The sequence below is a fragment of the Halovenus halobia genome, from assembly GCF_051414135.1.
GTDB classification, from domain to species: domain Archaea; phylum Halobacteriota; class Halobacteria; order Halobacteriales; family Haloarculaceae; genus Halovenus; species Halovenus halobia.
The window spans coordinates 55,433-112,126 of record NZ_JBLKOA010000002.1 but is presented as its reverse complement, the minus strand read 5'-3'; the positions used below and the strand labels follow the sequence as shown (position 1 = coordinate 112,126).

Below are 56,694 nucleotides of genomic sequence, written 5' to 3'. Positions count from 1 at the left end.
GCCGTGGTGGCCGACAGTTCCGGGAACCCGGCCGTCGCGGTAATCGAGCATCTCTCGGAGTTCCTGCACTGTCCGGTCCGAGCCGTCCAGGTCAGCCTTGTTGACGACGAAGATATCTCCGATTTCGAGGATGCCGGCCTTGAGCATCTGGACGTCGTCGCCGCTGCCCGGCGGAACGAGCACTAGCACCGTCTCGGCAGTTTTGACGATATCAATCTCGTTCTGGCCAGCACCGACCGTCTCGATAATGATCTTGTCCTTCCCGAAGGCGTCCAACGCTTTGACCGCGTCAGTCGTCGCTGTCGAGAGGCCGCCGAGCGTCCCGCGGGCGGACATCGACCGGAAAAACACGTCCATATCCCCGATGTTCGAGGCCATTCGGATGCGGTCGCCCAGCACCGCGCCGCCGGTAAACGGCGAGGAAGGATCGATTGCGATGACGCCAACAGTCAACCCTTGGTCGCGGTACGTGGCAGCGAGTTTGTCGACCAGTGTCGACTTGCCCGAGCCCGGTGAGCCGGTGATTCCGATAACGTCGGCGTTGCCGGTGTGTTCGTGCAGCTGTTTAACGAGCTCTCGGTAGCCCGGCTGTCTGTTCTCGATTTTCGTGATGACGCGGGCCAGTGCGCGGTGCTGGCCGTCCAGAAGCTCTTGTATCAACTCACTCATTGCGGCTACTCGCGCTCGGGTGCGTTCTCACGAACGTATTCGATCATTTCGTCCATCGACGCACCAGGCCCGAACACGCGGGACACACCCAGTTCGAGCAGTTCTGTCTTATCGTCGTCTGGAATAATCCCCCCGACGAGGATGAGTGTGTCCTCGAAGGCACCGTATTCTTCGAGTCCGTCGATAATCTCCGGGACGAGCGTGTCGTGAGCTCCCGAGAGAATCGAGATACCGAGGACGTCAACGTCCTCCTGAACTGTTGCTTGGACGATCTCTTCTGGTGCGCGATGAAGCCCCGAGTAGATGACCTCGAATCCAGCGTCCCGAAACGCCCGTGAAATGACGTGTGCGCCACGGTCGTGCCCATCCAACCCGACCTTGGCGACAAGACACCGAATCTGGCGCTGTTCCTGGTCAATTCCCATACCAAACTATTCCCGCGGTTTCTGTTTCACTGTTTCGGTCGCTACGGTCAGGACTGTTCGAGTGCCCGCTGGCCGGCCGCGTAGCCGGTGACCAGTGCGAATCCACCGACCGACCCCTCGGCGACGACGTTCGGACTCGCCAGAACTCGTCCCGCACCATAGAGGTTCTCGGCCACCGCTGACCCGCCCTCCAGCGGTCGCCGTCGGTCGTCGACTTCGACGCCAGCACGCACCGCTGGGTGGTCGCTGAGGAACTCCCGGCCGACCAGTCGGTCGCCCGGCAGCGAGGCTGGACAGCCGAACACCGGTTCGCCAACTCCCGCGCTGTCCGTGACAACGCCGCCAGCCTCGACGCCGCCGGTTGCGAGCACGTAACTATCGGCGTCGTACTGCTGGCCGTCGGCGGTCACGCTGGTTATTCGGCTGTCATCCTCCTCGACATCCGACACGACGCTCTCCTCGATTGTTCCGCCACGGGACCGTACCGCTGCCGAAAGCAGCGACTCCAGACGCTGGCCCGGCAAGCTGGGCGGCCCCAGTGGCACCTCGAACACGGAGACGTGCAGCGCCTCCTCCAGCGCTGTCCTGATTGCTGGTGCCTCTGTCTGCCCGAGCACCGCTGGCAGGCCAACTCGTGGCTCGACATCGAGCGTTGGCTGGAGTTTCTCTGCGAGGGCCGCTCGGATCGGCTGGCCGTCGACCGACCTGTTCTGGTCCAGTATCTCGGGAATCTCCGTCCGGTCGAGGTCAGCAGGCAACGGCGCACGGACCGTCCGGCCAGTGACCGACAGCGGCGTCTCGTTGTTGAGGCGGTTGGCCGCAAGTTCGGCGTCGAAGTCAGGAATCGACTCGAAGCCGACCAGTCGCATCGAATCTGCACCGCTGGCGACACCGGCAGCCGCACTCTCCGGATACCGAACTGCTGGCGTCAGTCGACCCACTGCTGTCGGAAGTAGTGCATTCGTCTCCGTCTCTGCACCGCTATACTGGTCGCCGGTCGCGGTGTCGAACAGTTCCAACGCGGCCGACACGGTATCGAGACCGAGACGACTGTACGGGTGGTCCTCTTGGAGTCGCTCGATGGCCGCCAGCGGTCGGTCGACCGGTCCATCCTCGTCGGGTTCGTACCCCAGCAAGTCGACCAGTCCCGTCTCGGTCTGGAACCGGTCACTACGCTGGCGAAGGAGCCGGACCGACGCTGCGGAGTCTGTTTCCAGCGCGCTCAGTGCGGCCGCGTACCCCTCGATTCCACCGCCGACCACGAGCACATCGTCACTCATCGGCCGACCGCCTCCGAGTGCTGGACGCGTCCGTCTGCTGTTGTTGGTATCTCGGGAACCGGCAGTATCGAATCGTCCTCACGCTCGTCGTCTCTCTCGTGGAACGTCCGCGTACTGAATCCGCTGCCGTCGAAGGAATCGAGGTCGACCGTCTCCGGCTGGCTGCCGTCTCGCCCGAGCACGCGGGCGTGAAGTTCGTAATCATCCATTGCGGCGGCAAGTTGCTCGCTGTCGAGGCTCTCTCGGCGGCCGTGCCAGCGCCGGGCTAACAGCGTTTCCAGCGCCTCTTCGACCGTCTCGAGGTCACTTTCAGGGTAAAGTTCCGCCGCGATGCGGTGTCCACAGCGACCGCCCTGGCACTCACCCATCGTCGCCCCCGTTCGCATCCGGACGGTATCCAGTTCGGTTCGCAGTTCGCTCTCGTCGAGTGCCTGCTGGACAGTGGACTGCCTGACCGAGCGCGTCTCACAGAGCACTGGGTCGGGTTTGCTCGACTGCTCGCGCCCAGTCAGCGGTTCCGGCAGCGACAGCTCTTCCGTTAGACAGGACCGTCCGATGCCGAACTCTCCACAGACCCGATTGACCGCCTGCTCGGCGACGAAGCGGTGTGTCGTGACGCTACCGCCAAGCACGCTCAACATACCCCAGCGGTCGTCGTATTTGTCGTGGTCCACCAGCGTCGCCCCGTGACCGTAGGGCGACCCGCTCGAACCCCCGTGTTGTGTCCAGACACCCGAGTACGTCCGGAGAACTTCGGCCTCCGAAACGCCCGGCACGAACTCGGCGGCCGACGCCAACGCGTCCTCGATGTCCGTCGACTCTGCAATTGGCCCGACAATCGTGTTCCCCTGATACGGTGCAACGGTGAGCGGCAACCCAGTCTGTCGTCGTGTGACTGGCTGGTCGACGAGTTCGCTGCTCAGGACGACCATCCGGCCGCGTTCACGAGACAATGGCAGCTTAATGCCTGCGAGGGCAGCAATCTGGTCGGCCCACGCTCCCGCGGCGTTGATAACGTAATCCGCCTCGATTTCCTCCCGCTCGCCGGTTTCGGGCGTGTCGTCTCCCGTCGCTCCGGGGAAGGTTCGCTGCACTGTTCCGGGCATATCCGGTGTGTTCTCTTCGTCTTCGTCTTCGTCTTCGTCTTCTTCGTCTGCTTCATCCTCGTCTGTGCCTTCGTCGGCAGATTCGTCCTCGCCGTCGACGGGTTCGGTTTCGTCTGGAACCCCCTTCGATGGCCTGGTTGGCGCGCTCACGCCGCCAGGGGCCGAATCGTACTCGACTTCCACGCCGACGATGTCGCTTCCGTCAGTTAGAAGATCAACGACGCGTGCTCCTGTTTCGAATTCTGCGCCGTAGGCGTCCGCGCTCGCTGCGTTCGACAGCGTCAGTGCAAACGGGTCGACAACAGCGTCTGGAACGCGAGCCGCACGATTGGCAGACACGCCGTCGATTTCTCCCGAGAGCTTCGAGGCGGGAATCGACCGTTTCTCGCAGGCCGCGACAAAGTCGTCGAACTCCTCGCCGTCGACGATAATTCCGTCTGTCTCCTCGATACAGTGTGCAGCAGTCTCTCGGAGCGTGTTGCTCTCCTTGAAACAGCGCATTGCGCCCGCCGGGTCCTCCTCGACGAAGCGGGCACCGCTGTACAGCGGTCCGTGAATTGACCCGGTCGTTCCGGCCGTAAGCGTCCCCTGTTCGACCAGCGTTACCTCCAGTCCGCGAAGCGCACAGTCACGGGCGATGGCCGTGCCGAGCACGCCGCCGCCAATGACTATGACCTGTGGCGTATACCCCATTCGATTGCCATCACCTGTGGGGGCCGCGCACTTATACTACCTGACTCTGCCCGGCCTCAGTTGGCGACGGGGTCCGAGTAGACGACGCCACGCTCGCCGTCAAGACTCACTTTCTGCCCGTCTTCGGTCTCTTCGGGCACTCGTGCGTGACTGATCATTGGAATACCGAGTTCGCGCGCTATGACTGCCGCGTAGCCCGTCATTCCGTCGTGGGCGTCGATGATACCCGCGATTTTCGAGAGGTCGCCGCTGAACTCGGCGTCGAGTGACTCGGGGACGGCGATAATCGCGCCGTCGGGCACGTCCGTCAGGTCACCGTCGGGAACGTGGGACAGCGGACCGGTCACGAACCCGTCGACGACGGGCCGCCCGGACAGCAGTCGTTCTGAGGCGACGTGGACTTTCAACATATCAGCAGTGTCGTAGCCGCCGTGGTCAGTCATCATCCCCGAGAGCACAACCACGGTATCGCCGCTTTCTGCCTCACCCGCGTCCCGTGCCGATTGGACGGCGTTGCGAATCACCGCGTCGGTGCTGTCCTCATCGTAAGTTGCGTGCCGCGGGATGATTCCCCACGTGAGCGTGAGTTGTCGGCGCACGCGGTCGTCCGGTGTCGAGGCAACGATCGGGATATTCGGGCGATATTTCGCGGCTTTGCGGGCTGTATATCCAGATTCGCTGGCCGCGACGACTGCACTTGCACCCACATCGCGGGCGAGAAATCGTGCGGAGCGGGCCAGCGCGTCTGTCCGGGTGTCCCCAGCCGGCGGGACGCGCTGTTCGAGGATTTCGTCGTACTCCTCACTGTCCTCCACGTCGTGGATGATGCGAGCCATCGTCTCGACTACTTCGACAGGGTGGTCGCCGATTGCAGTCTCACCCGAGAGCATCACCGCGTCAGTCCCGTCGAGGACGGCGTTCGCAACGTCCGACGCCTCGGCACGGGTCGGACGGTGTTCACTGATCATCGAGTCGAGCATCTCTGTGGCAGTGATGACCGGCACGCCGGCCCGACAGCACTTCCTGATAATCCGCTTCTGGATGATCGGGACGTCTTCGAGGGGGCACTCCACGCCGAGGTCACCGCGGGCGATCATGATCCCGTCCGCGGCGTCGATGATTTCGTCGATGTTCTCGACAGCGTCGGCTCGCTCGATTTTCGCGATAATCGGAATCTCGACGCCGCGGTCGTCCAGTTCCGACCCAATCTCGTAGACATCCGCGGCCGAGCGGACGAAACTTCCTGCCACGAAGTCGACACCTGCCTCCGCTGCGACGTCGAGTTCGGTCCGGTCCTGGTCGGTCACTGCCGGCAGGCCAAGGTCAACACCCGGGACGTTGACGCCAGTCCGTGAGTCGAGTTCACCGCCGGATTCGAGTCGTGCCTGCACGTGCGACCCGGCGTCGGTAACTATCGCTTCGATTCGTCCGTCGTCGAGGAGAATCCGGTCCCCCTCTGTGAGACCGTCGAGACTCGCCGACAGTCCGACCCGTTCGGTCGTGGTCGCCCCCCCTTCGACGAAGGTGACTGTCTCGCCGGCGGTCAAGGTCACTGGTTCGGCCATCTCTACTGTCCGAATCTCCGGCCCGGGCAGATCGAGCAGCGTCCCGATTGGTGTCGAGGTCTGTGCGTCGACAGACCGCACCAGTTCGATCATGTCGTGTCTGTCCGCCGGTGAGCCATGGCTTGCGTTGAACCGCGCCACCGACATCCCGGCCTCGGTGAGGGCGGCAACTGTTTCGCGGTCCGCCGACGCAGGCCCGAGCGTACAGACAATCTTTGCTCGGCGACTCATCTGGTCCCCCCCGTCTGTGCAGTCTCGTTCATACCGAAACAGTCGACAGTCGAGGTAATGAAAGTTGTCTGATTATGAACCAAAACGTGATTCTGAGCCATCAGTTTCGCTAGCGGAGACCGGGTTAGTCCAGTCGAAAACTCCCAACGTTTATGTGAACGGTCAGGCGATTAGGAGTCATGGGGATCAGGCTCGCTACCGCGGGGACTGACGCGCCTGAGTTCTCTTTTCGCTCGCACTGGGGTTGTGATAGCGATCAGAACAAGAATGCGTCGGTCTCCAATCAAGAGGTGAATATGAATGAGTGACAGTACAGACAGTGGGGAGACGGAACAGGGTGCAGACACCAGCGTGCTGCAGTCAGTAACACCCGAATTCATCCGGAGAAGCTTCGCAATCAAATTCGGGCTCGTGTTGCTGATTATGGCGCTGTCCATCGGCGCGATTGGTGTCGCCGCGACGCAGGTGATTACCGACCAGACTGAATCGAACGTCGAGTCGGAGTTCCTCGGCGACGCCCAGCAACAGGCTGACATCATCGAGCAGTGGATCGAGACGAACAGGCTGCAGACACAACTGCTCTCGGAAGACGATGTCTGGGCACAGAACCAGATTGAGACTGAACCGGCTCGCCAGCGCGACGAGCTATCGGCCGATGTCGTCCACGTCCACGTGATCGAGGATGGCAATCAAGGGCCGCAGGTGATCGGGGGGACAGACCTGCAGGACGGCAACGACCTGCAGGACACGGACCGGAGCTGGTTCATCGAGCCACAGGTGTTCAACAACCAGATTCTCAACCTCGAAGCCACCGAGGTCTACGTCTCGGACACGTACACTGTCGGCGGGGAAACGGTCGTTGGCTTCGTCAGCCCTGTCTCGACGGTGGAAGACCGATATCTGTTCATCGAGGTGTCGGTGTCTGAGGTCCAGCAGTCACTCCGTGGGGCAAATCCCGAGGAAGACGTTGGCTTCACGCAGGCCGTTAACACCGGCCCGTACCAGACTGAAGACGGCGAGGAGAACTTGGTGATGATCGACGCCCGTGGCAGTAACGGCAAACTACTCCAACCGTACGCCGGTGACGGCTCCGAGGCTGCGAGCGTGCTCGCCGACGCGAACGAACTCCGCAGCAGCGAGGACACCGCGGGTGTCGAACGACAGATGCCAGCTAACGACGCGGTTATCGACGAAGTGTACACTGTCGGCTATTCACCGGTCGAAAACAGTGACTGGGTCGTCGTCACTCACGGACCGCGCTCGGCAGTGTTCGGGTTCGTCGACACGCTCTCGACGTGGGGACTGATTGTCACGCTGTTCTCGGTGCTGCTGATTGGTGTGACCGGGTCGGCACTCGGTTACAGCACTGCGACCTCGATCGACCAGCTCACCAGCAAGACCGACGAGATTCGTGAAGGGAATCTCGATGTTGAGCTGTCGAGCACCCGAATCGACAACATCGGACGCCTCTACGACGGCTTCGACGACATGCGTGACGCGCTGAAAGGCCAGATTCAGGAAGCCGAGCAGGCCCGCAAAGAGGCCGAAGTCGCTCGGGCCGAAGCCGAGGAACTAGCAAAATATCTGCAGGATAAAGCCGAGGAGTACTCCGACGTAATGCAGCAGGTCAGTGCTGGCGACCTCACCCAGCGCATGGAGCAGGACGGTGAGGAAGATTCGATGGACCAGATTGCCGAGGAGTTCAACGATATGATCGAAGAACTGGAGAAGACTACCGGCCAGCTCAAAAGCTACGTCGACCAGGTTGAGGAGGCCGGTGCCGAGGTCGAAAGCTCCGCGGCGACGGTCCGACAGGCCAGCGAGCAGGTCGCAGACTCGATCCAGAAAATCTCCGACGACGCCTACGACCAGAAGGACCGACTGGCCGAGTTGAACACTGCGATGGACGGCCTTGCTGACGACATCGAAGCTATCGCCGACCAGCACGAGGGCGTTGATATGTCCGACTCACTCGCAGAGATTCGCGAGGTGGCCGACGAACTCGACGCGTTGACCGACCTGAGCCAGGAGACGATGGCTGAGGCGGAGGAAGTTGCCGGGGCGGCCGAGGAACAGGCCGCAGAACTGAACGCTGTCTCAGAGCGAGCGAACGACCTGCAGCGGTACGCACAGCCATTGCGGGACATCCTCGAACGCTTCGAGACCGAGGCCGAACACGAGTTCGTCTTCTCGGTTGGGCCGACTGGCGGTGCCGCCAGCCCGTCCAGTCAGGACGACGAGGAGTAAGCGCCCGCTCGGCCGACGTTATTTTTCACTGAATTGTTTGGCGTAGATTTATTATGCGGCCTGAAATATGAGGGTGTAATGTCGGATAATCAAGAGGGGGAAGACAGAGGTGTCGGGTATCGATTGCGGAGCAGGTATATGTTCAAAATCGTGGCGGCGGTGGTCGTCATCGCGCTCATTCTCGGAGGGCTCGGCTGGTGGACATTTACCGGGGTCCAGGCGAGTGTCTCTGAGGACGCCGAAAACACACTCATCAGTGCCTCCGAGCGTGAGGCCGAAGGTATCACACAGTTTGTTTCAGAACGAAACAACGACACACTCCGAATCTCGAACGACGAAGGAATTGCGGAGATGTCTGACGAAGAGGTTCGCCAAACACTCAACGACGAACTCCGGCGGTTGCCGTCTGATGTTGCTGCAATTCATTACTACAATATCGAGGAGCAGCGCGTCGAGGTCAGCACCGACGCGTTCGCGGAGGGCCAGTCAGTCGACGGAGAGCAGTATCCATGGGTGGCCGCGCTGGGTGAGGTGGCCGACCCGACTGAGGTTCGCTCCGCCGAGCCCTACGAAGGGCTCGTCGGCTCCTCTGGCAGCGAAGCCAAGTATCTCGGGTTCGGCAGCGAAATCGATAACGAGCAGACTCACGCCATCATCGTTGTTGTTGACCTGGATACACGGAGTTCCTTGCTCGAACCTCCAGTGGAGAACAGCGTTATCAACGTCGTCTCACACGAAGCTGACGGGCAGGTAGTGCTCGCCCAGGACCTCACCCAGATTCTCGAACCGCACCCGCTGCTGGACTCGCTGCCGTTTCTCGCACAGAGCAACCTCGAAACCCGGACCGACGAGGTCACCGCACAGACGGACCTGTTCGAGGATGACGAGCTCATTGTCGCGTCCGCACCGGTCGAGAACAAACGCTGGTCTGTGACGACGATGGCTGAGCAGTCGACAGTCTTCGCGACGGCCAGCGAAGTCTCACGAAGTCTGCTCATTTTGATTGCTGTTTCACTGCTGGGTCTGGTCGTTCTCGGGGCTGCAATCACCCGTGACATCAATCGTTCGCTGAACGAACTCACCGGCTACGCCGAAGAGATCGAGGACGGCAATCTCGGCGTCGACATCAACCAGTCACGCGCTGACGAGTTCGGGCAACTCTCGGTGCTGTTCTCACGGATTCGAGACAGCCTCGAAGGCCAGATCAAAGAGGCCGAAAGCGCTCGCAAGGAAGCGGAAGTTGCTCGGGCCGAAGCCGAAGAACTGGCGCGGTATCTGCAGGACAAAGCCGAGGAGTACTCCGACGTGATGCAACAGGTCGGCGAGGGTGATATGACTCGCCGGATGGAACAGGACGGCGAAGAAGACTCGATGGACCAGATTGCCGAGGAGTTCAACGATATGATCGGCGAACTCGAAAAGACCACAGGCCAACTCAAAAGCTACATCGACGAGGTTGACCAGGCCGGGGCTGAAGTCGAGCAAAGCTCTCGGACGGTTCGGGAAGCCAGCGAGCAGGTGGCCGAATCCATCCAGAAAATCTCCGACGACGCCTACAACCAGAAAGACCGCCTCGACGAACTCCGCCGGTCGATGGAAGAGACCGTCGAACGGATTGAAGCGATTGCCACGGAGTACGACAACGTCTCTGTCGACGAGGCGCTCGCACAGATTCGCGATGTGGCTGACGAACTCGACCATATCGCCGAACTGAGCCAGGAGACAATGGCTGAATCACAGGAAGTCGCAGGCGCGGCCGAGGAACAGGCTGCCGAACTGAACACCGTCTCAGACCGGGCCAACGAACTCCAGCGCTACGCCGAACCACTCCGTGACATCCTCGACCGCTTCGAGACAGAGAAGGAACACGAGTTCGTCTTCTCAGTCGGCCCGACCGGAACCACTGCCAGTCCGGACACAGAGCAAAGCGACGACGCCTGACTCTGCGCCGCTGACCTGTTGTACTTAAACCTCCCTCGATATGGGTGGTGAGAACTGGTTTAGGTCTGTCCAAAAGGAATTGGTATGAACCACCCTTCGATGACTGGGGCTCGAACCGGCCCGAGCGGCGAACAGACGACGTTGACTGAGGAAGCTGATGTTGAATCACTTCTCAGCACGCTCGAAGACCCGGACTGCCGGTCGATTATCGAGGCGACGACCGGCGAGGCACTGTCGGCGAGTGAACTCTCTGAGCGCTGTGACCTCCCGCTTTCGACGACCTACCGCAAGGTCGACCAACTCACCGATGTCGGTGTGCTCGACGAGCGAGTCCGACTCTCCCGCTCCGGCCAGCACACCAGCGAATACGTGCTCCAGGTCAATTCTATCGAACTCTCAGTTGACTCCGAAGCGGGCGTCGTTCTCGAAATCACAGAGGAAGGGCCGCTCCAGTCCGACAGCAGTCTCGTTGCCGGCGCGGACTGAGAACTCACCCTGTTCGCATTGCCCTGATTTTGATGTTCGGTCGCTTTTGAATACCCACGATACTGTGGCCGCTGGCTTAGGATTGTTCCACCCATACCAACTGTCATGGGCACGACGACCTCTCTCCCCGGCAAGCGGGTGCACTGGCAGATTGAACAGCTCCCCATCACGGCGTCACGGCTGTTACTGCTCGCTCTCACGGTCGGATTCGCTGCGGCCACGGCCGTCGGCGTCGAGATGCCGGTCAGGACACAGCTGCTCGTCTACCTCGCAGGGATGGTCGGGCTAAACCTCCCACACGGTGGCTACGAGCACTTCACGAATCTCCGCCACCGCGGCCTCCCCTTTGGCGCACGGTACGTTGCTATCTACATATTTGCCGTCGCTGGCTTCATTGGGCTGTTTCTCGTCCGGCCAGCCATCGCGCTTGCAATCGCGTTTGCAACGGCAGTCGCGAAGGGTGGCCACGGTGACCTCCACGTGATGGACGCCGTCGTCGGCAGCGACCACCTCCAGTACCGGGGCCAGCGTGCGCTGGCAGCGCTGGTTCGCGGCGGTGCGGTGATGATTGTCCCGCTACTGTTCTGGCGACCTATCTACATCGGCTACTCGCAGTTGATGGTTAGTCTGTTCGACCCTGCTGCAATGGGGACTGTCGCGACCCGTATCGAGGCTGGCGCGCCTATCCTGCTTACGGGCTACGCCATCGCACTCGGAGCCCACATCGTCGGTGGGTATTTGACTGGTGGCCTGTCGGCCGACTGGCTACGCGACGTTGGCGAGACACTACTGTTGGTGGCGTACTTCGCCGTCGTTCCCGTCATCATCTCGATTGGGCTGTACTTCCCGCTGTGGTACTCGCTACGACAGTCCGGGCGGTCGGCCGTTGCTCACCGTGCTGAGCCGAACTCTGGGCTGTCGATTGGGGCCATCTGGGGCGTCTTCATGGCTGGGGCGTTCACGACTGGACTCGTCGCCGCTGGACTCTGGCTCGTCGCACCGAACCCACTCGGCGTCGGAACCCTCCTCGGTGGGCTGGTCGGCTTCTACACCATCTTCATCTGTGTGGTGGCGATGCCACACGTCGTCGTCGGCCAGTGGCTCGACAGCGACCGGGGAATCTGGTACGTCCCCTAAGTACCCGCAGTATCTGGGTCCGTAGCTCTCTGCTTTGTAGTCCAATATGAATACATGAGTGACCCAGCACTCGCGGACGAATCGGTTGGCATCGTCGGCGCGGGCATCGGCGGTCTCGCAGCAGCCGCCTACCTCGCGGACGCGGGCGCAGACGTCCACATATACGAGCGGCAGCCTCAGGTTGGCGGCGTCGCGGGCCTCATCGAGGAAGATGGCTTCCGGTTCGATACCGGCCCGTCGTGGTATCTGATGCCCGAACTGTTCGAGCGGTTCTTCGAGGACTTCGGCCACCAGCCCGAGGACTTCTACGACCTCGTTCGACTCGACCCACACTACCGCGTCTTCTGGACCGACGGCGACAGCGTCGATATTCCAGCGGACACCGACCGCGCGGCAGCAGTGTTCGACTCCTACGAAGACGGCGGTGCCGAGACGTTTCGGTCCTATCTCGAGCAGTCCGCCGAAACATACGACATCGGGATGAACCGCTTCGTCGTGCCGAACCGCAGTCGGTTCCGTGACTACGTCTCGCTCGACGTTGCCCGTTCAGCCCGGGGACTCTCCCTGCTCGGGACGATGGACGACCACGTCAGCGAGTACTTCGACCACCCGAAACTCAGACAGATCGTCCAGTACACGCTGGTGTTTCTCGGCGGTGCACCACACAACACGCCCGCGCTGTACAACCTGATGAGCCATGTCGACTTCGAGTTGGGCGTCTACTACCCACAGGGCGGGATGTACGAAGTCGTCGAGGCGATGGCCTCGGTCTGTCGCGAGCAGGGCGTCGATATTTCGACATCGACTCCGGTCAACGGCCTCCAGCCACAGGCTGACGGCGTGACAGTCAACTACGAGGGTGGGAGGGCTACCCACGACCGCGTGGTCTGCAACGCACCGGTTGCTCACGCCGAGCGAGAGTTACTGCCAACGGGCGCGGTCGACCGCGACCCAGACTACTGGGATGACCGAACCTACGCCCCGTCGGCGTACATGTGTTATCTCGGCATCGACGGCGAACTCCCGGAATTCGAGCACCACACACTCGTCTTGCCGACTTACTGGGAGAATCATTTCGAGTCTATCTTCGAGTCGCCACACTGGCCCGACAACCCTGCCTACTATGTCAACGTCCCGTCGCGCACTGATCCCACGGCAGCCCCCGAGGGCAAGGAAACACTCGTCGTGTTAGTGCCGATCGCGCCGGGCCTGAACGACGACGAAGCCGCTCGCGAGCGAATGCGAGCAGACATTCTGGACTCACTCGCCGCCCACGTTGGGGTTGACCTCCGGAACCGAATCGAGTTCGAGCGCGAGATGTGTGTCTCGGACTATCGCAGCCAGTTCAACAAACCAGAAGGTACGGCTCTCGGGATGGCTCACACGTTATTCCAGACTGGGCCGATGCGGCCCACCCACCGCGCGCCTGGCGTCGACCGCCTGTACTACGTCGGCGGCGACACGAACCCCGGCATCGGCGTTCCGATGTGTCTGCTCAGCGGTGAACACGCTGCCGAGACGGTCATCGAAGACGCAAAAGAGTCGAGCGTTCTCGGTCGCATGCGTTCGCTCGCCCGCTGACCCAGGACTCGACTATCCTGATTCTTCGAGTTCCGCCCGGAGATTTTCCAGTGTCGTCTGTAGCTCTCGGCGGTTGTACCGCTCGACAAGCGCGGAGGCTGCCGCGGCGAGCACCCGGCTGGGAATGTCGTACTCTGCGCTGTAGGTTACGCTTGTCCCACCGTCTTCGGCTGCAAACTGGAGGTCGATTTCGCCGGTGAGTCGCCCTCGCATCTCGAAGGTCATCCGCTCGCCCTCCTCGTGAACCTGCTCGACAAGTTCGCCGTCGATGCCGACGCCAACCATCGTATAGGTGTACTCGAGTCGCTTGCCGCCGTTATCGAGGGGCTGGATGTTCCGAATGTTGTCGATACTCGGCGTAATCGTCGCGTGATTGTGCGGGTCATCGAGATACCCGAAGACATCCGCGACCGGTCGGTCGATATGGATGGACTCGCTCACTGCTGCCATACGTATTGGTAGGGAGCCAACAGGAAAAAAACAGGCACTTACTCGGTCCACTTCGCGTCGACGAGCGTCCGCTGGACGGCCTGCTCGCCGACCGATTCCGCCAGCGTCTCGTATCCTGCTCGCTCACCGCGGTCGCTCGCGTCTGCGACGAGTCGAGAGACGATGAATTCTGGTGTGGAGCGGCCGACAGTCTCGAACCGCGGCTGGTAATCGACCTCCAGTTCGAGGTCAGTGGTCAGTCCTTCGGCGAAGATACCGTCGGTTCGGGCAGCGTCTGGCAGCGGTTCGAGGTCGTCGGCGAGGTGGGTGACGAACACGCCCAGCGCTCCTTTCTCGACGGTCAGCGTCACGAGGCCGTGCAGCAGGTCGGCGGCGCTGCCGGGTTCGGTGATGGCCTCGAACTCGTCGACCAGCATCAGTGTCCGCCCAGACTCGGTCAGCGGCGGCACGACCGACCGCAGCGTCGACTCCAACACGCCGGCGTTGAAACTCGCGTGTCGGCGGTGGAAGACAATTCGCTCGACGACGTGGAGTTCGGCGCTGTCTGCGGGCACCGGTAGCCCCATCTGGGCGAGCAGTTGCACCTGACAGAGCGTTTCCAGTAGTGTGGTTTTCCCGCCGCTGTTGGCCCCTGTGAGTACAGTCACCCGGTCACCGTTCGGTGGGACGGCTGCGCCGGCAACCGACAGCGAGTGCTCACCGACGGCGTAGGTGATTGGCTGGACGCTCTCTCCGGCCTCTCGGAGAAAGACGTTTCGTGCGTTGACCACGCCCGCGACGGCCTGGTCACAGAACGTCGGAGCGGTCAACTCGAAGGCGGCGGCGAATCTCGCAAGTGAGACCGACAGCGCAATGTCTTCGACGGCTGCCACTGCTCGGTCGATATCGTCCCGCGCAGCGTCCAGTTTCTCCTCGAGTTCCTCACGGAGTTCCGTCTCACGTTCGGCTGCATCCGACCGCAGTCCGTCGGCGAGTGTGCGCAGCGTCTCCCCGAGGAATGCCCGCGCGTCTGCGGCCTCCTGTGGCATCGCGTCACGAACTCGCGTCACGTCGAGCGTGCTTTCGCCTGCAATCTCACGGGCCAGCGTGTCCTGGAGTTGGCCGGTTCCCCGCGCGCTGGACTGGATCTCCTCGAGCAAGGTTTCGGGCGTTGCTCGCAGGTCCTCGACCGTGCCGAGTTGCGTGCGGAGTTCATCGAGGCGGTCGTCTGCACCGTCGGCGACGCCTTTGTCCTCGCGGAGGCCGGAGAGCGCCTCGAGTGCGTCCGAAAGCGCCGACGCAGACAAATCAGCCAAGGGCTCGAAGACGCCCTCGGTGAGTTCCGACGCTCGCAGCCGCTGGGCAGCTTCGACGGCGCCGCGGTCAGAACTGCCAGCCTCGTCGTACCGCTGGAACGCTTCGAGTACGGTCGTCTGGTCAGCCTCGGACAGCGAGTCCCAGCTTTCGCGGGCCTGCTGCACGTCGGCCAGTCGGTCGGCCATCGCCGACTGCTCGGACAGGGGCGTGAGAATACGGATGCGGTCGGTCGCACCCTCAGTGACAGCGTACTCGCTGATGATATCGAGTAGCTGTTTGTAGACTTGTCGGGCGTCGCGGGTTGCCAGCACGTCCAGCGCCGCGCCGCCGTGGGCGTGTCGCAGGATTCGCGTCGCTCGCCCGCGGGGCAGTCCGGCGTCGGTTAGCGTCCTGACGTCGCCGGACTCGATGGCCTCGATTGCGCGCTCGGCACCCAGATTCTCGACAAGCAGGTCACGGGTCTTCGGCCCGATGCCCCAGTACTCCTCCAATCGCATCGACTGACAAGGGCCGCGCCAGCGTCTTATGGGTTTTCGTGTGACTCAGACGCCGACGAGCACGACCATCGTGCCGTCGACTCGAACCGACCGCACGCGCATCCTGCCGTCGACTGGCCGCCAAGTGGCTCCAGTCATGTCGATTCGCTCTCTGACACCCGCCAGCCGTTCCCGGAGTTCGAGTTCACTCTCGATTGCTGTCTGCTCAACCGTTTCCTGCGGACTGGCACCCGCCAGCAGGGCAGTTCCGGCAGCGTGTGTCGTTCCGCGTGCGGCCGCAACCGGCGTCATCGCACCGAACGAGACGCTTGCGTACTGTGTCCCGCCGTCGTTGCGGAGCCCGATTTGTCGGGTTCCAATCCGGGCTGCTGCCGCGTCGGGGTCGTACGTCGCGGTTGTGCCGTACTCGCTTGCGGCGACGCGGTCGACCGTGTTGGCGGCCGTCGTTGTGTCGGGTGGTGGCTGGCTTGGCAACCCGGCAACGACCCCCGCGACAGCAATGCTCACCAGCGCAACCCCAACCCAGACGTACCACGCGTCAGCGGGGGCTTCGAGATTCACGGCTTCCCTCCCTGTGAGACGCTGACCGCGGGTGCTCCGGTCGTGCGACCACACTCGCCACTCTTCGCCGATACGTCACCGGTCTCGGGATAGGTCGGTGAACACTCCGGCCCCTTGCCGTCGCGGTCGCCGACGCCGATTCCCCCCGGCGGCACGGCGACGATCAGCACCGACTTCTCCTCGAAATCGACTTCGTCCACCGAGCCAACGTCGCGAGACTCCCCGGCAATCTGGAGTTCGACATCTCGGTCCTCGCGGACGTATGTCGTCGCCGTCGCTGTCTCGGGTGTTCCCATATTTGCCGACACCTCGAAGCGGGCGTACTCGCCGTGGACGTCGATTGTCCAGACGTTGACCGTCGCGTACCACTGACCCGGGACAGGTAATACTGGCATCCCCGCCGGGACGCGGACGGGTGTCCTGGTTCCGTTCACCCAGTTGTCGTAGTTGTTGAGGTTAAACGACCCATTGCCGATGGCAGCGTCGAACCGCTTTTTCAGTATCTCTCTGGAGACGCTTTCGAGTGTGGTGCGGATCTTCTTGTCGAGTTGCTCGATTGTGCCGGTATCCGACATCGTCACTCCCTGCTCGCCCGCGACATCACGAACAACGCGACGAGTCCCAGCCCTGACGACCGTCCGCCACTCGGTTGTTCCCATCCCCTCGGCGTAGCTGGGGCGCTTGTCGAGATGAGCGAGTTCTCTGACGATTGGGTCGCTAATGTTTCCGTTGGCAATTGCCTCGGCTGTTTTGGCTGTGCTACCGTACTCTTCGATGGCCTCTGTTAGCTTGGTGGTCACCGCATCGTAGGCCGCTTTCCCCCTCGAATCGTCTTTCATTCTGCAGCCCACTTCCGTACAATCTTTGGGAATATCGAGGCACTCGGAGCTGTCACAACCGTCCAGTTCGGATATGATTTTGCTTGCAGCGGTAACTGTGACATCGTCGGGATACAGTCGATAGGCAATCTGTGCGCTCACCCTCGTGGTGTATTTCTCGATGGAATCGTCAACTGCGTCTCTCACCTTTCTGTTGAGTTCGCGCAATGCTTCGGGGTCACCGTGGTCCGGGTCGGCTTCAGCGGCTTCGACCGATTCCGACCCAGCGACCAGTGCCTCGCTCGCCGACTGGAAGGTGAGTTCTGCGTCTGGGTCGCTCAGGCCGAAGTGGTTGCCAATTTTGTTCAACAGGCCGTTGACAATCGACTTGTAGGGTAATTTGAAGAAATTCCTGTTTTTGACCGCCATCGGTGCGAACGTTTCGCCGTCTTCGACAGCCGGCACCGTCTCACTCGTGACGCCTTCGGTGACGAGATAGGTTGGCGACCCCGACACCTCGTACCTGACGTCATCGGTCAGCGACGACGAATCCAGTGGGACTGGCTCGGGGGGCGTCGCCGTGAGTCCCTGCTGCAGGAACTTCATCGCGTTTTCGATGCCTGTATCCGGAAGCTCGCTATCGATTTTCGACATCGCGTCCCCGTGTGCAGACTCGATTCGTTCGAGATATCCTTCCAGGGCGTCAAAATAGGCGTATCTCGCTTCGTAGATGACTTTCTGTCCGACGCTCACAAAGGGCTGTTCACGGTCGAGATAGCGCGCTTTGTGTTCGCGGACCTTCTCGCGCAACTCTCCGTACGGTCCTGTGTCGCTGCCCTCGTGGATAATTTCGCTTCGCTTGAACGTGTGCGTGACTGTTGCTACCTCCCTCTGGATTTGCCTGAGGTCGTAGATTATTGCGGCTCTGAGTGCGTTTCGAGACTGGAGCGGAACGCTGACGGTCGCGGTGTTCGAGAACTGCAGGTCGTCTTCTGTGGCGGCACCATCCCACTGTTCTTCGAGTGTCTCTTCAACTCGGCCGGCCATCGTCCCGCTTCGCTCCTTTTCGCCATCGAGAGAGTCCTCATCTGATTGGTCCGAAACGCCTTTGAACAGTGCGAATAGTGCGTTGTCGCCGGGGTCGCCGTAGTTTGGGAATTTCCCGCCGTCGGTGCCGAGCGGAATCGTCCGGTCCGTCGCGGCTTTCCCAACACCTGGCCCGGAGCTGTAGACGAACTCCTCGTCAATTGGAAGGCCGTCCGGGCCGGCGTGATTGTAGTCGTCGATGCTTGCGTTCGGGTTCCGTCGCCGCTCTTGGACAGTCAGCGTGAACTCGACACGTCTGGTTCCCTCCGCTGTCGTCTCGGTGCTCTCTCGTTCGCCTTCGATGATCTGATAGTGCTCTTTCGTCTGCACAAGTCTGATACTGACTGTTCCCTCAATTGCCCGGTACTGTTCGCCGGCGTCTGGTTCGGTGACCTGCTCAACTGAGACGTCAGTCTCCTCAACCGCTGTCTCGATAACTCGTGACCTGTATGCCTCACTTGGACGACCGTGGTTGAAGACCGGCTCTCCGACCACGTCTGTCTCGACAGCGGTACCGACCCGAACCTCGTAAATCCGGGTAATCACCGCCGACAGCGAGTTCGACCCCGCCCCGGTGGCGAGGTCGCGGATAGGGAGCAGACTGGTTTTGTTGACACCGATGGTGTGTTTGGCATCCATTCCGGGTGCTTCGCCGAGCAGGTCCTGCACACCGGGGGCCTCGGGAACGTCGCCGGTCGCTTGCTTGCCAAAGAGCCAACGACTCGCGTCACAGACCTCTTTTGCGACACCGGTTGTGGCGGTTGACCTGCCGTAGTTGTTGTACAGCCCCTCCGCGTCGTGCATCGCCATACAGAGCCAGCCTCGGCGGACGGCGTTGGAGAGTTGCGGGTCGGCCGCGCCGAAGACATCTTTCTGTGTTCGGTAGACAGCGTCGTTTGCCGACGGGACGACGTGGCGGTTCGCGACCACTTCCGTCACCGGAAGGCCGCCATACTGTGCGTAGCCACGTGCCCATCCCAGCGCGTAGATTCTGGCGTTGAATCGCTGGGCAAAGCCCGGCTTGTTGATCGGAGCGTCGAGTCGCTGCTCGAATCGCTCAGTACGGTCGTGCAACTGAAACAACGGTGACGCGACGGCCACAGTCACTGTCTTTGTCTCTGCAGCCCGCCGTGTCCCGTCAGCCCGTGCAACGGTCTGGATACCAGAAATTTCGGCCTCGATAATTCCAGTTTCGATACCCTCAATCTCTGAACCGGGTCGAACCGTCACGCGGTCCAGCGCTGCCGCGAAGTCTGCACGGTCCTCGACTGCTGGCAGCGACACCTCGGTCTCGACGCTGCCCACCGTCTGCCCGGCCCCGGATAGCTGGTCCTGCGCTTCGAGATAGAACAGGGCCTTCAGATACTGCTCGAAAGTCGTGCCGTCGTCGAGCACCTCACCGTACGGCGTGTCTGCCGCTTCAGTCACCGGTGCTGTCCCAGCCTGGCGACTCGCGGCCCGGAGTGCGTCGGTGAGCGCCGTTTCTGTCGCGGCCGCTGTTTGCTCCATCGCCCGGTCAGTCTCCTGCCGAGGGTCGGGCTGGTCCGCCGTCTCGACCTGCACGACGAAGGTGACGCTGAGCAACACCAGTGCCAGCCCAAGCAGTGCAAATGGAATTCTGGCACGCCGGTCGCGCAGTAGCGAGGACCTCCCGGTCATGGGTCCCACGTTCTGACGATGATTGTGATATCGCCGGTCGAGACTGAGCGAGCGGCAGCCTCTGGATTGTCGAACGAGCGCCGCAACTCATCGACCAGTTGTTCGGCGAGGCTCGCAGCCAGATACTCGTTTGCGTCGTCGGTCTCGACATCGTCCTGCTCGATGTCATCTCGAATTGTCTCGCGGTCAGCGTCGTCGAGCACCGCCGCGAAGCGCTCGTACCGGTAGCGAGTGAGTGCCATCGTGGAATCGTCGCGTTCGAGTGCGTGTTTCGACTCGATAACCGGGAGAAAGCCATCGACAGTCGCCTCTGCCACGAGTTCGGCAACAGCCGCGTAGCCGCCGCCGTCGGCGACAGCCTCGACAGCAGCGCGACGAGTCGGCTGAATGCCGCTCGGTACCGTGAGCGTCGTTGTCCTGAGCTCTACGTCCGGCGGTGGCTCCGCTCCGACAGTTGCCGACCCAGTAACCGACGCGTCGGGATAGGGTGACCAGCGTGCGGTGACACTGGTCTCGAACTGCGTGTTTGCCAGCACCGTCTGCACGCGGCTGTCGATTGCCGACTCGTACTGCTGCCCGGTCGAGGTGATTTCCTCCTCAGTAACTGCTAGACTCCCGAGCGCTGCTGTCTTGACGTGCGTGGCCATCGACGCGTGAGCGATTCGTTCCGAGCGGTACTCCTCGGCCTCCTCGTCGATTTCGTCGCTGCTCTCCGTGGCGTCTTCGAGCACAGGTTCGACAGAGTAGGAGACATCGAACGTTGACGTTCCGAGCACTGCTGCGGTCCGGTCTGGCTCGAAGGGGTCGGGCTGGTCGGGTTCGGAGAGATTCACTGTCGAGAGCAGCACTACGGCGACGCTGAGCGCAAAGAGTGCGAACGCAACGTCGACGACCGTGTTGACCGCTCGCTCCTGCATCATTGCCACACCTCGACGACGAACTGACCGGGCCGCTTGTCACCGGGGCCGACTCGGACGGTTGCAGGCCGCTCGATTCGCTCACTGTCGCCCGGAACGGTCAGTGACGCCGGGACTCCCGACCGGTCGAACGTCTGGTGGAGCACCGACTTGCGCTTCCCGTTGCCGTCGACATACGTGACCGTGACAGCAACATTGTACCCCTTCGGGAGTGTCTCTGGGCTGACTGCTGCTCGCACTGAGGTGTCGGCCTCCACAAGTCCGCCGGTACTGAGTTGGTCCCAGAGCCTGTCTGTGGTGGCCTCATCGACAGCCCGGTCGCTCCCGGTCGTCCCGACAGTATCGGTGTACAACACGACGTAAGAACTCACAGCGAGACAGACGAGCGAGACGGCAACCAGCGCTGCCAGTGGCTCGCTCTGTCCACGCGAGGGTCCTCTGCTCGTAGCCATAGACTGGGCGGTCTGGTCCGCTCTTCGTATTTAACTGTACGGCTCGACGGTGACCACCCGCTCGCCGTCCTCGACAGTCAGACGCAATACGAGTCGAAGGCTGTCATTCAAGTTCGTCAACTTGACCGACCCGCCGTCGGCGTGCCGTATCGGGACTGAGATTGCCTGTTTCTGTGTCACGCCGCCATCGACACGGTAGGTGACACGGGTCACGTCGTCGACACGCTCGAATTTCACCTGCGCTGGTTCGGCCAGCAGCCGTCCACGCTCGTGCATCTCGAGGGTGACAATTCGGCGTGGTCCCGGGCCTTCGGCCGGTTCTTCGAGTTCGTACAGCGAACTTGCGGCTGACTCGACAGTCTGTATCTCGCCCTCTATGGTCTGCTCGCCTCTGGTCGTGGCGACCTGGTCGGCGGCCGTCACAGCGGTGCCGACAATGGCAGTCGCAAGGACGAGCACGAGCGCGTATCTGATCACGGTCGCGCTGGTTACGTCACAGTACTTGAATCTCCGGTCGCGCTCGTCCGAGCGTTCAAATACCGAGCCGCGGCCACACTGCCCGTGTTCAGTCCATTCCGCGCCGACGAACGAGCGGTCGAGGGGATGCCGATTCGACTGGTCGTCGCCGTTACAGTCGGCATTGCTGCGTTCTCGCTGCTCGTTCCGATGGCCGACAGCGTCGAACAGGCTGACCGGACTGAACTGACTGTCGAACCCGAACCTCGGCAGGTGCTCGTGGAATCAGCCGACGAATCGGCTACCGTTCGCGTCGATGTCGTGACCACCGACGGCGCGCCAGTTGCGGGGGCGACTGTCCTCGTCTCTGGTCGGTCGCTGCCGGTCGACGATGGGCCGATTCCAATTGAGGCAGGGGCAGACGGATACGCCGAGTTCACTGTTGGCACCGACCCAACGGCGAATGTGACCGTTTCTTTCCGCTCGCGCCAACATCGCGGCACACTCCAGTTGCACGTCCGTCCACCGCCATCCTCGGAGTATCGTGACAACCTCGACAATCCCGGGCTGACGGTCCGGCGCGAGGACTGACTTTCAGGGCCGCGAGAGCCGAACCCGAACGGTACAGCCGTCGTCGTTCTCGAAGTCGATTGTCCCGCCGGCACGCTCGACAACCCACGTCACCAGCCACAGGCCGACGCCGCTGGCGTGCTGCAGCGCGGTCTCTTGCCCAGAGAGGAGTGTTTGAAGCTCTTGGTCTTCGATTCCTGGGCCGTTGTCGCTGACTGTGATGACGACGTAACTCGAATCCGACGCGCCTTCATCCACGCCAATCACCACGCGTGGTGTGTCGCTGTCGTTGTGCTCGATAGCGTTCGTGACGAGTTCCTCGAAGGCGGCGACGAGTGCGCTTCCACCGTCGACAACCACCTGCTCCGGGAGGTCGATACTCACAGATCCAGTTGCCACATCAAACCCATCCACTCTGTGGAGTTCTCTGAGTTCGGCTGCGATGTCAATCTGGTCGCCCTGCTCTGAGTCGAGCATCCGCGAGAGGCGACCGAGTTTGTTCGAGCGGGCAACAATCGAGTCGATAGCGGTCTTTCCGTCCGCCAGATTCGACAGGGCGTCCTCGCTCTCGACGCTGGCCTCTGCGAGTTCGATTTTCCCGCGAACGAGGTTCAGTTCGTTTCGGATGTTGTGTCGTAACATTCGGTTGAGCACGTCGAGTCGCTGTTCACGCTGGCGGCGGCGGGTTACGTCTCTGAGACTGAGGACACGTCCCGAGACGGTTCCATATCCCCGGGAGAGTTCCGAGACGCGGACATCGTAGAACGTCCGCTTACCGTCCTGGTCGAGTTCGACCTGCGTCTGGCTATCGTCTCCGTCGAGAACATCGCTGAGGGCTGGCACCAGCGTGGAGAGTTCTGTTCCGAGTGCCGCTCCGACTGACTCGCCGAGCACAGCCTCGCCGGCCGGATTCGCGTCGACGATTCGGCCGTCGCCGGTCAAGATAATCACCGCGTCATCGAGTTCGGTCAACACCGCCTCGCGCCCGGCCTCGCGGGTCGCTGGCGCAATGCCTTCGAGTTCTGCCTCGAAGACAGCGACGGCCAACAGGAGCGCGGCGAGCATGTATCCAATCCCACTCGGGTCGATTCCCGGCGGCAGCGTGCCGAAACTGTACAGCGCGTTCAGTGTCAGCGGGAGCACCACAGCAGCCAGCACCGTCGTCCCCTGCCACCGATACAGTTGGTTGGTTCGGAGCACAAGACGGAGGACCAGCGCCGCCCCCGCGGCGAGCAAGAGATACGAGTAGACCTGATGGCCCCAGAATCCGAGGCCGTACTCCACATCGAGAACAGTGAAGCCGCTGTAGGTAATCCGTTCGACACCCGTCCAGACGAGGTTGTGGTCGCGATTCGTCCAAACGAGTGCCCAGAAGGCCACTGGCTCGACGAGCAGTCCCGGATAGACCCACCCCGGAATCTGGTGGTCGGTCCCGGTGTATTCCAGCGCAAACACCAGCCACACCGCCGGCAGCACGGCCGACAGCGACAGCGCAACGCCGGTCCACAGTTGCATCGTCTCGATGCCCGACTGCGTGACTTCGAGCGCCTCGACGGTGGCCCAGAGGCTCGCACTCGCTGCGAAGACTGCGAGCGGTGTTGCACCCGGCTGGTCGCGGTAAACCAGCGCGAACCCGGCGGTACAGAGACCAACAACGGCTGCAAGAAAGATGAGCGGGAAATACAGCGAGCCAATCATCAGAGTTAGCTCGCAGTTCGTCGTTTCATAGTAAAAATGACCCGCCTCGGCCGCCCGTTCACTCGAAAGACTGAGTCCGGAGTGCCGCCCAGACGGCGGTAATGCCGAGCAGGATTGCGGGAATCATCGGCATCGCGAGATAGGCCTGTCGCCGCGACAGCCCCAGCGACGCCAGCAGCGACTGTGCCTGCGGAATGAACAGTATCAACACTGGAATAACGAAAAAGCAGACGAGGACAACGCCGACGAGGAGCCAGCCTCGCCAGTCAATCTCCTCGGCCGGTTGGACCTGCTTCGGCCGGCCGGTCTGCTGGCCGTGGTCCGACGGCTGGTCCGGGTCATCAGTGCTGTCAGGCTCTGTCGTTGTGGAATCTGTCGGTCCCTGTTCGGGGTCAGGCGTCATACACGCTATCTGGTTTTACAACCACCTTGCCAAAGCCTTCACGCTCTTCGATGATCTCGTGAGCGCGGTCGGTTTCGCTCATCGGAAGCACTTCCCGAACGCGTGGTTCGAGTTCACCCTCCCAGACGAGGTCGAGCACCTCGTTGGCCTGGCTCGGGGTCGCCATCGTCGAGCCGATGACCTCGAGCTGGTTCCAGAAGATTCGGTTGATGTCTGTCTCTGGTCGGCCGCCGGTCGTCGCGCCGCAGGTGACGAGTCGGCCGCCCTTCGTGAGGCTCTTCAGCGAGTTCTGCCACGTCTGTGCGCCGATGTGGTCGACGACCATATCCACGCCGCGGCCGCCGGTCATCTCCAGAATTTCCTCGGCGAAATCGTCTTCTTCGTAGTTGATGGTGTGGTCAGCACCGACCTCCTCGGCGTAGTCGAGCTTCTCGTCGCTACTTGCCGTTGCGTAGACCTCTGCGCCGGTGTACTCGGCAATCTGGACTGCTGCGTGGCCGACGCCACCGCTGGCTCCGAGGACGAGCACATCCTCGCCGGCCTGCAGTTCACCGCGTTCGATAAGCATTCGCCAGGCAGTCTGGAAGACGAGTGGCGATGCGGCGGCGGTCACCCAGTCGACGTGCTCCGGCACTTCGACGAGATTCGACTCGGGCAGGGCAGCGTACTCGGCGTGGACGCCGCGGACGTGTTCGCCGATGATGTGAAAGCCCGGCGAGAGTGTTGGGTCGCCGTCGTGGTCGAACTCGTGGCCCTCGCTGGGAACGCCAGCGAGCAGTGCGACACGGTCCCCTTCCTCGAATCGTGTCGCACCGGGTCCTGTCTCGGCGACGACGCCTGCACAGTCACTGCCCGGGATGTGTGGCATCTCCAGGTCAAGTGCTGGCATTCCCTTGCGTGTCCAGATGTCGAGGTGGTTCAGCGCGCCTGCTTTGACCTCGACGAGTACCTCGCCACGGCCTGGCTCGGGGTCTTCGAACTCGCCGTACTCGATTACGTCTCGGTCACCGTGTTCGTCGAATTGGACTGCCTGCATATCTGGACAGACGAGCAGAGCGCTCAAAATGGTACTGGTCGGCTGACTCGCTATCGCGTGGGTGACAGGTCAGTCACGCCCGTGGGACTTTTCTATCACCCGAGTGTCGGACCCGGTATGGTCGATTTCCAGTCCCGTGAACCCCGCACACAAACTGACGACGAACCCGAGGAGGAGGAGGAACCTGCGGAGGAACCCGAGGCCGACAGTGAGTCCGAGGAAGAACAAACCGAACAGTCGGCCACGGCCGCCGAAGCCGAGGACGGACTCGCCTACGCCGTCGTCACCGTTACTGCCGAGCGGTCGATGGCCGATGACACGCAAGGCGATGCGGTCGTCGAAGTCCTCGAAGACGCGGGCGAGTCAGTTACTACTCGCGACCTCATCAAGCCCTCCTACGACGGCATCCAGAGCACGCTCACGACACTTGCCGAGCGCCGCGATGTCGACGCCGTCATCACCATCGGTGGGACCGGCGTCGAACCCGACGACGTGACTGTCGACGCCGCCGACCGACTGTACGAGAAGCGCCTCCCCGGTTTTGGTGAACTGTTCCGACAACTTGCACACGACCAGCACGGGACTGCCGTCGTCGGCACACGAACGACCGCCGGTATTATCGACGGCGCGCCAATTTTCTCGGTTCCCGGAACTATCGACGGCGCAATCCTGGCTACTGAGGATATTATCATCCCCGAAGCACCATCGCTCGTCGCAGACGCTGCGATGCAGGACGCCGGTGCTGACCACTCCTGAAGAAGGTAGCAGGATTCCTCCAGAACGCTCTGAGTAAACGGAACAGTGCTGTGGTCCGGATATATACTGGCCGAGACGGAACTCAGCAGGGCGCAATGATGGGGTCTACCGCTCCCCAGTCTGTGTAGTCGATGATTGCCTCCTGTGTCTCCACGCGGCGCAGTCGTCGGCTCTCGACGCCGACGTAGTAGGTGACAGGCGTGTCCTGCGTCTCCAGTTCGTAGACGTACGTTCGTGTTCCGTCGATGGTTGTGGTTCCACTCGGTGTGAGTGACTCCGATTCCGGGTTAGCAACGTCCTGTTCGACAGTGTCGGCGTCGGCCAGCGACGACACGTCCATTCCACCAGTCGTACTGCTGGGAACCGGCGTACAGGAGCCGTCGGCGACGATGTACTGTTGTCCGTCGACAATGTACGTCCTGAGCGTGTCTCCCTCGATCGCGACGACGCTGTAGAAGTTTCCGTCGTCGAACGCTCCTGTAACCGGCTCGCCCAGTTGAGGGACGGAGACGCTGAAGCGATAGTTGTTCTCGAAGGCCACCTCAAGCTCTCCGAGTGTGGGTTCAGTCGTCTCCTCTTCACTCTCTTCGTCCGTCTGGTCGGCTGTTTCGTCGCTTTCGTCTTCTGTCCCTCCGGTTGAATCATCGCTTTCCTCGTCTGTTCCTTCGGCCGTCGATTCGTCTGTCGGTTCAGATTCGTCTGGCTCTTCGTCAGTTTCGTTTGTCCCGGCCTCTGGGTCAGACGTGTCCGCGCTGTCCGCTCCGTCGTCTCCTCCACCGACACACCCGGCAACCGCGAGCGAACTTCCGACTGCTATCGTCTGTAACAATCGTCTTCGTTGCATGCCACTGAACTGTTCTACGAGTATAAATATCTATACGGTAAGGTCCGGCTTGTCGGGAGGCTGCTGACTGTGCTGACGGCACGCTTTTTGTTACCCCCTGTCTTTGGCGGCTTCTGTTCGTTTCTGTCCCGAGTTTTCTTGGTGGCTCTCTTCGCTGTGTGTCGGATAGCCAATTCGTAACCGCTTTTCGGCTCCCCGACAGACCAACGAATGCGCGAGGGTGGCTGAGCTAGGCCAAAGGCGGCGGGCTTAAGACCCGCTCCCGTAGGGGTCCATGGGTTCGAATCCCATCCCTCGCATAGCGAACTCTCCCGAACTTGCGAGCGGGGAGCGTAGCGACCCGCGAGCAATACTGACTCGAACGAACGTGAGAGTCATGTCTGCGAGTCGTCGGGATTCGAAGTAGGAAAGTCACAGCCCGGGAAGCGAACGGAGTGAGCGACCCGGAATGTCTTTACGTGGTTCGAATCCCATCCCTCGCATGTGAGGTCGAGCGTAGCGAGACCTCAGTCAACGAACGGCGAGCATCGCGAGCCGTGAGTAGCGGGAGGCTGAGCAGAGCGAAGTCTCCCGAACATGTGAGCGGGGAGCGTAGCGACCCGCGAGCAATCCTGACTCGAACGAACGTGAGAGTCATGTCTGCGAGACTGCGTCTATCATACCACTCAGCACGAATGATAGTTGTTTGTCACGTAGCTGCGGGAGTGACTCGCCGATGACTTCCCAACAGCGTGACAGCGTCGGAGTCCAGCATAGCGGCCGCTACTTCACTACGCGTGTTGTTCTGGCTATAAAAACCGAATCCACTTTATCCCAGAAGCTGAAATATGGGTGTATGGAACTACAGCGAGAGTGTCCGGAGTGTGGCGCCTCAGAGTTTTACCGGGCCGCGAGCACGAAAATGCACCTCGGAACCAAAGTCAAGTGGCACTGTACGGAGTGTTCGTACGGGTTCATCCAGATCGGCAGTGCCGTCGACAGCGCGAGCGCATAATATGGCTTCGTCCATCGAAGTGCTCGTTGTCGACGAAGACGAAGATATGCTGGAGTTAACAGAAACGTTTCTCGAACGTGAGAGCGACCGAATTGACGTGACAACGGAGAAGCGGCCACCTGAGGCTGCTGAGCGCCTCGTCGACGGCGAGTTCGACAGCGTGGTGAGCGACCTTCGGATGCCACAGATGGATGGCATCGAACTCTGTCTAGAAGTCCGCGAACACCGACCAGAGCTGCCATTTTTCCTGTTTACTGCCGCCAGTCTGGACGATATCAAGTCGACCACTGGCAGCGAAGAGTTGAGTGCTATCGTCCAGAAAGGCACCGGCACGGAACACTACACCGACCTCGCCGAGAAAATCACGACCGCTGCAGACTAAATACTCTCTTTATCAGGACAAAACGCGCCTGAACTCGTTCAAGAGATCACTCGTTCTTGTCGTCGAGCGCCTGCCAGGACAGCCGTGGCGTTCGCGCCGCACTCACCTGGTCGATACGGCGGGCGGCGGTTCGTTCTGGTGCGGCTTCGATGGTTTCGGTTGACTCATCGCCAACGGCGTTGAACGCCGCTGCAAGTTGGTCGAGCGTTCGCTTGTTTTCGATTTCGGTGGGCTCGGTCATCAGCGCCTCATCGACAATTTCGGGCCACTTCGTCGTCGGCGGGTGGACGCCGTAATCGAGCATTCGTTTGGCAACGTCGGCGGCATCTTGGTCGCCCGCGCTGGCGACGAACTCGTGATGGAAGGGACCGAACGGAATCTCGTACTCGAGTTGCTCGGCCAGATAGTTGGCGTTCAGCACTGCCTTGGCGCTGGCGTCGGTCAGCCCCTCGTCGCCGAGGCGAGCGATGTAGGCACAGGTTTTGACGAGAACGAGCCAGTTGCCCTGGAAGCCGTGGACCTTTCCAATGGAGTGTGCTGGCTCGAACAGCTCGTAGCTGCCGGCCTGCTCGCGAACCTGTGGGTCTGGGAGGAAGTCTGCGAGTTCGTCGACGACACCGACCGGGCCCGCACCGGGGCCGCCGCCGCCGTGTGGCGTTGCGAACGTCTTGTGGACGTTGTAGTGCATGATGTCGAAGCCCATGTCGCCGGGTCTGGCACGGCCAAGTAGGGCATTCAGGTTCGCACCGTCGTAGTACAGCAGGCCGCCGGCGTCGTGGACCATCGCCGAGATCTCTTCGATATCACGCTCGAACAGTCCGAGCGTGTTTGGGTTGGTCAACATCAGCAGCGCAGTCTCGTCGCTGATTGCCTCTTCGAGCGCCTCGATGTCGACACGCCCATCGTCGCCGCTTGGGAGTTCGACCACATCGAATCCTGCGAGCGCGGCACTTGCAAAGTTCGTTCCGTGCGCGCTGTCGGGGACGATAATCTCCGAGCGCTCGTCGTCGTTGTGTTCGTGATACGCTTTCGCGACCAACACGCCAGTATACTCGCCGGCCGCACCCGCGGGAGGCTGGAGAGTAACGGCATCCATCCCGCCAATCTCGGCGAGATACTCGGACGTTCGGCCGAGCAGTTCGAGCGTGCCCTGCAGCGCTTTTTCCGGGCGGTCAGGATGGACCGCACCGCTTGGGTGTGCGGCCAAATCCTCGGTGAATTTCGGGTTGTACTTCATCGTACACGAGCCCAGCGGGAAGGGGCCGCTCTCGACGCCGTAGTTCATTTGCGAGAGCCGGGTGTAGTGTCTGGCCAGTTCTGGCTCCGACAGGTCGGGCAGTTCGAGACTGTCCCGCGTCAGGTCGTCAGGCAGCGGCGTGTCGACATCCACTTCCCTGTTGTTCTTCTCCGAGAGCAGCGGTTCGTACGCCTCGCCGTCGGTCCAGCGGGCCTGATCGTACGCGAACCCGTCGTTGTCGCTCATGCAACCACCTCCGAGTCTCCGACCCGGCGTCGTTGCGTTCGCTCACTCCATTCGCTCATGCAACCACCTCCTGTACCGCGTCAACCAGTCTCTCTGTGCTGTCCTCGTTCGTCTCGGTCACACAGAGTTGGAGCAGGTGTTCGTCGACAGCGTGGACCGCGAACCCTTCGTCGACGAGTTCGTCCGCGATGGCCTGTGCTGGCTGGTCGGTCCGTGCCAGAAACTCTCGGAAGTGATGTCGGTCGTGGACCGGCGCGGCGACGCCAGTAATCTCATCGAGTTGGTCTGCAAGCTCCGTCGCGCTCGTGATACAGGTCCGCGCGAGGTCAACCAGTCCCTCGGGGCCGAGAGAGGCGGCGTGAATCGCCGTCCGGAGCGCGACCCACGCCTGATTCGTGCAGATGTTGCTCGTGGCGCGCTCACGGCGGATGTGCTGTTCGCGCGTCTGCAGCGTCAGCGTGTACGCTCGTCGGCCGGTGCTGTCCTCGCCCACGCCGACAAGTCTGCCCGGAACCTGTCGGAGGAACTCTTTCCGGGTGGCGAACATCCCCAGTCCCATCCCGTAGGCCGTCCCGATTCCGAGCGTTGCAGCGTCGCCGATGACGACATCTGCGCCGACAGCGTCGGGTTCTTCGAGGACCGACAGCGCGACGGGGTCCGAGCCGAGTGCAAACAGTGCCTCGTGCTCGTCCGCAATGGTTCCAATGTCTGCGAGGGACTCTTCGATGACGCCCCGGACTGTCGGACTCTCCGCGTACAGCAACAGCAGGTCGTCGTCAACCAACTCCTCGATTGCTTCGACATCGGCCGCACCATCGACCATCGGATAGGACTCGACAGTGAGGTTGGCCCCGTCTGCGTAGTTTTCGAGGACCCCGCGTTTGCCTTCGTGGAGGTGTTCCGGAACGAGCACTCGGTTGCCCGTCGTCGCTCGGACGCGAGACGCGAGCGTCGCCGTCTCGCCGAGGGCTGTTGCGGCGTCGTACAGCGAGCAGTTCGCCACGTCCAGCCCTGTGAGTTCGACGAGCATCGACTGGTACTCGAACAGGGCCTGCAGAAAGCCCTGTGCGATTTCGGGCTGATACTGTGTGTACGAACTCAAAAACTCCTGGCGGTCTGAGAGGTGGTCGACCAGCGATGGCACGTAGTGGTCGTAGTGACCGCGGCCGAGAAACTCCGTCAGGTCGTCGTTGCGGTCCAGCATCCCCCCAAATTCCTGTCGGACAGCGCGTTCGCTGCGCGATTCGATGTCAAACTCGCCGTCGAAACGAACTCCCTCGGGGATGTCGAAGAGGTCGGCTTCCGTCGCCGCGCCGACCGCGTCGAGCATCTGTTCAGTTTCAGCGGGTGTGTGTGACGCGTAGGGACTTCCGGTATCGTGTCCGCCCATTATTGTTCTCTTGGGCTGGATGTACGGAATTGTTTTGGTTCACACAGCTCATACTGGGACGTTCTGGCTACTCGGGTGGCTCGTCGTCTCCGGTTGAGTCCCTCGCCTCTTGATAGCCACTGCGAAAGGCACTGACGAACAGGATGGCAACGGCGACGCCGACAATCCCCCAGATGCCGAGCAGTTCTCGCCCGCTGGCAAGCGATGAGATACTCACCACGATGGCCAGCAAAAAGAGAATCACGGGAATCAGCCGAATCCGGAGTACCGACAACCCGTCGTTGGTCGCACTCAAGTACAATTGGGGGAATGCGTACCAGAACAGCCCAAGATAGACGAACGTCGCCAGGCCCATCCACTCCCCAAAGCCGACAGTGGACTCGATACCGCCAACCAGCAGCGTTCCGACGCCGCCAGACACTCCGATAGCAATTGTCTCACGAGAAACCATTGTCAGGTTTCGACGCCTCACGAATAAAAAGGTGCGTGCAGAACGCCTCGCTCAGATTGCTGTCGTGAACCGCGAACAAAATTGCTGGATACTCGTCGTACTGCTTATTCTCGCAGCGCGTCCTCGCGCTCCGTCCCTTCGAGGGTTTTCTGCTCGATATCTGTCGCGACGACAGCGGGCTTGTACGCGCCGCCCTCGAACAGGTCGTGGTCGCCGACAGAGGACTCGACGTACCGGATGAACGCGCGTCGCTCCGGCGGAAGTTCGCCATAGATAATCTCCTCTTCGACGAGGTCGTAGACCGGAATCCGTGGCGTCAGCAGGGTATTCTCGCCGACGACGCTGTTCTCGCCGACGATGAATCCAGACGTCACTCGACAGCCAGCACCCAGCGAGACGCCGTCTTCGATGATGACTGGTGCGTCCTCAACTGGTTCGAGGACGCCGCCGACCAGCGTGTTTGCGCCGAGTTTCACGTTGTCCCCGACCTGTGCACAGGAGCCGACAGTGTCACAGGAGTCGACGAGCGTCCCATCGCCGACACGCGCGCCGATGTTGACGAACGAGGGCGACATCATGATGACGTCCGAGCCGATGTTCGCGCCGCGGCGGACGACGGTTCCGTTCGGGGTATTCCGAGAGCCACGGCGACCGTAGTCGTCCGAGTCGGCCAGTGGGAGCACGTCGTTGTAGGTCACGTCGCCGTACTCGTACTCCGAGATTTGTCGGAGGCCGAAATTAAGCAGGACGCCCTGTTTGACCCACTCGTTGGCCTCCCACTCGCCGCCGGACTTTTCAGCGGCGCGAATCTCGTCGTCTTCGAGTGCGTCGACAAAGTCCGCGAGAACGGTCAGGTCTTCCATGCTCGTTTCGGCGTCGATTTCGCCGTCTTGATACTCTGCCCAGAGGGTCTCGATCTCGGATTGTAGGCTCATGTCAGTGTGCTCGGGAGCGCCGGACTTGGTGGTGACGATTGCACACTCACTGCGCTCTGTTTTCGGGCGTGCGCTCTATTCAGACCAGATAACCCCGCGAAACCCTACCCCACAGGACGCTGCCACGAACTGGGAGCAGTGAAACAGCTGAGCCGAGAGCACGCATATTAAGTACCACCCAGTGTGACCACACAGTAATGAAGCGACGTACGTTCCTGGTTTCGGCAGGCGCAGCGGCGACGGCAATGGCAGGCTGTCTCTCATCGGGGGGTCCCGCTGGCGGGAGCGACTCGCTAGTTGTCGGGACATACAGCTCCTTTATCGACTCACCGTCCTCGTCGCCGGGGGCGTGGCTGAAATCGGAGTTCGAGTCCGAGTTCGACACCGAGTTGATCTGGCAGACGCCGAGCAACGAGTTGAACCACTACATCCAGCGCAAGCAGGCCAGCGTTGACATCGAAGCGGACGTGTATCTCGGACTGAACACCGACGACCTCGTGCGCGTCGACAACGCACTCGACGACGACCTGTTCACTGAGGCCGGCGATGTCGACGGCCAGTCCGACGTGAAATCCGGACTGCAGTTCGACCCGCAGAGCCGTGCTATCCCCTACGACACGGGCTATATCAGTCTCGTCTACGACGGCACCGCGATGACCGCGCCCGAGACGTTCGACGGACTCCTGAACGAGGACGTGGCGGGCGACCTCATCGCGCAGAACCCCGGCAGTTCGGCGACCGGGAAAGCCTTCGTCCTGCACACGATCAAACAGTATGGCCCGGACGGCTACCTCGATTACTGGGCGGACCTGCAGGCCAACGGCGTGCAAGTGCTGGGGTCGTGGTCCGACGCCTACGGTGCCTGGAGCAACGGCGAAGCGCCGATGGTCGTCTCCTACTCCACCGACCAGGTGTTCGCAGACGAATCCGGCGATGACCTCGACAAACACCAGATTCGATTCCTGAACGACCAGGGCTACGCCAACCCCGAGGGGATGGCGATCTTCGCGGAAAGCAACCAGTCCGACGCCGCTCGCGAGTTCATGTCCTTTGTCCTGCGACCGGAGATACAGGGCGAAATCGCCGTCCGGAACGTCCAGTTCCCGGCGACAGAGACGGCCGAGGTGCCCAGTGACTACGCCGAACTGGCCCAGCAGCCGCCCGAACCAGTCACGTTCACGTACGAGGAACTCGATGGACAGGTCAGTGGCTGGATCGAAGACTGGGAGCGACAGTTCGCAGGCAACTGAAGCCGTGAGCGACAGCGACGGGGCGGACGGGCGAACGCGAGGGCGGCTCCGGGAACTGACCGAGCGACGGTCGCTTCCGGCACTCGCCGTCGCGTCTGTCGCTGTCCTCGTTGTCGTCTTTTATTATCCGGTCTCGACGGTGTTCGTCGATGCCGTTCTCATCGAGGGTCGACTGACACTCCGGGTCTTCAGAGATATTCTCACTGACCCCTTCTATTTCGGAGAACTCGCGCGACTGCTCGCGGGTAACTCACCGCTCGCGGTGGCCGAGGCCATCCTCACGGGCAACGCACGGCTCGGAATCGTCGGGTTCACTGCGTATCAGGCCGCGCTGTCGACGGTCGCCAGCGTCCTCCTCGGGGTGCCACTGGCCTATCTGCTGGCACGCTACGAGTTTCCCGGCCGGGAGACGATTCGCTCAGTGACGATTCTGCCCTTCGTCCTCCCGTCGATAATGGTTGCAGTCGGGTTTTACGCCACCTTCGGCGCAGATGGGACGCTCAACGCGGCGCTCGCGCTGGTCGGCTTGGGACCCGTCGACCTCTTACCCTCGCTCACGGCCATCGTCGTTGCTCACGCCTTCTACAACGCGCCGCTGGTCGCCCGGATTACGACGGCGGCGTGGGAGTCCGTCGACGCCAGCGCCGTCGAGACGGCCCGAAGTCTCGGCGCCAGTCCGCACCGGGCGTTCCGTGACGTGGTGTGGCCGCAGGTCGCGCCCTCGATTTTCATGGGCGCGGCGCTGACGTTCGTGTTCACCTTCGGGACCTTCCCGATTGTTCTCGCGCTCGGCGGCTTCGAGCTGGCGACCGTCGAGGTGTTCATCTACCGGCTTATCCGCGACCTGAACTACGCCGAAGGCGCGGCGCTTGCGCTCGTCGAACTCGCCATCTCGCTGGCACTGCTCTACGGCTACCTCCGGTACGAGGCGGCGAACACTGTCGAATCCGGTGGCATCAGACCACAGGAGCGCAGACCGTTGCGGCCGCCGTCGCTGTCGGTCCGGGAACTGCTCCCGCGCGTGGGATTGGCCGCCTACGCCGTCGTCGCGGTCGTACTCTTCGTTGCCCCCATCGCGAGCATGCTGTACGCCAGCGTCTCGGGCCCGACCGGACTCACGCTGGAGCATTATCGCTTTCTCGTTGAACGCCAGACGACGGGGGCGGCCTTCCAGGTCCGGCCAGGGCCGGCGGTCAGGAACTCGCTGCTGTTCGGCGCGGCGGCGCTGGCCGTTGCACTCCCGATGGGCGTGGTCGTCTCGGTGCTGACGACCCGGAACTATCGCGGGCGGACGCTGGTCGGTACCGTGGCGATGGCACCGCTTGCCGTCTCGGGGATTATCGTCGGCTTGGGGCTGCTCCGGGGACTCGTCTTCGGCGTCGAGGTCGGAGACTGGCGTCTCGCCGTCGGCGGCCCGCTCGCGATTATCGCCGCCCACGCCGTCGCGGGTTATCCCTTCGTCGTCCGCATCGTCGCACCGGAACTCGACGCCCTCGACAGCCAGTTGACCGAGTCCGCGCGGGCGCTGGGTGCGTCCAGAGCACGCGCCCTCCTCGACGTGGAACTCCCGCTGGTCTGGCCCGCGGTGGTCGCGGGCGCGGCGTTTGCCTTCGCGCTCTCGGTCGGGGAGTTCACCGCGACGGCCGTCCTCGCGTCAGGAACTGGTCAGTACACGATGCCCATCGCAATCGAGCGGTTCGTCGGCCGACGCCTCGGTCCCGCGACGGCGATGGGCGTCGTCCTGCTGGTCGTGACCAGTGTGAGTTTCCTCCTTATCGACCGACTTGGGGGTGACCGCGTTGGTCTCTGACTCCGTGCTCGAACTCGACCACGTGACGCGACGCTATGGCGGGACGACCGCCGTCGATGACCTCTCATTGTCGGTCGCCGACGGGGAGTTCTTCACGCTGGTCGGGCCGTCTGGGTGTGGAAAGACGACAACGCTCCGGCTCATCGCGGGCTTCGAGGAGCCGACGACCGGCACCGTCCGGTTCGGCGGGACGGACGTGGCCGGCGTGCCACCCGAGGACCGCAACGTGGGCGTCGTCTTCCAGAACTACGCGCTCTTCTCACACATGACCGTCGGCGAGAATGTCGCCTACGGCCTGAACTTCGCGGAGCCTCCGGGCGGCGTGAGCGACGAACAACGCGTCGCGGAACTGCTGGAGTTGGTCGATTTGCCCGACACGCAAGCGCGGGACCCGAGCAGCCTCTCGGGCGGCCAGCGCCAGCGTGTCGCCATCGCGCGTGCGCTGGCTCCCGGGCCGGACGTACTCCTGTTGGACGAACCGATGAGTGCGCTGGACGCGAAACTCCGGGAACGGCTCCGGGTGCAGGTCCGCGAGATTCAGCAGGAACTCGACATCACGACCGTCTACGTCACCCACGACCAGGAGGAGGCGCTCGCGGTGTCGGACCGCGTGGCCGTGCTGAACGAGGGGAGAGCAGAACAGGTGGCCACGCCGCGGGACATCTACCACCGGCCCGAGTCGCGCTTTGTCGCGGAGTTCATCGGTGATAACAACGTCTTCGAGGGTGCGGTGCAGGCGGTCAACGGGGATACGGCAACAGTGGCCGTCAGCGGGGAGACGCTTTCGGTCGATATCGGTGACTGGAGCGAGTCGTCAGTCTCGGTCGGCGACCGTCTCACGTTCTGTGTACGACCGGAGGAACTGGGTGTCGATTCCGGTTCAACTCGGCTCACAGCGAAGGTCACGAGCGCCGAGTTTCTGGGCGAGACGACACGGGTCCGCCTGGACTGGTTGGGGCAGGAACTCATGCTCCGGACCCGCGAGACGCTGGACGGTGATGTGACCGTCGGGTTCGACCCCAAGGATGCCCGCGTCATCGAGTGCCGCGAATAACAGACGGGTTGACGCGCTGTCGTACCCGTTACGTCGCGTCGATAACGTCGCCGAATTCGTACCGTCCGGCCTCCTGTCCAGCCAGCCAGACGGCGGCGTCGAGCGCACCGGCGGCGAACACTGCACGGTCCTCGGCGCGATGGGACAGCGAGAGTACCTCGTCGTTGCCGGCGAGGATGACCTCGTGTTCGCCCCGGATGTCGCCAGCGCGGCGGACGAGCATCCCGACTTCGTCGTCCTGCCGTGGCTGAATCCCCTCTCGGCCCGGTACCGTCTCGAAATCGCGGTACTCGCTGACCTCTTCGAGGATGGTCTTCGCGGTACCGCTCGGCGCGTCGCGTTTGCCATTGTGGTGGGTTTCCATCACCTCGACATCGTAGTTCTCCAGCGCGTCGAGGGCGGGGCCGAGCGTTCTGAGTAGGGCGTGGACGCCGCGGGCGAAGTTCGTCGCCTTTAGCAGCGGGACTGCCTCGCTAGTTTCTTCAAGCACAGCGAAGCCGTCGTCACCGAAGCCCGTCGTCCCGACGACGAGTCCAACGCCCGCTTCGGCACAGGCCGTTGCGAGGTCGAGTGTCGCTTCCGGCACGGTAAAGTCAATCACGACATCGGGGCCGTGTTCAGCTACCGCCTCGGCCGTCTCGCCAGGGTCGTAGACCGGTAGATCCAGATTGGTGTCGTTCACGTCGATGCCAAAGGTCACCGTCAGGTCGTCGCGGTCGCGTGCGGTTTCGTAAATCGTCTCGCCCATTCGCCCGGCGATACCGTTGATCCCGACTGTCGTCATTGCTCACCCCGCGGTTCGACCGGATTGGCCTCGTACTCGGCGAGCAGCGATTCGAGTCGGTCACGGTTTGCCGGCGTAATCTCGGTCAGCGGCGGTCGGAGCGTCCCGGAACTGTAGCCACGAATCTCCATGGCGGCTTTGACCGGAATCGGGTTGGTCTCCCAGAACAGCGCGCGGAACAGCGGCCCGAGGTCGTGATTGCGCTCGCGTGCGTGCTCGAAGTCACCGTCGAGTGCTGCCCAGACGAGGTCGCTCATTCGCTCGGGTTCGATATTCGCAGCGACACTGATACAGCCGGTGCCACCAACCGAGAGGATTGGCAGCGTCTCGCCGTCGTTGCCCGAGAGGACGTCGAACTCCTGGTCCTGCGTCTTCTCGACAATTTCGCTGACCTGATTCAGGTCGCCTCCAGCGGCCTTGAATCCCTGAATGTTCGGGTGGGTCGCGAGGTCGGCAACGGTGTCCGGTTCGATGTTCTGGCCAGTTCGGGAGGGGACGTTGTAGACGATCTGCGGGAGGTCGACAGCGTCGGCGATGGTTTCGTAGTGCTCGATAAAGCCGCGCTGTTCGGGTTTGTTGTAGTACGGCGAGATGAGCAGCAGGGCGTCCGCGCCGGCGTCGGCGGCACGCTGTGAGAGTTCCAGCGCTTCCTGCGTGTTGTTCGAGCCACTACCGCCGATGACTGGAACGTCGACTGCGTCGACGACAGCCTCGATAACTTCGATGTGTTCGTCGTGGCTGACCGTCGCGGATTCGCCGGTCGAGCCCATCGGAACGAGGCCGTCGACGCCACCGGCTTCGAGTCGCTGGGCGTCTGCGCGGAGTGTTTCGTAGTCGATACTGCCGTCATCGTGGAATGGCGTACACATCGCCGGATAGACGCCGGCGAAGGTGTCTGCCCCCGTGGGTAGTGAACGTGTCATTGTTGGCTGTGATTGGTCGCTGTTCGTCTTGAACTATCCTGTATTCGTCGGTTTCTCGCCCGCGATGACCCGGGACGGAGACGCCACCTCCGCCGCGAGCCTGCTCACCGCAGGCGCTTACCGCGAGAAAAGGCCACACCAGCCGCTTGTCGACCAACATCGACTGCGGCAGTGGTGTGTCGCATATACGAATGTGTGCGAACCGAGAAGTTATGTGTTTTGATTACTGGCGACTCAGAACAGCCCGAGGTTCACTGCGTAGGGCCATTCGAGAAAGCCGAGGATGACAAAGGCCAGCGCGCCGCCGGCCAGTCCGATATTTTTCAGAAACTGAATCATCTCGTCTTGCTGGTCCTCACCCTCGACAGCCCAGAAGTTGTGCATTGTCACTGCGGCGACGACGAGAAAGCCAGCCAGTGCGAGTCCAGCAACCACCGGCGCGACGCCGGCAACGATGCCGAGGCCCCCAGCGACGAGCACCAGTCCCGACGCAATCACCGAGAGTTTCGGCGCGGGCAGTCCCTTGAACGAGGCGTACTGACTCATCTGGTCGAGTTGCATGAAGTGGTTCAATCCCATGAAGGCGAGAATCACGCCGAAGAGGACACGCGCCACGAGAAACAATTCGTCACCGCCTGCCTGTTCCGCGAGCTGTAACGGAATTGGGTCGATTTGTAGTATCATTATGCAACCTACTGTAGATAAGATACCAATATATGTGTTTGCTATCATGAACCTCAGTACGTGACACGGATGCCACCGGGATGTCTCCTCGAAAATTGCCAACAATTGGAATTTTGGGGCGGACATCGAGATGACTTCCACCCCTCAGGCTTTACCTCTCCAACTCGGATGATCCCTATGACCACACACTTCGAGTCTCGCTTCGATGTCGACTACGATGGTGAACTACCGGAAAGCGTCGACGAGGCGGCTCTCAAGCGGATGGAGACCGTCGCGTACGTACTCGACGAGAGTGTACGAGTCCCCGGAATTGGCGTCCGAATTGGTGTCGACCCGCTTCTGGGAGCAATCCCCGTCGCTGGCGACGTGATGAGTGCCGCCTTCTCATTGTATATCGTCGTCGAGTCGGCGTATCTTGGAGTCTCCTTCACGACGTTGCTGGAGATGCTCGCCAACATCACTATCGACGTGGCGGGTGGCTCCATCCCCTACGCCGGTACTGTAGTCGACGCGCTCTGGAAGGCAAACAAGCGCAACGTCGAGCTCGCACTCGAGGATCTTGCCGAAGCGGTGGAGACAGACGGGTCCGGCGACGAGGCGGCCGGTATCGACATCCCAGTCGAAACTCACGACTGAGCGAGGTCGCTGAGGGGTACGTCCTCGTCACCTCGGCATGACCCAACGTCAGCGTCCGATATTTAACTGATGAGCGGGATACGGATGGTATGAGCGATAGTGAGGGGAGTCGCCCGAGCGACACGATGCGAGAGCGCGTGCCGGAGAGCAGTCGGAAGTTCTGGCTACTGCTGAACGCGAATCGGTGGCTGGTCGCCGCCGGAATCTCGGGGGTCGTGTTCCTCGTGCTCACTATCGTTGGACAACTCCACCCGACCGGAACACCCGGGCTGTTCAGCCAGGCCGACCCCATCGAGACGCTGTTCCAGGGTCTGCTCACGGCCATCATTACCGGTGTCACGCTCGTGCTCACACTCAGCCAGCTCGTACTCTCCCAGGAACAGGGGCCGGTCGGGGACCAGCGCGAGCGCATGGAGGGTGCGATGGCGTTCCGGGAGGATGTCGAGGATGTCATCGAGGAACCTGTCAGTCCCGCCCAGCCCTCGGCGTTTCTCCGGTCACTCGTGAAACTCACGCGGCGGCACGCCGAAGCCGTCTCGGACGCCGTCGAAGACATTGACGACGAGCCTCTCAACGACCAGGTAGCCACGTTCACGGAGAACCTGAAGCGAAACGCCGACGCCGTCCAGAGCAGTCTCAAAGGCTCTCAGTTCGGCGAATTCGACGTCATCTTCTCGGCACTGAATTACAACTACTCGTGGAAGCTGTACGCGGTCCGCCGCATCCGAGCAGAGAACGAAGACGTGCTCACTGAAGAAGCGCACCACGCGTTCGATGAACTCAGCAACGCGCTCGAGTTGTTCGGACCGGCGCGCGAGCATTTCAAAACGCTGTACTTCCAGTGGGCGCTTATCGACCTTTCCCGGATGATGCTATACGCGTCCATACCCGCACTCCTCACGGCGGTCGGAGGCATCATCTACCTCGAACCGGCGCTGTTCCCGGGGACCGTGTTCGGCGTGCGCACGCTCGTCGTGGTGGTGAGCGCGGGTGTGGCTGTCTCCTTGCTGCCGTTCGCATTCCTGTTCTCGTACATTCTCCGTATTGTCACCGTGGCGAAGCGCACGCTCTCTATCGGGCCGTTCATTCTCCGCGAAACTGACCGGTCCCGTGACCTCGACTGGGGCGAAACCGATGCGAAAAATGAGGCGGACGGTGGCGACGAAGGTGAGTGACCCTTATACTGTGGCTTCGTCGTCTTTCTCGCTTACAGTTTCCGGATTGGGACTGTCGCCAAGCAGACACTCGCAATTGGCCCGTTTGTCCTCGAGGAGTCGGACGCCGACAGCAGGGCCGGCAGTGACCGCTGACTTCCCTCACAGCCGCAGTACGTCTCTGCTCGGCGAGACGAAGGGATGGTTGTAGACGGCCTGAGACGCAACACCGAGTCCAGTCCCGACCCAGAGCGTGTACGGGTGAATCGACGGGAGATAGAGGCCGAAGGCCCCGCTGTAGATGAACGCCAGACTGCCGAACAACACGACCAGAAACCGGGTGTTCAGTGTTGTCAGGAAGACGAACTTCGCCGGCGTCGAGGCGGTGACGGGAGCAATCTCGTTCGCCAGCCGTTCGATGTCGAACGGTGCCGGAAGGTCTTCGGGGACGATTCGTGTCAGTCTGTACTTCACGCACGCGCTCGCGAGCGCCGCGGTTCCAATCCGACCCTGGCCGCCGTCCTGCAGTGGCGCGATACTCTGTGACGCCTCGGACGGGAGCGAGGCCCGCAGCGCGAGATACATTTCGAGTCGGTCGGTCGAGAGGTCGGGTCCGAACTGCACCTGTATCCACGCGAGTGCGCCCCGGGCCATCACCGCGGCACCGACGACGAGTCCGCCGACGAGAACCGTGCTGACGACGGTGTGGTCGCTCGAAACTGCCGCTACCGGCAGAAGTGCACTGAGCGCTTCGGCCGTGTAACCGAGCGTCCCGACGATTGGCTGGTTCCAGACGAGCAGCGGCACGACGAGTGCAGTGTTTGCCAGCACCAGCGTCCGGTCTGTAATCACTCGCCACTCGGGCCGCCGGTCGGTCTCCTCGTGTGTCTGTTCCTCGACTCTGAGAGCCACTCGCTGCAGGACGTCGACGAGCAACACGAGCGACAGGAACACGAACACGGGTATGACGGCCACTGCCAACACCGGATTCTCGGGGTCGACCCACCTGCCCTGTCTGAGCGTGACGGCCACCCCGAAGACGAGTGCCTGCCCCGCGAGTACCCGCGGGTCACGAAGTCGGTCAGTGAGGACTCCGAACAGCGGCGATGTCGTCGCGCTAGCCATCCTGTTCGATATCTCTGGGGCTGTTCGAGGGTAATATTGACGGCTGGCTGGCAGTCACCGAAGTCCGGCTGTCTTCACCTTCTCGCTGCACTGGCAGAGATGAGTAATCCCGTGACGAGCACACGCTACACAGTAGTCTCGGAGCTGATCAGCGTCACAGTCCACCTGAAGCGGGAGTGAGCAGACGCCCCGCGTCTGCGAACTTCGTGGGACTCCGTCCCGCGGGAGTGGGCGGTCCTGGACCGCGCACGCCGACCGACCAAGTCGGTCGGAATTTGAACCTTGGTCGTTCTGCTCCGCTTCACTCCCTGCTTCAAATCCCGCCGTGTCGTTCGTAGATTTCCAGTTCTGTCGCTCGGCGACGAGACGCCTCACTAAAAGTCTGAAAATCAAAGGAACGCCCGAGGCGGGAGTGAGCAGACGCCCCGCGTCTGCGAACTTCGCGGGACTCCGTCCCGCGGGATTTGAACCCGGACGACTTCGCTCGCTTTCGCTCACTCGTCGTGTGGTTCAAATCTCTTCTGTCAGCGTTTCCTAAACACAGTTGCTCACGACACAGCAAGCTGGTCGTTCGCGTTGTGTTGAGAGAAAGCGCCCGAGGCGGGATTTGAACCCGTACGGAGACGTTCCTGCTCACTCCGTTGCGCGGGCGTGCGACTCCTTGTGTTCAAATCCCTCGTTCGTCGCACACAAAATTCAGTCGTCGTTCGCGACACGCAAAGCGGTCGCTCACTGAGTTGAATTTCAAGAAGCGCCCGAGGCGGGATTTGAACCCGCGTCACAACCGTGACAGGGTTGTATGATGGGCCACTACACCACCCGGGCTTGCTCGCATATCTTCGTATCCCGGTTATAGTATTAAGACTTTCCAAACGGCGACGGGACGCGGCCCGGAGGTTTATATACGCGCCTGCTGTACTGTGAACTGTACACATAGCGCAGTCCCACTCTGTGCGATGGGGTCCGGTAGCTCGTGCCAGCGGGATTAGCAACTATTATGTAGCTTCCGGATATAATTGACTGTAGTATCTCGAAGAGCTTCTTAGCCGATAAGCCCCACTCATGGTAGATGTAAGCAATCACACACTCGTACCGGACCACAACCTCCTCGAAGAGGGCGAACTCGAGGAGGTTCTAGAGGAGTATAACATTCAGAAAACAGACCTGCCGAAGATCAAGCGCACGGACCCGGCCCTGACCAAGGAGGCAGAGGTCGGCGACGTCGTGAAGATCGTACGGGACTCACGGACCACAGACGAGGCTGTGGTCTACAGACTGGTGGTGGAATAATGAATATCGAAGACAAACGCAACATATCACGGGAGTATTTTTCACGCGAACGGCTCGCAGAACACCACTTCCGGTCGTTTAACGCTTTTCTCGACCGGGGAATGCAGGAGGTCGTCGACGAGAAGGCGACCATCGAAACCGACATCGGGGACAAAGAGGGCGAGGAACCGGTCTACGTCGAACTCGGCGACGTTCGGATCGTCACGCCCCGCGTCCGAGAAGCAGACGGCAGTGAGGAACTGCTGTACCCACAGGAGGCCCGACTCCGGAACATCACCTACTCCGCGCCGGTGTTCATGGAGATGGCCGTCATCAAAGGCGGCGAAGAGGAAGAAGAAGTCGTCGTCGACCAGACCGAAACCAAGATTGGCCGGATGCCAATCATGGTCGGCTCCGACAAGTGTAACATCGCCGATTTCACCCGCGAGGAACTGATCGACATCGGCGAAGACCCTGCCGACCCCGGGGGGTACTTCATCGTCAACGGCTCCGAGCGAGTGCTGATGACCAGCGAGGATCTGGCGCCGAACAAGATTCTTGCCGAGACAGACACGAAATATGGCGACACCATCGAAGTCGCGAAAACCTTCAGCCAGCGTCGGGGCTACCGCGCGCTGGTGCTCTGTGAGCGAACGCGAGACGGGCTACTGGAAGTCTCGTTCCCGTCCGTGTCGGGCAGCGTCAACTTCGTCACGCTCGTGCGTGCGCTCGGACTCGAATCTGACGAGGAGATTGTCCACCGCGTCAGCGACGACCCCGAGATTGTGAAGTTCATGCTGGAGAACTTGGAGGCTGCCGACGTGCAGACGACCGAGGAAGCCATCGAATCCCTCGGGAAACGCGTCGCCTCCGGTCAGGGCAAAAACTACCAGCTCAAACGTGCCAACTACGTCATCGACCGGTATCTGCTCCCACACCTCCACGAGGAGGGCGTCGAGGAGGAAGATGTCCGGATCAACAAAGCGTACTATCTCTGCCGGATGGCCGAGGCGTGTTTCGAGCTTGCACTCGACCGCCGAGACCCGGACGACAAGGACCACTACGCCAACAAGCGTCTGAAAGTCTCGGGCGACCTGATGCGAGACCTGTTCCGGACGGCGCTGAATAAACTCGCACGGGACGTGAAATACCAGCTCGAACGAGCGAACATGCGAAACCGTCAGCTGTCTGTGTCGACGGTCGTTCGGTCGGATGTGCTGACCGAGCGCCTCGAACACCCGATTGCGACGGGGAACTGGGTCGGTGGCCGCTCTGGCGTGAGCCAGCTGGTCGACCGGACCGACTACATGGGTGTGCTGAGCCACCTGCGCCGGCTTCGCTCGCCGCTCAGTCGCTCACAGCCACACTTCGAGGCACGAGACCTGCACGCGACCCAGTGGGGTCGGATCTGTCCGTCGGAGACGCCCGAGGGACCGAACTGTGGACTGGTCAAAAACTTCGCACAAGCGATGGAGCTGTCCCAGAACGTCGAAGACGAACAGGAGCTGAAACAGGAACTCGCACAGATGGGAGTCGAGGGCATCCCAGGCATCGAGAGCGTCGAACAGCCCGCAGACGACTAATATGAGCCAGCAACAACGAGAAGCGAAAGTCTACGTCAACGGGTCACTGGTGGGGACACATCCCCAGCCAGAGAAACTTGCAGAGCAGATCCGCCAGGCTCGTCGCCGCGGCGACATCAGCCAGATGGTCAACGTCTCGGTGGACGAGAACACCGACGAAATCATCGTCAACGCGGACGCGGGTCGCGCACGACGCCCACTACTGGTCGTCGAAAACGGCGAACCGCTGATCGACGACGAGGAAATCGAGGCACTCGAAGCCGGCGATATTGAATTTCAGGACCTTGTCGACCGCGGACTGGTCGACTTCATCGACGCCGAGGAGGAAGGAGACATCCTCGTTGGCGTCGACGAGGAGGACCTGACCGAGAACCACACGCACCTCGAAATCGACCCACAGCTGATGTTCGGTATCGGTGCGGGGATGATTCCGTACCCCGAACACAACGCCAGCCCGCGGATTACGATGGGGTCAGGGATGATCAAACAGTCGCTGGGGCTACCGTCGGCGAACTACCGAATTCGCCCGGACACGCGCCAGCACCTCCTGCACTACCCACAGCTGTCGATGGTCAAAACCCAGACGACCGAGCAGATTGGGTACGACGACCGGCCGGCGGCACAGAATTTCGTCGTCGCTGTAATGTCCTACGAGGGGTTCAACATCGAGGACGCACTCGTCATGAACCAGGGCTCGGTCGAGCGCGCGCTCGCCCGGTCACACTTCTTCCGAACCTACGAGGGCGAAGAACGACGCTACCCTGGTGGGCAGGAAGACCGCTTCGAGATTCCTGACGAGGAAGTTCGCGGTGCACGAGGCGAGGAAGCATACACACACCTCGACGAGGACGGCCTCGTCAACCCCGAGACTGAGGTCGGCGAGAACGCCGTCCTGCTCGGGAAGACCTCACCGCCGCGATTCCTCGAAGAGCCAGACGACATGGGCGGACTCTCTCCGCAGAAGCGCCGAGAGACGAGCGTAACGATGCGCTCGGGCGAATCCGGTGTCGTCGACACGGTGACGCTGATGGAGAACGAGGACGGCTCGAAGCTCTCGAAGGTCTCCGTTCGTGACGAGCGAATCCCGGAACTGGGCGACAAGTTCGCCAGTCGACACGGACAGAAAGGTGTCGTTGGCCACATCGCCCCGCAGGAGGATATGCCCTTTACCGAGCAGGGTGTCGTGCCGGACCTCATCCTGAACCCACACGCCCTGCCGTCACGGATGACCGTCGGCCACATTCTGGAGATGATCGGTGGCAAGGTCGGTTCACTCGAAGGCCGGCGTGTTGACGGGACCGCCTTCACCGGCGAGGACGAGGACGAACTACGCGGGTCGCTGGAAGAACACGGCTTCAAGTCCAGCGGCAAGGAGACCATGTACTCCGGTATCACTGGCGAGAAAATCGACGCCGAGATTTTCGTCGGCACGATTTTCTACCAGAAGCTGTACCACATGGTCTCGAACAAGATTCACGCCCGCTCGCGCGGACCGGTGCAGGTGCTGACCCGCCAGCCGACGGAGGGTCGTGCCCGCGAGGGTGGCCTGCGTATCGGAGAGATGGAACGGGACGTGTTCATTGGCCACGGCGCGGCGATGACACTCAAGGAACGACTCCTCGACGAGTCCGACCGCGAGTGGATCAACGTCTGTGGCGAGTGTGGCATGTCTGCCGTCGAAAATGTCGAGCAGCGCCGTGTCTACTGTCCGAACTGTGACGAAGAAACCAACGTCCACGAGGTGGAGATGTCCTACGCGTTCAAACTTCTCTTGGACGAGATGAAAGCACTCGGAATCGCACCGCGGATCGATCTGGAGGAGGCAGTATAAATGAGTCAGCAAGCACCACAGGAGATTGGGCAACTCAGCTTCGGGCTGATGGACCCCGAGGAGTACCGCGAGATGAGTGCCACGAAGATCATCACAGCCGACACCTACGACGACGACGGCTTCCCCATCGACATGGGGCTGATGGACCCGCGGCTGGGCGTGATCGACCCCGGGCTGGAATGCAAGACCTGCGGCAAACACTCGGGTTCGTGTAACGGCCACTTCGGCCACATCGAACTCGCTGCACCGGTCATCCACGTTGGCTTCGCCAAACTCATTCGGCGACTGCTTCGCGGCACGTGTCGAGAGTGTGCGAAACTCTGTCTCACCGAAGACGAAAAGCGAGAGTTCACCGACAATCTCGACCGAACTCGCGCACTGGGGCAGGACCTCAACGACGTGACGAAGTCCGCAATTCGGCAGGCACGGAAGAAAGACCGCTGTCCACACTGTGGCGAACCACAGTACGATATCCAACACGAGAAGCCGACGACTTACTACGAGGTGCAGCAGGTGCTGTCCTCGGAGTACTCCGATATGATCGCCGAAGCGATGGAACCCGGCGAAGACTCGGAGCGAGTCACGCCGACGGAACTGGCTGAGGAGACGGGAATCGACGCCGGCCGGATTCAGGAGATTCTCTCCGGGGACTTCCGACCACGAGAGGAAGACCGGAAAGCAATCGAGTCTGCGCTCGATGTCGACCTGACCGAGGAGGACATGAACAAGCTGATGCCCAGCGACATCCGGGACTGGTTCGAGGCCATTCCCGACGAAGATATCGAAGTGCTGGGAATCAACTCCGACCGCTCGCGGCCGGAGTGGATGATTCTCACAGTGCTTCCGGTGCCGCCGGTCACGGCACGACCGTCGATTACGCTGGACAACGGCCAGCGCAGTGAGGACGACCTCACACACAAACTGGTCGACATTATCCGGATCAACCAGCGGTTCATGGAGAACCGCGAAGCCGGTGCCCCGCAACTCATTATCGAGGACCTCTGGGAACTGCTCCAGTACCACGTCACCACGTTCATGGACAACGAGATCTCCGGAACGCCGCCGGCCCGACACCGCTCGGGACGGCCGCTGAAGACCCTCTCCCAGCGACTCAAGGGCAAGGAGGGTCGCTTCCGTGGCTCGCTGTCCGGGAAACGTGTGAACTTCTCCGCTCGGACTGTCATCTCGCCGGACCCGACACTCAGCCTCAACGAGGTTGGTGTGCCGGACCGGGTCGCCAAGGAGATGACCCAGACGATGAACGTCAACGAGCGTAATCTCGACGAAGCCCGTCGCTACGTCAGCAACGGGCCGGAAGCGCACCCGGGCGCGAACTACGTCCGCCGTGCGGACGGCCGCCGACTCAAAGTCACGGAGAAAAACTGCGAGGAACTCGCAGAGAAAGTCGAACCGGGCTGGGAGGTCTCACGACATCTCATCGACGGCGACATCGTGATTTTCAACCGACAGCCGTCGCTGCACCGGATGTCGATTATGGCCCACGAAGTCGTCGTGATGCCGTACAAGACGTTCCGTCTCAACACCGTCGTCTGCCCGCCGTACAACGCAGACTTCGACGGCGACGAGATGAACATGCACGCGCTGCAAAACGAGGAGGCACGGGCCGAAGCCCGCGTCCTGATGCGCGTCCAGGAGCAGATGCTCAGCCCTCGCTTCGGGGAGAACATCCTCGGCGCAATTCAGGACCACGTCACCGCGACGTACCTGCTGACCAACGAGAATCCACACTTCAACGAGACGCAGGCACTCGACCTGCTCCGGGCAACCCAAATCGACGAACTGCCCGAGCCTGACGGCGTCGAAGATGGATCGGAGTACTGGACCGGTCGGACGGTCTTCTCCGAACTGCTGCCTGACGACCTCAACCTCGAGTTCACGTCCTCGGCAGGCGACAACGTTCTCATCGAGAACGGCGAACTCGTCGAGGGGACAATCGACGAGGACGCAGTGGGTGCCTTCGGCGGCGAAGTCGTCGACACCATCGCCAAGCAGTACTCACGAACCCGCGGTCGGATCTTCATTAACGAAGTCTCCTCGGTGGCTGTCCGAACCATCATGCACTTCGGGTTCTCGATCAGTATCGACGACGAATCGATTCCGCCGGCCGCACAGGCACAAGTGGACGAGGCAATCGAGGAAGCCAACGAGCGCGTCGAGGAACTCATCGACACCTACGAGCGGGGCGAACTCGAATCTCTGCCGGGCCGAACAATCGACGAGACGCTCGAGATGAAAATCATGCAGACGCTCGGGCAGGCGCGGGACTCCGCAGGTGACATCGCCGAAGACAGCTTCGACGACGACAACCCGGCGGTCGTGATGGCCGAATCCGGTGCGCGTGGGTCGATGCTGAACCTGACGCAGATGGCTGGCTGTGTTGGCCAGCAGGCAGTCCGTGGCGAGCGGATCAACCGTGGCTACGAGAACAGAACCCTGAGCCACTTCGAGGAGAACGACCTCTCGGCAGACGCCCACGGTTTCGTGGAGCACTCCTACCGTGAGGGACTCAATCCCAAGGAGTTTTTCTTCCACGCGATGGGTGGCCGGGAAGGACTGGTCGATACCGCAGTCCGAACCTCGAAATCTGGCTACCTCCAGCGCCGACTCATCAACGCTCTCTCAGAACTCGAAACGCAGTACGACGGCACCGTCCGAGATACCTCGGATACGGTCGTCCAGTTCGAGTTCGGTGAGGACGGCACCTCGCCGGTTGAAGTCTCCAGCTCCAAGGAAGACGCTGGGGTCGATGTCGAAAACATCGCCGACCAGGTGCTGGAAAGCGAGTTTGGGGAGGGCGAGAAAGAGAAATTCCTCGGAGAGACTCGCGAGCCGACGAACCTCTCCGAACACGCCGACGACTGGTGGCTCGCACAGAGTGACGACTGACCAGGTGATATCATGACAGATTACGACGTATCCAACGACATCGAAGCGCTCGTCGAGGACGCTGACCTCCCACGACGACTCAAAAACGAGGTCTACGAGACCCTCGAAGACCGTGACGTGACGACCGAACAGGCTGATGAGATCATTCAGGGAACCGTCGCGGAGTACTACAACACCCGTGTCGACCCACTCGACCCTGTCGGCACAGTATCGGCCCAGTCCATCGGTGAACCCGGAACGCAGATGACGATGAACACGTTCCACTACGCCGGCGTCGCCGAGATTGACGTGACACAGGGACTGCCACGACTGATCGAACTCGTCGACGCCCGGAAAGAACCGGACACGCCGATGATGACGGTTCACCTCGAAGACGAGTTCGCCGAAAATCGCGAGCGCGCCCACGAAGTGGTCTGGAAGATTGAGGCAACGAAAATCCTCCAGCTCGGCGACGTTTCGACGAACGTCGCGGACATGCTCGTTCAGGTTGCGCTCAACGAGGACACCCTCCGCGAGCGCTGGCCGACCGTCGAGGACCCTGTTGTCGTCGCCGAAGAGATTGCGGCGACAATCGAGTCCAAACTCGGTGTCGAGACCCAGCAGCGCGGACTCGTCGTCGAGTTCGGTCCCGAACAGCCCTCCTACCGTGACCTGCTCCAGCTCGTCGAGGAACTGCGCGAAATCGTCTTCAAAGGAATCGAAGAGATTAGCCGGGTCGTTATCCGAAAGGAAGAGACTGACCAGGGCGAGGAGTTCATCCTCTACACCGAGGGCTCGGCGTTCGGTGACGTGCTCGACATCGAAGGTGTCGACGCCTCGCGGACGACCTGTAACAACATCCACGAAATCTACCGGAATCTCGGCGTCGAAGCAGCCCGTGAGGCAATCATCGAGGAGACGATGAACACCCTCGAAGAGCAGGGGCTTGACGACGTGAACATCCGTCACCTCATGCTGGTCTCAGATATCATGACCAACGAGGGGACAATCGAGTCCATCGGCCGTCACGGTATCTCCGGGTCGAAAGACTCCGTGCTCGCACGTGCAGCATTCGAGGTGACGGTCAGTCACCTGCTCGACGCGGCGATTCACGGCGAAATCGACGAACTCGACGGCGTGACCGAGAACGTCATCGTCGGCAAGCCGATCAAACTCGGCACTGGCGACGTGAACCTGCGGATGACAAGCGGCGGCGAACAGGCTGATTGAGATGGCAATTACCCTCTCGGACGAAGCGCGCCAACTGGCCGGCCTCTTCGAGACTGAAACCGAGGCCACGGTCAAAGACTGTCTCGTCGACGAAGAGTTCGACCGCGTCATCTTCCTCATCAAAACGGGGGAGATGGGCAAGGCAATCGGTGCTGGCGGCGAACACGTCTCCGGCGTCGAAGAACAGATCGGAAAACCGATCAAACTCGTCGAAGACGCACCGACGGCAGAGGATTTCGTGGCCAACACGCTCGCGCCCGCTGCCGTCTACAACGTCACCATCAGCGAAAACGACGACCGACTGGCCTACGTCGAAGTCGCGGAGGAAGACCGTGGTGCTGCAATCGGCGCAGACGGGCGTAATATCGACGCCGCCCGTCGACTTGCCGCCCGCCACCACGATATCGACGATATCGAGTTGACCTGAGGGCTCAAACGGCTGTTTGAGTCGACACGTGATTTTATGAGATTTCCGTTGCTACGTCGAAATATGGCAACATCCGAACCCGAATTCGAGGTGCCGACGTGGGCCGCAGTGGGACTGGCCGCCCTCGTCTTTCTCACCTTCCTCTACGGAATTTTGCTCCAAGGGAGCCTCCTGCTCCCGTTCGTGTGGTGGGGTGGAATAGCGAGTGTTGCCCTGTCACTGTTCGTCGTCTACCTGCTCTATCGATTCGTGATCGCCGTCGAGAAAATCGCCGACAAAATGTAGCCTTACCGGACAACGCCGTCGTCTCGAAGCGCTGCAATCTCTTCTTCCGTATAATCTAGTTCGTCGAGAATTTCGGCTGTTTGCTCACCCAGTCCGGGTGGGTGCTCGTCGAAGGCCGTCTGTCCGTTCTGGAAGTTCATCGGGCTGCCGGGCATCTCCACCTCACCAACAGTCGGATGGCTCATCGTCCGGCGCATATTCCGGGCCTCCATCTGTGGATGGGAGAAGACATCGGCCATGTCGTTGACCGCCCGTGCGGGCACGTCGTGCTCCTGCAGTTGCTCGACAATCTCCGCTGTGGTGTATTTCTCGATTTCCGCGCCGAGAATCGCGTCGAGTTCTTCGCGGTTGTCGACCCGCTTTTCGTTGGTCTCGAATCGTTCGTCTTCGACCAACTCCTCGCGGTCCAGTGCACGGCAGAACCGCGGCCAGATGTGTTCGGACGCGCAGGCGACGACGACGTAATCATCCTTCGTAGGAAATGCCTGGTAGGGCGCGATTGTCGGGTGACGACTGCCCATCCGTCCCGGCGGGTCGCCGGTGCCGAAGTAGTACGACGCCATGTACGTCTGCCAAGCAACGATGCTGTCGAAGAGGCTGATGTCGAGTTTGTCGCCGCCGCTATCGGCGAACTCCCGTCGGAACAGCCGGGCGAGAATCGCCTGCGTGGCGTACATTCCGGCGGCAATGTCGGCGATAGCCACTCCCACGCGGACTGGTTCGCGGCCCTGCTCGCCGGTAATCGACATCATTCCGCCCTCGGCCTGCATAATAAGGTCGTAGGCTGGGCGCTCACTGTACGGTCCAGTTTCTCCATAGCCCGTGATATGACAGTAAACCAGGTCAGGATTATCCTCTTTGAGGTCTTCGTAGCCCAGTCCCCACGAGTCCATCTGTCCGACTCGGAAGTTCTCGACGAGCACGTCCGCGTCTGCGGCGATATTCCGGAGAATTTCACGGCCGTGTTCGGTGGTAAGGTTGACCGCGATCGAGCGCTTGTTTCGGTTGATACTCAGGTAATACGCCGACTCTTCGGAATCGCCGTAGGTCGGCGGTTTCCACCCGCGAGTCTGGTCGCCGCCGTCGGGGCGTTCGACTTTGATTACGTCCGCACCGAGGTCGCCGAGTTGCATCGTGCAGAACGGTCCAGAGAGCACTCTGGAGGCGTCGAGCACGGTGAGTCCTTCCAACGGCGCTGCCTCTGTCTCGTCGTCGGCCATAGCCGCCCTATCGAGAGGCTCCTACTAGTCGGTTGTCCCTCCCACCCGAACCGGTCGTGTGAACGAACCAGTGGGTAACGCTCGTCTCACCACCTAACACCGGTGTCCGCGAGTACTTATCCGACTCGTTGCCCTACAATCAGATGACGAATTTCAAAGCTCATGTCTCAACAGAAAGCCGACTACGCCGACGACACAGATATCGACGAATCGCTGGACCAACTGCCCGACGAACAGACGCTCGAAGAGACCGTCGAGAGCCTCGAATCCAACGGGTTCGAGGTTGTCGTCGTGGACTCCGGCGAGGAGGCACTCTCGGAACTCAAATCTCAGATTCCGGCCGGTGCCTCGGTCATGAACGGCCACTCGACGACGCTCGAAGAGACCGGCTTCGACGAGTATCTGACAGAGGGCGACCACGAGTGGGAGAGTCTGCCCGACGAAATCTGGAGTATCGACGACGACGCCGAGCGTCAGGCCGCCCGCCGCGAGTCACAGACGGCCGAGTACTTCCTCGGTGGTATCAACGCTATCTCTGCGACCGGCGAACTCGTCGCGGCCGACCGCTCGGGCAGTCGCATCGGTGCCTACCCCTTCGCCGCCGAGAACGTCGTCATCGTCAGCGGCGTGAATAAGATTGTTCCGACACTCGAGGCGGCACTCGACCGACTCGAATCGGTCGCCTACCCGCTCGAAAACGAACGCGCACAGGAGGCATACGGTGTCGAATCTGCCATCGCGAAACAGCTCATCTTCCGACAGGAACTCGAAGACGACCGGACGACAGTCGTGCTCATCCGCGAGCACTTCGGCTACTGACGACTCAGCGCGCCTGTTGGCATCACGACCGCCCTCTCCCGTCCAGGGATACTGTTTTCACAATCTCGCTCGAAGCCTGCGTATGCGAATCAGTCGCGGTGTGATCGACGAACTCGCCGCGGGTGGAATCGATACGGTCTTCGGTATTCCCGGAAAGCAGACGCTGCCGCTGAACGAGGCAATTGCTGACCGGGATGAGACCCGCTTTCTCGTTGCTCGCCACGAGACGGCCGTCTCACACGAAGCGTGGGGCTACGCCGAGACCAGCGGCGACCCCGCAGCGACGGTTGTCGTTCCCGGCCCCGGCGACATGAACGCGCTGAATGGGCTGAAAAACGCCGCGAACGACTGCACGCCGCTCGTGCATATTGCTGTCGAGACCGAACCGGACGTCCGAGGCGGCAACGGGATTCACGAGACGCCGCCGGAGACCTACGACCCACTACTGAAAGCGAACATTCTCGTCGAGCGACCCGCCGCAACGCGAGTCGAGGTTCGGCGGGCAATTGACGTGGCGACAACGCCACCGAACGGACCAGTACGGATTGGGATTCCAAAGAATTTCCTCGGGCAGGACCGCCCGCTCGCGGAGTCGACCGACTCCCGCCCGCAGACTGACTCCGGCGTTCCAGAGGACGATATCCGGGCTGCGGCGGCCTGTCTCGAAGACGCGACTCGTCCCGCCATCCTCGTCGGCGGGGGTGCGCGGGCGGCCGGTGCAACTGACGAACTGCTCGCTGTGGCAGACTCTATCGACGCACCACTCGTTACTACCTACAAAGGCAAGGGGGTCGTCTCGGATAGAAACGACCACGTCGCGGGCACACTTTCGGGCAGTGCCAGTCCCGAACTGCTCGACTGTCTCGCCAACAGCGACGCCTTGCTGGCGGTCGGTACTGACTTTGACGCCGTCGCGACGCGGCACTGGTCGGTCGAGATGCCCGCGGAGATTGTGCAGATAACACTCTCGCCCGGCGATTTAGGTACTGGGTACGACCTCACAGTGGGGATTGTCGCTGACGCGACGGACGCACTGGCAGCGCTCGACGCTGAACTGTCTGGGACGGCTGGCACCGGCGGCGTCAAGCGTGCGACTGTCGTCCGAGACGCGACAGAGGAGCGAATCGACCCGTTGCTCGGCGACGACCTCCCGTTGACCTCGGTGCGGGCGCTCCGAGCAGTCAGAGCGGCTCTTTCCGAAGAGACCGTCGTGTCCGTCGATGCGGGTGGCTTCCGGGTGTGGGCACTGAACACCTTCGACGCCTGCGGGCCGCGCTCCTATGTCAACCCCGGGTCGTGGGCGACGATGGGGACCGGTCTGCCGGCCGCGCTGGGCGCACAGGTTGCCAACCCAGACCAGAATGTTGTTGCGTTATCTGGTGACGGCGGCCTGATGATGTGCGTCCACGAACTCCACACCGCTGCAAGCGAGGACATTCCGGTGACAGTTGTCGTCTTCAACAACAGCGATTACGCCATCATTAGCGAGGAAGCTGACCGAACCTTCGGCCTTGGTGAGGGAGCATACGGCTGGGCCGACGCGCCGTTAGAGTTCACGACAATCGCGGCGGGAATGGGCGTCGAGGCGGTGCGTGCGGAGACGCCCGCCGAAATCGAGACCGAACTGACGGCAGCGCTGGACAGCAACGAGCCACGGTTGGTCGAGATTCCGACCGACCCCGACGAACCGCAGGCGAGTGAGTGGATGGCACGAGCTGAGCAGCCCTGATTCGTGTTGGTCTGTGCCCGGTACAACTCGATTCTGGAAGTTTCTTATCTTATTGGGTTAACAACGGTTGCCTGATACACCGATATACCAAAGGTTGTTATGCAATACGCGAGTAAACGAGATCATGGCAGCGAACACACCAGTTATCGTCGGTGCGGCACGGACACCACAGGGTAAGGAAGACGGTCACCTTCGCAACATCAGGCCGGAAGACCTCTCGATCGAGATCATCGAGTCGATTATGGACGACACCGGCCTCGAGAGCGAGCAGATTGACGACGTGATGTGGGGCTGTGCGCAGACTCGCGAGGAGCAGGGGACCAACATCGCCCGACAGATCGCGATTTTCGCACTCGACGAGAGTGTCCCGGGCACGACCATCGACCGGCAGTGTGCCTCCTCGGCGACGACGATTATGACCGCGGCCGACGCCGTCGCCGCGGGTCGGCGTGACGCCATCTTCGCTGGCGGTGTCGAGAGCATGAGCATGGTGAAGATGGGCGAGGGCGCAGGCAAGATGTACCCGCGGATGGACGAGCGCTACGGGATGGAGAACCTCCCGATGGGCCAGACCGCCGAGAAGGTCGCCGAGCAGTACGACGTTTCCCGTGGCCAGCAAGACGAGTTCGGTGCTCGGAGCCAGCAGCGCGCCGTCGAAGCCACCGAAGAGGGACGCTTCGACGAGGAAATCGTCCCGATCACGGGCCACGACGAGGACGGCAACGAACTGACCGTCACCGAAGACGAGGGGCTGCGGCCGGGAACCACCCCAGAGAAACTCGCAGAACTCCCGACAGTGTTCAAAGAGGATGGCACGGTCACGCCAGGGAACGCCTCGCAGATTTCCGACGGGGCAGCCTGTCTGCTGGTCACCAGTGAGGAGTTCGCCAAAGACAACGACCTCGAAATTCTCGCAGAGGTTGGCCAGAGCGGCGTTGCCGGTGTGGACCCGACAACGATGGGTATCGGCCCGATTCCAGCCGTCGAGAACATGCTCGAACGTGCCGGGCGCACCATCGACGACTACGGACTCGTCGAGATTAACGAGGCCTTTGCGAGTCAGGTTATTGCCTCCGCCGACGAACTCGGTATCGACCACGACATCCTCAACGTCAACGGCGGTGCGATTGCGATTGGTCACCCTCTCGGTGCAAGCGGTGCTCGCTTGCCCGTGACGCTCATTCACGAGATGCACCGACAGGGCGTCGACCGCGGTATCGCAACCGAGTGTGTTGGATTCGGACAGGGTGCAGCCATCGAATTCGAGTTGCGAGATTGACATCCTCCCCGCCCTGAAGGGGCATGACGAGACGCGTTGCGTCTCGTTGCACCCGAAAACGCGAAGCGTTTTCGAGGACGAGGATTCCCGACCGCGTTGGGATATTGTGGTTTACGACGTAACCTGTTCTTGAGGTGCGAACGCACCAGTTTCCTTGTCAAACAGATACGTCGATGGCTGTGCCAACCAGCCGTTACTCCTATCTCCCCCATCACAGGCGA

Annotated in this window: 49 protein-coding genes, 2 tRNA genes and 2 pseudogenes (2 of these 53 only partly in view); 26 read left to right on the top strand and 27 right to left on the bottom strand. The window is 61.6% G+C overall.

Annotated features, from left to right (window positions below; translation table 11 throughout):
- The 5 genes in view from meaB to pyk are tightly spaced (at most 56 nt apart) and all read right to left on the bottom strand, a layout consistent with a single transcriptional unit that may run on beyond the window.
- Positions 1 to 669, bottom strand: the 5' portion of a protein-coding gene (gene meaB / locus ACMGFM_RS07520) for a methylmalonyl Co-A mutase-associated GTPase MeaB (protein ID WP_436901846.1). Its footprint begins 363 nt before the window's first position; only the first 669 of its 1,032 coding nucleotides appear in the window; the start codon lies at positions 667 to 669; the stop codon falls past the left edge of the window.
- Positions 670 to 674: 5 nt separating this feature from the next.
- The gene (locus tag ACMGFM_RS07515; RefSeq protein WP_436901845.1) at positions 675 to 1,094 is read right to left on the bottom strand and encodes a cobalamin B12-binding domain-containing protein; all 420 of its coding nucleotides are present in this window, start codon (positions 1,092 to 1,094) and stop codon (positions 675 to 677) included.
- A 47-nt stretch (positions 1,095 to 1,141) separates the two neighbouring features.
- Positions 1,142 to 2,374 carry a glycerol-3-phosphate dehydrogenase subunit GlpB gene (gene glpB / locus ACMGFM_RS07510; RefSeq protein WP_436901844.1) on the bottom strand — a complete coding sequence of 411 codons (1,233 nt, stop codon included), beginning with the start codon at positions 2,372 to 2,374 and terminating at the stop codon, positions 1,142 to 1,144.
- On the bottom strand, positions 2,371 to 4,173 hold the full coding sequence (locus tag ACMGFM_RS07505) for an FAD-dependent oxidoreductase (protein WP_436901843.1): 1,803 nt from the start codon (positions 4,171 to 4,173) through the stop codon (positions 2,371 to 2,373). Before ACMGFM_RS07505 ends, glpB begins: the two co-directional genes overlap by 4 nt.
- Before the next feature lie 56 nt (positions 4,174 to 4,229).
- A complete protein-coding gene (gene pyk / locus ACMGFM_RS07500; protein WP_436901842.1) occupies positions 4,230 to 5,969 on the bottom strand; it encodes a pyruvate kinase in 1,740 nt (579 codons plus the stop codon).
- Positions 5,970 to 6,269: 300 nt separating this feature from the next.
- On the opposite strand from pyk, the gene ACMGFM_RS07495 reads away from it, so the two are divergent.
- The 5 genes from ACMGFM_RS07495 to crtID all read left to right on the top strand — a co-directional run bounded on the left by ACMGFM_RS07495 (position 6,270) and on the right by crtID (position 13,361).
- Positions 6,270 to 8,216, top strand: coding sequence for a HAMP domain-containing protein (locus tag ACMGFM_RS07495; RefSeq protein ID WP_436901841.1), 1,947 nt, complete (start codon positions 6,270 to 6,272; stop codon positions 8,214 to 8,216).
- A 138-nt stretch (positions 8,217 to 8,354) separates the two neighbouring features.
- On the top strand, positions 8,355 to 10,157 hold the full coding sequence (locus ACMGFM_RS07490; RefSeq protein WP_436901840.1) for a HAMP domain-containing protein: 1,803 nt from the start codon (positions 8,355 to 8,357) through the stop codon (positions 10,155 to 10,157).
- A gap of 84 nt (positions 10,158 to 10,241) precedes the next feature.
- On the top strand, positions 10,242 to 10,643 hold the full coding sequence (locus tag ACMGFM_RS07485; protein WP_436901839.1) for a helix-turn-helix domain-containing protein: 402 nt from the start codon (positions 10,242 to 10,244) through the stop codon (positions 10,641 to 10,643).
- Positions 10,644 to 10,748: 105 nt separating this feature from the next.
- Positions 10,749 to 11,780 carry a Brp/Blh family beta-carotene 15,15'-dioxygenase gene (locus tag ACMGFM_RS07480; protein ID WP_436901838.1) on the top strand — a complete coding sequence of 344 codons (1,032 nt, stop codon included), beginning with the start codon at positions 10,749 to 10,751 and terminating at the stop codon, positions 11,778 to 11,780.
- 54 nt (positions 11,781 to 11,834) lie between these two features.
- Positions 11,835 to 13,361 (top strand): bifunctional phytoene desaturase/3,4-desaturase, encoded by a 1,527-nt coding sequence (gene crtID, locus ACMGFM_RS07475; RefSeq protein ID WP_436901837.1) that lies wholly within the window; start codon positions 11,835 to 11,837, stop codon positions 13,359 to 13,361.
- A gap of 12 nt (positions 13,362 to 13,373) precedes the next feature.
- Here the strand turns inward: crtID and ACMGFM_RS07470 are convergent, their stop codons facing one another.
- The 7 genes from ACMGFM_RS07470 to ACMGFM_RS07440 are packed head-to-tail and all read right to left on the bottom strand — an operon-like array spanning position 13,374 to position 21,574.
- Positions 13,374 to 13,811: an SRPBCC family protein gene (locus ACMGFM_RS07470; protein WP_436901836.1), complete on the bottom strand. Its 438-nt coding sequence runs from the start codon at positions 13,809 to 13,811 to the stop codon at positions 13,374 to 13,376.
- 38 nt (positions 13,812 to 13,849) lie between these two features.
- Complete coding sequence (locus ACMGFM_RS07465; protein ID WP_436901835.1) at positions 13,850 to 15,604, bottom strand: MutS-related protein; 1,755 nt, start codon at positions 15,602 to 15,604, stop codon at positions 13,850 to 13,852.
- A gap of 45 nt (positions 15,605 to 15,649) precedes the next feature.
- Positions 15,650 to 16,165: a DUF7283 family protein gene (locus ACMGFM_RS07460; RefSeq protein ID WP_436901834.1), complete on the bottom strand. Its 516-nt coding sequence runs from the start codon at positions 16,163 to 16,165 to the stop codon at positions 15,650 to 15,652.
- A complete protein-coding gene (locus ACMGFM_RS07455) occupies positions 16,162 to 19,728 on the bottom strand; it encodes a DUF7286 family protein (protein WP_436901833.1) in 3,567 nt (1,188 codons plus the stop codon). The genes ACMGFM_RS07460 and ACMGFM_RS07455 overlap by 4 nt, the downstream gene beginning before the upstream one ends.
- A complete protein-coding gene (locus tag ACMGFM_RS07450; protein ID WP_436901832.1) occupies positions 19,725 to 20,648 on the bottom strand; it encodes a DUF7284 family protein in 924 nt (307 codons plus the stop codon). The genes ACMGFM_RS07455 and ACMGFM_RS07450 overlap by 4 nt, the downstream gene beginning before the upstream one ends.
- Positions 20,645 to 21,097 carry a DUF7285 family protein gene (locus ACMGFM_RS07445; RefSeq protein WP_436901831.1) on the bottom strand — a complete coding sequence of 151 codons (453 nt, stop codon included), beginning with the start codon at positions 21,095 to 21,097 and terminating at the stop codon, positions 20,645 to 20,647. The genes ACMGFM_RS07450 and ACMGFM_RS07445 overlap by 4 nt, the downstream gene beginning before the upstream one ends.
- Positions 21,098 to 21,127: 30 nt before the next feature.
- Positions 21,128 to 21,574, bottom strand: a complete 447-nt coding sequence (locus tag ACMGFM_RS07440) for a DUF7311 family protein (protein ID WP_436901830.1) — start codon at positions 21,572 to 21,574, stop codon at positions 21,128 to 21,130.
- Positions 21,575 to 21,658: 84 nt separating this feature from the next.
- Between ACMGFM_RS07440 and ACMGFM_RS07435 the strand changes: the two genes are divergently transcribed.
- Positions 21,659 to 22,144: a DUF7382 domain-containing protein gene (locus tag ACMGFM_RS07435; RefSeq protein ID WP_436901829.1), complete on the top strand. Its 486-nt coding sequence runs from the start codon at positions 21,659 to 21,661 to the stop codon at positions 22,142 to 22,144.
- Between the two features lie 3 nt (positions 22,145 to 22,147).
- On the opposite strand, the gene ACMGFM_RS07430 is transcribed toward ACMGFM_RS07435, so the two are convergent.
- Genes ACMGFM_RS07430 through ACMGFM_RS07420 form a run of 3 tightly spaced genes read right to left on the bottom strand, consistent with a single transcriptional unit; the run spans position 22,148 to position 25,260 of the window.
- Positions 22,148 to 23,821 (bottom strand): sensor histidine kinase, encoded by a 1,674-nt coding sequence (locus ACMGFM_RS07430; RefSeq protein ID WP_436901828.1) that lies wholly within the window; start codon positions 23,819 to 23,821, stop codon positions 22,148 to 22,150.
- Positions 23,822 to 23,879: 58 nt separating this feature from the next.
- Positions 23,880 to 24,224 (bottom strand): DUF7977 family protein, encoded by a 345-nt coding sequence (locus ACMGFM_RS07425; RefSeq protein ID WP_436901827.1) that lies wholly within the window; start codon positions 24,222 to 24,224, stop codon positions 23,880 to 23,882.
- On the bottom strand, positions 24,214 to 25,260 hold the full coding sequence (locus ACMGFM_RS07420; protein ID WP_436901826.1) for a zinc-binding dehydrogenase: 1,047 nt from the start codon (positions 25,258 to 25,260) through the stop codon (positions 24,214 to 24,216). Before ACMGFM_RS07420 ends, ACMGFM_RS07425 begins: the two co-directional genes overlap by 11 nt.
- Positions 25,261 to 25,377: 117 nt before the next feature.
- On the opposite strand from ACMGFM_RS07420, the gene ACMGFM_RS07415 reads away from it, so the two are divergent.
- Positions 25,378 to 26,016, top strand: coding sequence for a MogA/MoaB family molybdenum cofactor biosynthesis protein (locus ACMGFM_RS07415; RefSeq protein ID WP_436901825.1), 639 nt, complete (start codon positions 25,378 to 25,380; stop codon positions 26,014 to 26,016).
- Positions 26,017 to 26,098: 82 nt separating this feature from the next.
- On the opposite strand, the gene ACMGFM_RS07410 is transcribed toward ACMGFM_RS07415, so the two are convergent.
- The gene (locus ACMGFM_RS07410; RefSeq protein ID WP_436901824.1) at positions 26,099 to 26,860 is read right to left on the bottom strand and encodes a LolA-like protein; all 762 of its coding nucleotides are present in this window, start codon (positions 26,858 to 26,860) and stop codon (positions 26,099 to 26,101) included.
- A 214-nt stretch (positions 26,861 to 27,074) separates the two neighbouring features.
- On the opposite strand from ACMGFM_RS07410, the gene ACMGFM_RS07405 reads away from it, so the two are divergent.
- From ACMGFM_RS07405 to ACMGFM_RS07395, 3 genes are all read left to right on the top strand, one after another.
- A tRNA-Leu gene (locus tag ACMGFM_RS07405) sits at positions 27,075 to 27,159 on the top strand.
- A 536-nt stretch (positions 27,160 to 27,695) separates the two neighbouring features.
- Complete coding sequence (locus tag ACMGFM_RS07400) at positions 27,696 to 27,854, top strand: DUF7838 family putative zinc beta-ribbon protein (protein ID WP_436901823.1); 159 nt, start codon at positions 27,696 to 27,698, stop codon at positions 27,852 to 27,854.
- Position 27,855: 1 nt separating this feature from the next.
- Positions 27,856 to 28,236: a response regulator gene (locus ACMGFM_RS07395; protein ID WP_436901822.1), complete on the top strand. Its 381-nt coding sequence runs from the start codon at positions 27,856 to 27,858 to the stop codon at positions 28,234 to 28,236.
- Positions 28,237 to 28,282: 46 nt separating this feature from the next.
- On the opposite strand, the gene gcvPB is transcribed toward ACMGFM_RS07395, so the two are convergent.
- The 4 genes from gcvPB to ACMGFM_RS07375 all read right to left on the bottom strand — a co-directional run bounded on the left by gcvPB (position 28,283) and on the right by ACMGFM_RS07375 (position 32,495).
- Positions 28,283 to 29,719, bottom strand: a complete 1,437-nt coding sequence (gcvPB, locus tag ACMGFM_RS07390; RefSeq protein ID WP_436901821.1) for an aminomethyl-transferring glycine dehydrogenase subunit GcvPB — start codon at positions 29,717 to 29,719, stop codon at positions 28,283 to 28,285.
- 55 nt (positions 29,720 to 29,774) lie between these two features.
- Positions 29,775 to 31,109: an aminomethyl-transferring glycine dehydrogenase subunit GcvPA gene (gcvPA, locus tag ACMGFM_RS07385; RefSeq protein ID WP_436901820.1), complete on the bottom strand. Its 1,335-nt coding sequence runs from the start codon at positions 31,107 to 31,109 to the stop codon at positions 29,775 to 29,777.
- 67 nt (positions 31,110 to 31,176) lie between these two features.
- Complete coding sequence (locus ACMGFM_RS07380) at positions 31,177 to 31,560, bottom strand: hypothetical protein (RefSeq protein ID WP_436901819.1); 384 nt, start codon at positions 31,558 to 31,560, stop codon at positions 31,177 to 31,179.
- Between the two features lie 104 nt (positions 31,561 to 31,664).
- Positions 31,665 to 32,495 (bottom strand): 2,3,4,5-tetrahydropyridine-2,6-dicarboxylate N-succinyltransferase, encoded by an 831-nt coding sequence (locus ACMGFM_RS07375; RefSeq protein ID WP_436901818.1) that lies wholly within the window; start codon positions 32,493 to 32,495, stop codon positions 31,665 to 31,667.
- Between the two features lie 197 nt (positions 32,496 to 32,692).
- Here ACMGFM_RS07375 and ACMGFM_RS07370 point away from each other — a divergent pair, with 197 nt between their 5' ends.
- The 3 genes from ACMGFM_RS07370 to ACMGFM_RS07360 are packed head-to-tail and all read left to right on the top strand — an operon-like array spanning position 32,693 to position 36,609.
- On the top strand, positions 32,693 to 33,745 hold the full coding sequence (locus ACMGFM_RS07370) for a thiamine ABC transporter substrate-binding protein (protein ID WP_436901817.1): 1,053 nt from the start codon (positions 32,693 to 32,695) through the stop codon (positions 33,743 to 33,745).
- The gene (locus ACMGFM_RS07365) at positions 33,690 to 35,555 is read left to right on the top strand and encodes an ABC transporter permease (RefSeq protein WP_436901816.1); all 1,866 of its coding nucleotides are present in this window, start codon (positions 33,690 to 33,692) and stop codon (positions 35,553 to 35,555) included. Before ACMGFM_RS07370 ends, ACMGFM_RS07365 begins: the two co-directional genes overlap by 56 nt.
- A complete protein-coding gene (locus tag ACMGFM_RS07360; RefSeq protein WP_436901815.1) occupies positions 35,536 to 36,609 on the top strand; it encodes an ABC transporter ATP-binding protein in 1,074 nt (357 codons plus the stop codon). The genes ACMGFM_RS07365 and ACMGFM_RS07360 overlap by 20 nt, the downstream gene beginning before the upstream one ends.
- Before the next feature lie 28 nt (positions 36,610 to 36,637).
- On the opposite strand, the gene dapB is transcribed toward ACMGFM_RS07360, so the two are convergent.
- The 3 genes from dapB to ACMGFM_RS07345 all read right to left on the bottom strand — a co-directional run bounded on the left by dapB (position 36,638) and on the right by ACMGFM_RS07345 (position 39,000).
- Positions 36,638 to 37,393 (bottom strand): 4-hydroxy-tetrahydrodipicolinate reductase, encoded by a 756-nt coding sequence (gene dapB / locus ACMGFM_RS07355; RefSeq protein WP_436901814.1) that lies wholly within the window; start codon positions 37,391 to 37,393, stop codon positions 36,638 to 36,640.
- Positions 37,390 to 38,316, bottom strand: coding sequence for a 4-hydroxy-tetrahydrodipicolinate synthase (gene dapA, locus ACMGFM_RS07350; protein WP_436901813.1), 927 nt, complete (start codon positions 38,314 to 38,316; stop codon positions 37,390 to 37,392). The genes dapB and dapA overlap by 4 nt, the downstream gene beginning before the upstream one ends.
- Before the next feature lie 234 nt (positions 38,317 to 38,550).
- Positions 38,551 to 39,000 carry a DoxX family protein gene (locus ACMGFM_RS07345; RefSeq protein ID WP_436901812.1) on the bottom strand — a complete coding sequence of 150 codons (450 nt, stop codon included), beginning with the start codon at positions 38,998 to 39,000 and terminating at the stop codon, positions 38,551 to 38,553.
- 177 nt (positions 39,001 to 39,177) lie between these two features.
- On the opposite strand from ACMGFM_RS07345, the gene ACMGFM_RS07340 reads away from it, so the two are divergent.
- The 3 genes and pseudogenes from ACMGFM_RS07340 to ACMGFM_RS16650 form a co-directional block, all read left to right on the top strand.
- Positions 39,178 to 39,636 carry a DUF4112 domain-containing protein gene (locus ACMGFM_RS07340; RefSeq protein ID WP_436901811.1) on the top strand — a complete coding sequence of 153 codons (459 nt, stop codon included), beginning with the start codon at positions 39,178 to 39,180 and terminating at the stop codon, positions 39,634 to 39,636.
- 89 nt (positions 39,637 to 39,725) lie between these two features.
- Entirely contained in the window at positions 39,726 to 40,811 is a 1,086-nt protein-coding gene (locus ACMGFM_RS07335; protein WP_436901810.1) for a DUF7972 family membrane protein, read from the top strand.
- A 27-nt stretch (positions 40,812 to 40,838) separates the two neighbouring features.
- Positions 40,839 to 40,946: pseudogene (locus ACMGFM_RS16650) on the top strand (DUF7972 family membrane protein); the annotation flags it as partial.
- 6 nt (positions 40,947 to 40,952) lie between these two features.
- On the opposite strand, the gene ACMGFM_RS07330 reads toward ACMGFM_RS16650, so the two are convergent.
- Together ACMGFM_RS07330 and ACMGFM_RS07325 are read right to left on the bottom strand one after the other, a co-directional pair.
- A complete protein-coding gene (locus ACMGFM_RS07330) occupies positions 40,953 to 41,915 on the bottom strand; it encodes a hypothetical protein (RefSeq protein WP_436901809.1) in 963 nt (320 codons plus the stop codon).
- A 752-nt stretch (positions 41,916 to 42,667) separates the two neighbouring features.
- A tRNA-Asp gene (locus ACMGFM_RS07325) sits at positions 42,668 to 42,740 on the bottom strand.
- A gap of 237 nt (positions 42,741 to 42,977) precedes the next feature.
- On the opposite strand from ACMGFM_RS07325, the gene ACMGFM_RS07320 reads away from it, so the two are divergent.
- From ACMGFM_RS07320 to ACMGFM_RS07290, 7 genes are all read left to right on the top strand, one after another.
- A complete protein-coding gene (locus ACMGFM_RS07320; protein WP_299273843.1) occupies positions 42,978 to 43,205 on the top strand; it encodes a DNA-directed RNA polymerase subunit H in 228 nt (75 codons plus the stop codon).
- Entirely contained in the window at positions 43,205 to 44,767 is a 1,563-nt protein-coding gene (locus ACMGFM_RS07315) for a DNA-directed RNA polymerase subunit B'' (RefSeq protein ID WP_436901808.1), read from the top strand. The genes ACMGFM_RS07320 and ACMGFM_RS07315 overlap by 1 nt, the downstream gene beginning before the upstream one ends.
- A gap of 1 nt (position 44,768) precedes the next feature.
- On the top strand, positions 44,769 to 46,598 hold the full coding sequence (gene rpoB / locus ACMGFM_RS07310; RefSeq protein ID WP_436901807.1) for a DNA-directed RNA polymerase subunit B: 1,830 nt from the start codon (positions 44,769 to 44,771) through the stop codon (positions 46,596 to 46,598).
- Complete coding sequence (locus ACMGFM_RS07305) at positions 46,599 to 49,505, top strand: DNA-directed RNA polymerase subunit A' (RefSeq protein ID WP_436901806.1); 2,907 nt, start codon at positions 46,599 to 46,601, stop codon at positions 49,503 to 49,505.
- Positions 49,506 to 49,517: 12 nt separating this feature from the next.
- Positions 49,518 to 50,714 (top strand): DNA-directed RNA polymerase subunit A'', encoded by a 1,197-nt coding sequence (rpoA2, locus tag ACMGFM_RS07300; RefSeq protein WP_436901805.1) that lies wholly within the window; start codon positions 49,518 to 49,520, stop codon positions 50,712 to 50,714.
- A gap of 1 nt (position 50,715) precedes the next feature.
- Positions 50,716 to 51,141, top strand: coding sequence for a NusA-like transcription termination signal-binding factor (locus ACMGFM_RS07295; protein ID WP_299272336.1), 426 nt, complete (start codon positions 50,716 to 50,718; stop codon positions 51,139 to 51,141).
- A gap of 63 nt (positions 51,142 to 51,204) precedes the next feature.
- A complete protein-coding gene (locus tag ACMGFM_RS07290) occupies positions 51,205 to 51,426 on the top strand; it encodes a DUF8066 domain-containing protein (RefSeq protein ID WP_436901804.1) in 222 nt (73 codons plus the stop codon).
- 2 nt (positions 51,427 to 51,428) lie between these two features.
- Here the strand turns inward: ACMGFM_RS07290 and ACMGFM_RS07285 are convergent, their stop codons facing one another.
- Positions 51,429 to 52,646, bottom strand: a complete 1,218-nt coding sequence (locus ACMGFM_RS07285; protein WP_436901803.1) for a CaiB/BaiF CoA transferase family protein — start codon at positions 52,644 to 52,646, stop codon at positions 51,429 to 51,431.
- A 162-nt stretch (positions 52,647 to 52,808) separates the two neighbouring features.
- Here ACMGFM_RS07285 and ACMGFM_RS07280 point away from each other — a divergent pair, with 162 nt between their 5' ends.
- From ACMGFM_RS07280 to ACMGFM_RS07270, 3 genes are all read left to right on the top strand, one after another.
- A complete protein-coding gene (locus tag ACMGFM_RS07280) occupies positions 52,809 to 53,465 on the top strand; it encodes a lactate utilization protein (protein WP_436901802.1) in 657 nt (218 codons plus the stop codon).
- Positions 53,466 to 53,547: 82 nt separating this feature from the next.
- Positions 53,548 to 55,194 carry a thiamine pyrophosphate-binding protein gene (locus ACMGFM_RS07275; RefSeq protein ID WP_436901801.1) on the top strand — a complete coding sequence of 549 codons (1,647 nt, stop codon included), beginning with the start codon at positions 53,548 to 53,550 and terminating at the stop codon, positions 55,192 to 55,194.
- Between the two features lie 124 nt (positions 55,195 to 55,318).
- Positions 55,319 to 56,473, top strand: a complete 1,155-nt coding sequence (locus ACMGFM_RS07270) for a thiolase family protein (protein ID WP_436901800.1) — start codon at positions 55,319 to 55,321, stop codon at positions 56,471 to 56,473.
- 111 nt (positions 56,474 to 56,584) lie between these two features.
- Here the strand turns inward: ACMGFM_RS07270 and ACMGFM_RS07265 are convergent.
- Positions 56,585 to 56,694, bottom strand: a pseudogene (locus ACMGFM_RS07265) (RNA-guided endonuclease InsQ/TnpB family protein); it runs 1,224 nt beyond the window's last position.

Bases quoted from the DNA above. Each gene is read 5' to 3' on its own strand.
- ACMGFM_RS07395 (WP_436901822.1), top strand. From the start codon at position 27,856: ATGGCTTCGTCCATCGAAGTGCTCGTTGTCGACGAAGACGAAGATATG.
- ACMGFM_RS07365 (WP_436901816.1), top strand. From the start codon at position 33,690: ATGGACAGGTCAGTGGCTGGATCGAAGACTGGGAGCGACAGTTCGCAG.
- ACMGFM_RS07380 (WP_436901819.1), bottom strand. From the start codon at position 31,560: ATGGTTTCTCGTGAGACAATTGCTATCGGAGTGTCTGGCGGCGTCGGA.
- rpoA2 (WP_436901805.1), top strand. From the start codon at position 49,518: ATGACAGATTACGACGTATCCAACGACATCGAAGCGCTCGTCGAGGAC.
- ACMGFM_RS07335 (WP_436901810.1), top strand. From the start codon at position 39,726: ATGAGCGATAGTGAGGGGAGTCGCCCGAGCGACACGATGCGAGAGCGC.
- ACMGFM_RS07450 (WP_436901832.1), bottom strand. From the start codon at position 20,648: ATGATGCAGGAGCGAGCGGTCAACACGGTCGTCGACGTTGCGTTCGCA.
- ACMGFM_RS07410 (WP_436901824.1), bottom strand. From the start codon at position 26,860: ATGCAACGAAGACGATTGTTACAGACGATAGCAGTCGGAAGTTCGCTC.
- ACMGFM_RS07275 (WP_436901801.1), top strand. From the start codon at position 53,548: ATGCGAATCAGTCGCGGTGTGATCGACGAACTCGCCGCGGGTGGAATC.
- ACMGFM_RS07315 (WP_436901808.1), top strand. From the start codon at position 43,205: ATGAATATCGAAGACAAACGCAACATATCACGGGAGTATTTTTCACGC.
- ACMGFM_RS07490 (WP_436901840.1), top strand. From the start codon at position 8,355: ATGTTCAAAATCGTGGCGGCGGTGGTCGTCATCGCGCTCATTCTCGGA.
- ACMGFM_RS07465 (WP_436901835.1), bottom strand. From the start codon at position 15,604: ATGCGATTGGAGGAGTACTGGGGCATCGGGCCGAAGACCCGTGACCTG.
- ACMGFM_RS07345 (WP_436901812.1), bottom strand. From the start codon at position 39,000: ATGATACTACAAATCGACCCAATTCCGTTACAGCTCGCGGAACAGGCA.
- ACMGFM_RS07320 (WP_299273843.1), top strand. From the start codon at position 42,978: ATGGTAGATGTAAGCAATCACACACTCGTACCGGACCACAACCTCCTC.
- gcvPA (WP_436901820.1), bottom strand. From the start codon at position 31,109: ATGGGCGGACACGATACCGGAAGTCCCTACGCGTCACACACACCCGCT.
- dapB (WP_436901814.1), bottom strand. From the start codon at position 37,393: ATGACGACAGTCGGGATCAACGGTATCGCCGGGCGAATGGGCGAGACG.
- ACMGFM_RS07415 (WP_436901825.1), top strand. From the start codon at position 25,378: ATGGTCGATTTCCAGTCCCGTGAACCCCGCACACAAACTGACGACGAA.
- ACMGFM_RS07370 (WP_436901817.1), top strand. From the start codon at position 32,693: ATGAAGCGACGTACGTTCCTGGTTTCGGCAGGCGCAGCGGCGACGGCA.
- ACMGFM_RS07280 (WP_436901802.1), top strand. From the start codon at position 52,809: ATGTCTCAACAGAAAGCCGACTACGCCGACGACACAGATATCGACGAA.
- ACMGFM_RS07290 (WP_436901804.1), top strand. From the start codon at position 51,205: ATGGCAACATCCGAACCCGAATTCGAGGTGCCGACGTGGGCCGCAGTG.
- ACMGFM_RS07270 (WP_436901800.1), top strand. From the start codon at position 55,319: ATGGCAGCGAACACACCAGTTATCGTCGGTGCGGCACGGACACCACAG.
- ACMGFM_RS07295 (WP_299272336.1), top strand. From the start codon at position 50,716: ATGGCAATTACCCTCTCGGACGAAGCGCGCCAACTGGCCGGCCTCTTC.
- ACMGFM_RS07505 (WP_436901843.1), bottom strand. From the start codon at position 4,173: ATGGGGTATACGCCACAGGTCATAGTCATTGGCGGCGGCGTGCTCGGC.
- ACMGFM_RS07430 (WP_436901828.1), bottom strand. From the start codon at position 23,821: ATGATTGGCTCGCTGTATTTCCCGCTCATCTTTCTTGCAGCCGTTGTT.
- ACMGFM_RS07425 (WP_436901827.1), bottom strand. From the start codon at position 24,224: ATGACGCCTGACCCCGAACAGGGACCGACAGATTCCACAACGACAGAG.
- dapA (WP_436901813.1), bottom strand. From the start codon at position 38,316: ATGACACGTTCACTACCCACGGGGGCAGACACCTTCGCCGGCGTCTAT.
- gcvPB (WP_436901821.1), bottom strand. From the start codon at position 29,719: ATGAGCGACAACGACGGGTTCGCGTACGATCAGGCCCGCTGGACCGAC.
- ACMGFM_RS07285 (WP_436901803.1), bottom strand. From the start codon at position 52,646: ATGGCCGACGACGAGACAGAGGCAGCGCCGTTGGAAGGACTCACCGTG.
- ACMGFM_RS07445 (WP_436901831.1), bottom strand. From the start codon at position 21,097: ATGGCTACGAGCAGAGGACCCTCGCGTGGACAGAGCGAGCCACTGGCA.
- ACMGFM_RS07480 (WP_436901838.1), top strand. From the start codon at position 10,749: ATGGGCACGACGACCTCTCTCCCCGGCAAGCGGGTGCACTGGCAGATT.
- pyk (WP_436901842.1), bottom strand. From the start codon at position 5,969: ATGAGTCGCCGAGCAAAGATTGTCTGTACGCTCGGGCCTGCGTCGGCG.
- ACMGFM_RS07515 (WP_436901845.1), bottom strand. From the start codon at position 1,094: ATGGGAATTGACCAGGAACAGCGCCAGATTCGGTGTCTTGTCGCCAAG.
- ACMGFM_RS07340 (WP_436901811.1), top strand. From the start codon at position 39,178: ATGACCACACACTTCGAGTCTCGCTTCGATGTCGACTACGATGGTGAA.
- crtID (WP_436901837.1), top strand. From the start codon at position 11,835: ATGAGTGACCCAGCACTCGCGGACGAATCGGTTGGCATCGTCGGCGCG.
- ACMGFM_RS07400 (WP_436901823.1), top strand. From the start codon at position 27,696: ATGGAACTACAGCGAGAGTGTCCGGAGTGTGGCGCCTCAGAGTTTTAC.
- ACMGFM_RS07485 (WP_436901839.1), top strand. From the start codon at position 10,242: ATGAACCACCCTTCGATGACTGGGGCTCGAACCGGCCCGAGCGGCGAA.
- ACMGFM_RS07455 (WP_436901833.1), bottom strand. From the start codon at position 19,728: ATGACCGGGAGGTCCTCGCTACTGCGCGACCGGCGTGCCAGAATTCCA.
- ACMGFM_RS07495 (WP_436901841.1), top strand. From the start codon at position 6,270: ATGAGTGACAGTACAGACAGTGGGGAGACGGAACAGGGTGCAGACACC.
- ACMGFM_RS07305 (WP_436901806.1), top strand. From the start codon at position 46,599: ATGAGTCAGCAAGCACCACAGGAGATTGGGCAACTCAGCTTCGGGCTG.
- rpoB (WP_436901807.1), top strand. From the start codon at position 44,769: ATGAGCCAGCAACAACGAGAAGCGAAAGTCTACGTCAACGGGTCACTG.
- ACMGFM_RS07420 (WP_436901826.1), bottom strand. From the start codon at position 25,260: ATGCAGGCAGTCCAATTCGACGAACACGGTGACCGAGACGTAATCGAG.
- ACMGFM_RS07375 (WP_436901818.1), bottom strand. From the start codon at position 32,495: ATGAGCCTACAATCCGAGATCGAGACCCTCTGGGCAGAGTATCAAGAC.
- glpB (WP_436901844.1), bottom strand. From the start codon at position 2,374: ATGAGTGACGATGTGCTCGTGGTCGGCGGTGGAATCGAGGGGTACGCG.
- ACMGFM_RS07470 (WP_436901836.1), bottom strand. From the start codon at position 13,811: ATGGCAGCAGTGAGCGAGTCCATCCATATCGACCGACCGGTCGCGGAT.
- ACMGFM_RS07330 (WP_436901809.1), bottom strand. From the start codon at position 41,915: ATGGCTAGCGCGACGACATCGCCGCTGTTCGGAGTCCTCACTGACCGA.